The organism is Myxococcales bacterium, from assembly GCA_016717005.1.
Lineage (GTDB): Bacteria > Myxococcota_A > Polyangia > Haliangiales > Haliangiaceae > UBA2376.
This window is the reverse complement of record JADJUF010000039.1, coordinates 1,324,706-1,379,002: the sequence shown is the minus strand read 5'-3', so window position 1 is coordinate 1,379,002 and position 54,297 is coordinate 1,324,706. Positions and strand designations below refer to the sequence as shown.

The window sequence follows — 54,297 nt, the reverse complement described above, 5'->3', positions numbered from 1 at the left end:
ACCGGGGTAGTTGGGAGACGCCTGCGGCACGGGGGCGGGGCGGCGGCGACAACGGCGCGATGGGGCGCGGCTGACGGCGCCCGACGAGGCCGAGATTCGCGCCGGCGGCCACGCCGCGACGGCGCGTCGAGGGCGGACGCGCTGGGGGACGGCTGGCGGCCGGAGTCAGGCGGCGGCGACGGTGATCGACGCGAAGCGGGCGAGCCAGTAGGTGCCGGCGGGGAAGACGGCGGGGCGGCCGGCGCGCCAGCGGAGGCGGGCGTCGCGGTAGGCCTCGCGGAAGGCGCGGAGGCGCGCGAGCGCGGCGATGCGGTGGACGAGGTCGCGGGCGGCGATCAGCGGGCGCAGGCGGCGGCGGGGCGCGGGCGTGGCGGGGGCGTCGCGCCAGGACTGGCGGAGGATGGCGCGGCGGCCGAGGACGCGCGCGCCGGTGCGGCGGCGCTGGGCGGCGGCCTCGGCCTCGACGGCGGTGACGCGCTCGCGGAGCTCGCGGCGGACCTGGTCGGGGTCGCCGAGCTCGGGCGGGATCGTGAGGGTGAGGGTGACGACCTCGGGGAGGTCGCCGTCGGGGCGGAAGAAGTGGCGTGGCCGGTGGACGGTGATCGTGCGCTGGTTGAGCAGGGCGCTGAGGCCGTTGACGCCAGGCCAGTGGTGGACGCGCTCGACGAGGCCGTCCTTGACGGGGTTGGTCGCGGCGTAGACCAGCTTGTCCAGGACGTCGGCGGGGTCGATCAGCTCGACGGTGCAGGGCGCCTCGGCCGACCAGAAGTTCTCCCAGCGGCCGCGCAGCGCGTTCATCGCGCGCGCGAGCAGCATGTGGAAGTACGCGCGGAACTCGACCTCGCAGCCGCGGCGGTCGTAGGCGACGTCGTGGTGGTGGTTTGACATGGCCGACGGCAAGATCATGTCGATGCCGAAGCGCTGGACCGCGACGGCGAGGCAGTAGAGATAGGTCTGGTTGGTCTCGGGGTCGGGGCGCAGCAGGAACTGCCGCTGGACGCAGCGGCGGTTGATCAGCAGGAACCGGCCAGGCTGGACCGGACGCGGCAGCGACATCGCGCGCGACCAGAGCAAGCCGCTTGCCAGCGCCAACCCCGCGCCGCGCCAGCGCGCCACCGTCCGGTCGCGTCCGACGCTCGGCCAGACGTCCGAAAGCCGGACAATGCCGGACATGGCCGAATGGCCGGCGAGCACCAGCCCTTGGCACGTAGAGGATCTTCCGAGGCTTGTGGTCGCGGGCCGCGACGGGCAAACTGAGATCGTGCATCGCGCATCGCCGCCCTCATCGCCGCCGCTTCCACCGGTGCCTGCCGACGAGGTCGACGTGTCACTGCTCGATTGGTACCTGCAGTTGACCGTGTGCGAGCGCTTGCGAGCCGCGAGCGCGTCCGCCGCGACGCTGGAGCGCCTGGCCCGTGCCGCGACCCGCGACCGCTGACCTCGAGGGCCTGCTCCGCGCGTTGACCGACGCGGGGGTCGCGTTCATCGTCGTCGGCGGAGCGGCGGCCGTCATCCATGGCGCGCCGATCACGACGCAAGACCTCGATATCGTGCCGCGGCTCGATGGCGACGACGCGGCGCGCCTCGTCGCGACGCTGGCGGGGCTCGACGCGCGGTTCCGTCCCATCCTGGCCGGGCGCGACATCGCGCCGACGGTCGAGCACGTCCTGGCGCCCGGTCAGCTCAACCTGATCACGCGGCTCGGTCCGCTCGACGTGCTGGGGCGGCTGCACGACGCCCGTGGCTTTGAGGAGCTGGACGCTCACGCGATCGACATTGTCGATGGGGATCTGCGCGTCCGGGTGATCGATCTCGCCACGCTGATCGAGATCAAGCGCAGCACGGGGCGCGTCCGCGACCACCTGGTCGTGCCGATCCTCGAGGCGCTGCTGCAGCGCACGTCGTGACGGTGATCTGGCGTGCCGGCGACGACGTGCAGGACTTGGTGCGGGTGCGGCGAGGGCAGGTCGAGCACTGGCCGGCGCTGGGCAACGGGCGGTGCGGCGACCGGGCGGGACCGCGCGGCGCGCCGCGACCACCCGGACGGCGCGCTCGCGAGCCTGCGGGTGATGACGCCGGACAGGGCGCGAGCGCGGGCGGGCGGCCACGCCGGTCCGCGTCGGTGCCGACACGGTGGCGTGGCAACGCTGGACTTGCGCGCGGCACGTCGCTTGCTTGTGAGGTCGCCATGCTGACCCGCGAGGCGATGGCGACGCGCGACCGGCGCTGGCGACGGCTGGGTGTCGTCGTCATCGGCGGCGCCGCGCTGTGGCTCGGCGTCCGCGCCACTCGCGAGGTGCCTCGGCCGCTGATCGTGATGCCCGCCCCGATCGTGCCGGCGCCGGTCGTGGTCATCGAGGTCGAGCAGCCCCCGGCGCCGCTGCCACTCCCGGCGTCGCTGCCGGCGCCGGCCCCGGCCCCGGCGCCCGATCCGGAGCCGACGCTGGTGTCCGCGCCCGCGGGCACTACCTGTCCGCGTGACCTGGCGACGATCGGGCTGCCGTTCGCGATCGCGATCCCCGATCCCGCCGCGGTCGCGGGTGAGGCCGGCGAGGTGATCGTCAGCGCCACCGGTTGCGCGATCGCCACCACGACCGCGCGCGGCGTGGTCGCGAGCTTCGATGGCGGCCAGACCTTCGTGGCGCGCCTGGTCGCACCCGGCACGCTCTCGCAGGTCGCGCTTGACGCCGATCGGATCGCGGCGCTCCGTGACCGCCAGACGCTCGGCATCGAGCATGCCGACGGCACGGTGGTCTGGCGCGCGCTGCCGGCCGGTCTCGATCCGACGATGATCACCGGGCTCGCGATGGGCGGCGGCCTGGTCGCGCTCACCTACCGCAGCGAGCCCCGCAGCCTGATCGCGGTCTCGGCCGATGACGGCGCGACCTGGCGCACCGAGTTCGCCCCCGTCGACGGGTTGGCCTGGGTCAGCGCGCTCGCCGCCACCCGCATCGAACTCACCGTCGAGCGCGCCCCGCCCGACTCCACCGACGGCGGCGACGGCTGGCAGGAACGCTACGCCGCGCGCCCGGGTCGCTTGTCGTGGCGACGCGACGAGCCGCGGGCCTCCTCCTCGTGGAGGTACCAGATCGTCGGCGACGAGTTCTGGGGCTGCGGCGGCACCGCCAAGCTCCTCGCGATCCGCGACGGTCGCACCGCGACCGTGCAGCGTGGCATCCAGGCCGAGGTCATTCCTTTCGAGCTCGCGGCCCGCGGCTCCGTCGCCTACGTCGTCGATCGCGACCACCTCTACCGGCTCCGCGGCACGCGGCGCCACGACCTCGGCCCGCTCCCGATGGGCGAGGTCTTCTCGCTGCACACGCGCGTCGACGGCGCCGACACCTTCGTCACCTCGTTCGGCGGCCACCTCCTACGCTTCACGCCGCAGGGCGGCTGGCGCGTCCTCAACTGATCTTCACATCACCCCGGCCGTGGATGCCGACCCTCACTTGCCGCCTCGGTGCGTTCGCGCGCGCCACGCCCATGGGGAAGCATGCGGAATGAGACGCGGTTTCGTTGTTCCAGAAGACCCACACCCATCCGTCATCGGGGCGAGCGCGCGCCGCGGTCCCCTACGCCAGCGTGGCCTCGATCTTCGCGAGGATGCCGGGCCAACCGGGCCTCATGCCCTCGAACGCGCGGCGGCCCATCGGCGTGTCGAGGTTGAAGCCCTCGTGCGTGAGGGTGAGGCGGGTGCCGGCGCCGTCGGGGGTGAGCCGGAAGGTGATGATGGTGTCGAGGGTGGGCTGGGCGAAGCGGAAGCTGAAGAGGCGCTCGGGCTCGACGGCGAGCACCTCGCAAGGCTGCTGACCCCAGGGGCCCATGTCCATCTCGAAGCGGTGCCCGACCTCGGCGCGGATGTCGCCGGCGGCCCACCACCGGGCCACCAGCGCGGGCTCGGTGAGCGCGCGCCAGACCCGGGCGGGGGCCTGAGCGTAGGTGTGCTCGACGGTGATGGTGCCGGCGCCAGCGGCGGGCGCCGTGGCAGCGGGCGCCGTGGCAGCGGGCGTCGTGGTGTCGGGCTTGGTCATGTCGCGTCCTCCTCGTCGAGCAAACGCTCGAGATCGCCGAGCCGCTGTTTCCAGTAGCGCTCGAAGGCGCCGAGCCACTGCTCCACCTCGGTCAGCGGCCGAGGATCGAGGTGGTAGTAGCGCTCGCGTCCGCGGGGCTCCTCGCGGACGAGCTGGGCCTTGCGCAGCACCTGCAGGTGTTCGGACACCGCGGGCCGGCCGACGTCGAAGTTGCGCGCGAGGTCGCTGACGTTGCGAGGGCCGCGCTGCAGGTGCACCAGGATCTCGCGGCGCATCGGGTTGGCGAGCGCGGCGAACACATCGACCCGGGGCATGCGCGCACGATACGTCGGAGATGTCCGACGTATCAACAAGTTCCGACGCGTCCTCGCCCGGCCTCCGGCGCGCGACGATGGGTACAGGCGCCTCGGCTCGGCTCGGCTGGCCTCGGCTGGCCTCGGCTCGCTAGCGTCAGCGGACGCGGAGCGACGCGCACGTGGCGTCGACCCCGGCGATGCTCTCGCGCCACGGCGCCGGGGTGTCGCTGCGCCAGGTCGCGCGGCAGATCAGGTCGCCGGCGGCGTAGTGGACCGTGGTCGAGCGCCCGCGCGGCTCGTCGCACACCTCGACGGCGTGGCCGTCGACGGTCGAGCGGGTGGTGCGCCCGTCGCAGCGCGGCAGCCAGCGCGGCCGTGCGCGCCACTCTGGACCGACCGCGGTGTGCGGCCCGAACGCGCGGCAAGCTCGGCCGGCGCGACGCTCGGCGCCTGGGCGCGGTCCGCCCTACGCCGCGGCCAAATTGTTGGACCGCGGCGCGGGCGACGGCACGATCGCGTCGATGCAACCCGACCGTCGTCACACCCGCTCCAGCCAGCGCGGCCGCGCGCTCGACCTCCAGCTCGCCGCGTGCCTCCGCGCCGGCGCCCTCGACGCGATCGTCCTGGGCGACGACGACGGCCTGGTAGTGGCCGCCGCTGGCCCGTCGGAGGCCTGCGCCGAGCTCGCCGCGGGCGCCGCTGGCCCGTCGGACGCGTGCACGTTCGCGATCGATGGCGCGCGCTTGCACGTGATCGCGCAGGGCGGCGCGGTGACCGATCGTCGGCGCGAGGTGGCGCGCGCCGCCGCGGGCGCCCACCGGATCCTGGCCGCGTAGCGCCGGGTCAGCTCCGGCCGGGCGAGATCGACGCGCCGCCGTCGTCGCGCATGAGGCAGTGCAGGCCCGCGAGGCCGGCGTCGCCGCCGCAGTCCTTGAGCACGTACGTCTCGACCGCGCCCTTGCCCTTCTTCAGGATGAGGGTGCGCCCGTCGACACGCCAGGTCGCCGACCACGGGTACCAGGAGCCGCTCTCGCCGCTGTGTTCCCGGCCCTTGGCCTTGCCGCCGGGGAGGAAGTGCACCTCGATCCAGCCCTCCATCATCCCCTCGTCGACGCCGGCCCACCAGCCGCCGTAGGCGAGGGCCAGGGTGTCGAGCGGCGTGTCGGCCAGCGGCGGCAGCCCGATCGCGGCGCGCGCCGGATCGAACAGCGACACCGCGCGGAAGTCGGGATCGGTCTTGGCCTTGGCCAGCACCCGGGCGGCCTCGGGCGCGGTCGCGCCGCGCAGCCACGCGAACTCCTCGACCAGCGGCTCGATGTCGAGCTGCAGCGCCGCCATCGACGCGCGGTTGTAGTGCGCCTTGACGAAGGCGGGATCCTCGGCGATCGCCTTCTCGAACAGCTTCTGCGCCGCCTCGTAGTCGTGCTTCTTGTACGCCTTCATCCCGGCGGCGTTGGCCTTCTTGGCCGCGGCGGGGTCGGCCTGCGCGGGCGCGCTCAGCGCCAGGCCGAGCGACAATACGATCACTGAGCAGATGCGCATCGGTGGAGCCCTCCGGAGCGGTCGAGGTCGTGGGTCGGAGGGACGAGCATATGCGCACGGCTCGACGCCGGCGCCGGTGTTCACAGGAAATACCGATCATGCGCGCCATGGCCAGGCCTGTGGCGCTGCCCATGTCGGCAGCTATGCCGCTGACAAGACGAGAGGTTTCCCGCTCCGCGGGCGGACCGGACGCGTCGGCGGTCGAGGGCGCTGCCAGGCTTCGGTCACATTCGCGCGCCGCGATCCGTCAAGGTCTCGAAGCGGCGCGTGCCGCGAACCCGACAAGCAGGAACCAGGAGTCTTGGATGCGCACTCTCTTCTCGAATGCCCTCGCCCTCGCGCTGCTGTTCGCCGGCGCCTGTGGCGCGTCCCGGCCCCCCGCGGCCGCGGCCCCGATCCCCGAGGCCAGCGCGGTCGCGCCGCTCCGCGCGGGCCTGCAGATCAAGCTGACGACCGTGTACGTCGACGACCAGGACAAGGCCCTGCGCTTCTACACGGAGGTGCTGGGCTTCGTCACGAAGGACGACGTCCGCAACGGGCCGTATCGCTGGCTCACGGTGACCTCGCCCGCGGACCCCGACGGCGTGCAGCTCCAGCTCGCGCTCGACGATGACCCCGCGGGCAAGGCCTTCCAGCAGGCCCGGCTCCAGGCGCAGCAGCCCGCGGTCATGTTCTTCACCGACGACCTCGAGGGCGACCACGCGCGCCTCCGCGCCGCGGGCGCCGAGTTCACGATGCCGCCGACCGCGGTGACCGGCTCGACGATCGCGATGCTGCTCGACACCTGCGGCAACCTCATCCAGCTCACGCAGCTGGCGCGTTGAGACCGCTCGGCCTCGAACCGAATCGACCAGAGGAGCCCCCGATGAGGATCAAGCTGACGAGCGTGTTCGTGGACGATCAAGACCAGGCGCTGCGCTTCTACACCGACGTGCTGGGCCTCGCGAAGAAGGCGGACTTCAGCCAGGGGCCGTTCCGGTGGCTCACGGTGACCTCGCCCGACGACCCCGATGGCACCGAGCTGCAGCTGGCCCTCGTCGACGACCCGGCGGCCGCGGCCTTCCAGCGGGCCCGGCTCGCGCAGCGCAAGCCCGCGCTCAACCTCTTCACCGATGACGTCGAGGGCGACCACGCGCGCCTCAGCGCCGCGGGCGCCGAGTTCACGATGCCGCCGACCGCGGTGACCGGCTCGACGATCGCGATGCTGCTCGACACGTGCGGCAACCTCATCCAGCTCACGCAGCTGGCGCGCTGGTAGCGGTCAGCCGGCGACCGCGTCGTCGCCGGCCGCGCCCGGCCAGCTGAGCGCCGCGATGTCCAGCGCGGCGAGCCGCGCGGGCTCCATGATCACGTCGGCGCGGGCGATGCGGCCGTCGGTGAAGGTGAACAGCAGCGCGCGCGCCAGCCGGCCGTGCGGAGCCAGCAGGAGCCCGACGGCGCCGTCGATCAGGGCCGGGGCCATGTGGTGCGCGAGCTTGCCGAACGCGACCGCGCCCGAGGCCCACGCCCGGGCGCCGCGGATCTCGCGGACCTTGCCGGTGTCGTCGCCGGCGCGGCCGATGACCTCCGGATCGAGCACGGCGACGAGGCCCTCGACGTCGCCGCGGCGCAGCGCCGCGATGAACGCCTCGACGGTGTGCCGCTGGCGCGCGAGCTCGGCCTCGGGCGGCGGGCTCCCCTGGACGCGTCGGCGCGCGCGGCTGGCGAGCTGGCGCGCGGCGTCGGGCGACCGCGCGACGATCGCCGCGATCTCGTCGAAGGCCAGGCCGCACAGATCGTGGAGCACGAACGCGAGCCGCTCGGCCGGCTCGAGCTTGTCGAGCACGACCAGGAGCGCGAGCCCGACCGAGTCCGCGAGCATCAGCTCGTCCTCGGCGTCGGCGGTCGCGGCGCGATCGGCGCGCGCCTCGGCGGGCTCCTCGCGGCGCGCCGTGCGGGCGCGCAGCATGTCGAGGCTGACGCGCGCGACCACCGTCGTCAGCCAGCCGCGCGGGTTCGCGACGTCGCCCGGCGCCGCGCGATCGAGCCGCAGCCAGGCCTCCTGGACCGCGTCGTCGGCCTCGGCCCGCGAGCCCAGCATGCGGTAGGCGACGCCGCGCAGGTGGCTGCGGTGCTCCTCGAAGTCGATCGTCACGCCCCGAGCCTACGACGATCGCGCGGCGGTGGCGGGCGCGGCGCTCACCAACAGGGTCGATGCCGCGCGTGGCGCGCGGTCATCCCGGGCGCGGGGCTGCTACGGTCGACCGATGCGCCCGACCTCACCGCTGTCGGCGATGGGCACGTTCTTGATCGCGCTCGCGGGAGCGTCGCGCGCGGCGGCGGCGGCGGGCGCCGTGCTGGCCTCTGGCGGGCCGGCGCCGGGCGAGCGCGACGCGGTGCTGCGTTCGCTCGAGGAGGTGCGCCTGGCGATGCAGGTCTGCTGGCAGCGCGCGCGGCCGGCGATGGTGAAGGTCAAGGTCGCGGTGGCCGCGTCCGGCGTGGTCACGAAGGCGACGGTCGTGACCAAGGGCGAGGCGGCGCAGTGCGCGGCCGGCGTGCTGGCGGTGTCGACGCTGGCGCCCAGCGCCAAGGCCTGGACCGGCGTGTTCAGGGTCAGCACCACCGACGAGGTCCACGCCGCGGATGTCCGCACGATCAACAACGAGCTCGGTAACAACGCGCGGGCGCTGATCGATTGCCCCGGGCTGAAGGGCTTCAGCGGCGTCGTCCAGGTGACGCTGACGGTGCGCAAGGACGGCGTGGTCACGGCCGCGACCGCGGCGGTGACCGCGGGCGTGCGCGACCCGCCGATGACCGACTGCATCGCCGGCGTCGTGCGCAAGATGAAGGTGGCGCCGCTGAGCGCCGACCGCACCGTCGACGCGCCGATCCACTTCGGCGCCGGCGCGGGCGCGCCGATCGTGACGCTGGACCCGAAGCTCCGCGCGACCCACCGCGGGCCGCTCGACGCCACGGCGCTGGCCGCCGGGTTCAAGGCCTGGGAGTCCGGGCTCGGACGGTGCAAGGCGCAGCACCAGTCGACCGGCGCCGTCACCCTGCGCCTCGACATCGGCCCCGACGGCGCGGTCGCGGCGGCGCGCATCGAGCGCTCGAAGCTCGAGGACGTGCTCCTCGACGCGTGCCTGCTCGACGCGGCGCGGGCGCTGACCTTCGCGCCGGCCCGGCGCAAGACGACCCTGCGCTACCCGCTCCGGATCACCGAGACGACGACCTTCGTCGGGCGGCTGTAGGCCGGCCGCATACCGCCGAAGGCGCGGCGCAGGCGTGTACGTTTCGGTCGCGCGCGCGGCGGGAAGCCGCGGCTCGCAGGGTTCGTCGGCCTGCCCGAGCCACCGAGGCGGTCGAGTTCGGGCGGCCTGGCGACAGGCCTCGCCGCGTCGCTCAGTTGAGGTAGCGCTCGTCCCCCTTGGGGCGGCGCGGCATGGTCGAGACGTCGGGCGGCACGACGGACAGGTGCGAGCGGGCCTTGGCGTAGCGACGGCGACGCCAGACGGCGATGGGATCGATGCGGCCCGAGGCGAGGCCGGCGCCGACGGCCATGGCGGCGGCCATCGCGGCGCCCTCGCTCCACTCCTGGCCGATCAGCACGAACAGCGCGGTCAGCACGATCATGCCCCACATGAACGCGCGGCCGGTCATGGGCAGCACGCCGAAGAACTGCACCGGCTGGCGCGCGTAGAGCACGCCGAAGGCGATCGTGCCGGCGAGGATGGTGGGGTTGAAGCCGACGATCGCGTCGGGCCGCCCGAGCGCGAGGCCGGTCAGGGTGCCGGCGATCGAGGCGGCGATCGCGGTCATCGCGACGAACATCAGGAACCGGCGCGGGCCCCACCAGCGCTCGAGGCGCGGCAGCAGCATCCACAGCATCAGGCCCTCGAACAGGAGCGACACGATGCGCGGCTCGAGGAACGGCCCGGTGACCAGCGTCCACACCTTGCCCTGGTGCCAGACGCTGTCGGGGGTCGGCACCAGCCACTCGGCCATGCGCCGCTGGCCCGCCTCGTCGGACATCCCGAACACCAGCGACAGGCCCATGAGCGCGAACAGCAGCACCAGCGCGACGCGGGTGATCCGGAGCTGGTCGGGGTCAGCCGGCTTGAAACTCGTACGGCGCACGTCCGGAGGCTAGCAGAGGTCGGGCGACCCGGCGCCCCGGTCGGCGGGAGTGCGCGGATTCGCCACCGGTTGCCGTCCAACGTCACATCTGGCTCCTGTAGACTCTACCCAACAGGCGAGTCGCCCAGGAGCTGCGCACACAATGTCTAACGACCAGAAACCGCCCGCGAAGACCATGATGGGCTGGGCGCCCAACACGCCCCCGGCCCCGGGAGAGGCCCCACAACCGCAGCCGTGGGGCGCGCAGCCGCCGCAGCAGCAGCCGCAGCAGCCGTGGAACCAGCCACCGCAGGCGCCCGCGCCACAGCAGTGGAATCAGCAGCCGCCGATGCCGCAGGCGCCGCCGCAGCCGCAGCAGCCCTGGAACCAGCCGCCGCCGCCGCAGCAGCCGCCGTGGGGCGCGCAGCCGCCGATGCCGCAGGCGCCGCCGCCACAGCAGGGCTGGGGTGGTCAGCCGCCGCAGGGTGGGCCGCCGCAGCAGCAGGGCTGGGGTGGTCAGCCGCCGATGCCGGGGATGCCGGGCGCGCCGCCGCAGCAGGGCTGGGGTGGGCCGCCGCAGGGTGGGCCGCCGCCGCAGCAAGGCTGGGGCGGACCGCCGCAGGGTGGGCCGTCGCCGATGCAGCCGGCGTGGGGTGGACCGCCGCCGCAGCAGGGCTTCGGCGCCCCTCCGGGCGTCGGCTTCGGCGCGCCGCCGGCCGGCGCGCGTGGCATCGCCGGCGCGGACGCGACCCAGGGGCTCTCGTCGCGGGTGCGCTTCATCCGGCTCGTCTACTTGCACCTGTTCGCGGCGATCGTCGCGTTCACCGGCATCGAGTGGCTCTTGTTCAACAACAAGACGCTGGGCGAGAAGGTGACCGGGCCGCTGGTCGAGTTCGCGCTCGGCCACGAGTACGGCGGCGAGTTCTTCGCCGCGCCGCGCTGGCACTGGGGCGTCGTGCTCGCGGTGTTCACCGGGCTGAGCTTCATCGCCCACTACCTCGCTGAGCACACGCGCTCCAAGCCGCTGCACTACATCGGCCTGGCCATCTACACGATCGGTGAGGCGCTCATCTTCGTGCCGCTCCTGATGATCGTGACCTGGGTGACCAAGGACATGGTCGCGAGCGGCAAGGGCGATCCCAACATCATCCGCGACGCGGCCTACATCACGCTCGGCGTGTTCGGCGCGCTGACCGCGTCGGTGTTCGTCACCAAGAAGGACTTCTCGTTCCTGCGCACGGCCCTGGCGGTCGGCGGCGCCGCGGCGATGGGCCTGATCGTCCTGTCCCTCGTGTTCGGCTTCAACCTCGGGATCGTGTTCTCGATCGCGATGGTGCTGCTGGCGGTGGGGCAGATCCTCTACGAGACGTCGCAGATCATGGCGCACGAGGATCCCGAGAACTACGTCGGCGCGTCGCTGTCGCTGTTCGCCTCGGTCGCGCTGTTGTTCTGGTACGTCATCCGCATCTTGCTCAAGCTGCGGTCGGAGTAGCGGGGCGGCGATCGGCCGAGGCCGGTCGCGCCGGTCGCGCGGCTGGACGGGTGGCGGTGGGAGCGGCCCGGGCGGTTTGGCCCGGGCCGAGCGCGTTTCGGGCTGGGCCGATCGGCGATGGCCGCGGCGGTCCGTCGGCCCATGACCTCGGCGTCGTCGGGCTCGAGGTCGTGCAGATCGATCCGGCGCTCGATCGACGTGCTCGCTCGATGCACAACGAGCCATCGGTCGCCTCGAAGCCGCCCGGGTGGGCTGCTCGCGTTGCGCGCCGGTGAGCCGATCCGGCGCGGCCGCGGCTCTGGGTGGTGACCCCCGGCGTTCGCCCTCCGCCCTGGAGCCCCATGTCCCGCCTCGCGTGCGCTGTGTCCGTGTTGCTCGCCGCTGCCCTCGGCTGCGTCGACCGTGAGCCGTTCGACCCGATCGAGCCGCCGATCGAGCCGCCGATCGATCCGCCGGTCGATCCGCCCCCGGTCGTTACGTGCCCGGTCAGCGGCACCGCGCCGTCGCGATCGCTCGCGATCACCGAGCCCGCGGCGCTGGCGCGGTTCGGCTTCGGGCGGGTGCTCGACCGGCTGCGCTCGACCGGCGGCACCGCGGGCACCCAGACCAGCCTGGCGCTGTACCAGGCGTGGCTGCGCACGTTCGGCGCGAGCCCCGCCGCGGGCGACTGCGACGACGCCAGCATCGATCCCGAGGGCTACGGCCTGCGCTGTCCGCGCGGGCCCGAGCTGGCGCTGGCGTCGGTGGACCCGCTGGGGCCGGGCGCGCCGGTGCGGTTCGTGCCGGTCGGCCTGTTCAATCGCTTCGACCTGGCGCCCGCCGACGGCCGCCACTGCGGCGAGTACCGCATCGTCTTCGCGCTGGCGTCCGAGCCCGGCGCGCGGATCGGCGGGCGCGGCTTCGTGATCTTCGAGGCGGCGCTGCCCAACCCGACGCCGGCGGCCGGCGCCGACGCGTGCCTGCCGGTCGCGCGGTTCTGGCAGGCGCTGTCGGCCGAGCTCGACCCGGCGGTGCGGGCCGCGCGCCTCGAGCAGTTCTACTTCACCGGCGACGCGGTGCCGGGGTTCCCGGCGGTGGTCGACGCGCGCCACTACGGCCTCGCCGCTGGCGCCGCCGCGAGCTTCGGCGCCGGACAGATCCGCACCAACCTGTTCGTCGACGACATCGAGTGGGACCTGCGCGAGTTCAAGCTGCGCCGCCGTTGCGGCGACCCCGCGACTTGCCAGCTCGCCGTCGAGCAGGTCACGGTCAAGGCCAACCCGGCCGAGGCGCTGTTCGCCGGCACCCACGCCGGCGCGGCCGCGTTCACGACCGCGTTCGTGGCGCAGCTGCCTGGCCTGGTCGGCGCCGATCCGGCGACGCTGGCGCTCGACGTGCCCGACGTCGCCAACACCTTCGAGAGCGTGTCGACGCCGGGCACCGCCAACGTGCGCTACGCCACCCGCGCCAGCGTCACGCTCCGCGCCGAGCTCCAGCGCGGCCTGCTCACGCTCGCCGCGCCGCTGACGACGTCGCAGGTGCTCGCGCGTGCGACCACGCAGACCTGCGCCGGCTGCCACGAGCTGTCGAGCCGTGTCGACCTCGGCGCCGGCGTCGCGTGGCCGGCGTCGAACGGCTTCACCCACGTCGACGAGCGCGGCCAGCTGTCACCCGCGCTCACCGAGGTGTTCCTGCCACACCGCCGCGCGGTCCTCGAGCGCTTCATCAACGCGCGCTGCGACGCCGCGCGGCGCGCGCCCGACGACGTCGACGCGACCCGCACGCTCGGCGGCGGCGTGGTCGGCGCGGCGAACTGACGGCGACGGGGCGAGGCGGGGCGACGGCGAACGGGCGACCCGCACGGTCGGCGGCGGCGTGGTCGGCGCGGCGAGCTGACGGCGGCGGGGCGCCGACGACGTCGACGCGACCTGCACGCTCGGCGGCGGCGTGGTCGGCGCGGCGAGTTGACGTTGGACGGGGCGGCGCGCTGGCGGGGCCGGCGAACGGCTGGCGCGGTCGGCGCGCGGGCTGGCGCGGTCGCGCGGCGAACTGCTGGCGGGCGGATCGTGTGGCGGGCGGACCGTGTCGCGGGCGGATCGTGCGGCGGGCGGGGCCCGCGTGGCCGGTGTGGCGAACGGCCGGCGGGAGGATCGTGTGGACGGCGGGGCCGGCGCGGTCGGCGCTGGCGAACGGCTGGCGGGCGGCTGGCGAGCGGCTGGCGAGCGGATCGTGTGGACGGCGGGGCTGGCGCGGTCGGCGCAGGCTCCCGGAGCGCTGATGGAGTTGCCGCCGGTGTGGACAGCCGCACCGCCGCGTTCGTCGATGGCGACCTGACCGCGCGCCCCGCCGGTGCGCCTGCCGCACACCGGCTTGGACACCGGCGACGCGTGCACGCGGGCAGGCCGCGGTGACGTTGGCGCCTGTGCCCACAACCCCACAGCGCCCGCCGGTTCCGTGAGCTTGATGGATCTCCGGAGACCGTGAGGCCGCTCGACCAGATCCGATCCAGGCGCGCCACCGCGGCGTCGCCCGCCTCCGTCGAGGTCGGCGGCGGTCCGTCGAGGTCGGCGGCGGTCCGTCGAGGTCGGCCGCGGTGTCCGCGTCCGTCGAGGTCGGCAGCGGTGTCCGCGTCCGTCGAGGTCGGCGGCGGTGCCCGCGTCCGTCGAGGTCGGCGGCGGTGTCCGCGTCCGTCGAGGTCGGCGGCGCTGCCCGCGTCCGTCGAGGTCGGCCGTGGTGTCCGCGTCCGTCGAGGTCGGCCGCGGTGTCCGCGTCCGTCCAGGTCGGCGACCGTCACCGCGTCGGTCCACGACGGCGACCGTCGCGCGCCGTCAGGTCGGCGTCCGTCGCCGCGACCGTCCAGGTCGGCGTCCGTCGCCGCGACCGTCCACATCGGCGTCCGTCGGCGCGTCGGTCCAGGTCGGCGGCCGTCGCCGCGTCGGTCCAGGTCGCCTGGATCGGGTCCGCTCCGCCGTTCTCTCTCTCAAGAATCAAGAAGGATCACGGGCCGGCGGGCGCTGTGGGGTTGTGGGCACCGGCGCCCCATTCGATCGCAGCCTGACCGCATGCGCGCGTCGCCGGTGTCCAAGCGGTGTGTGTCAGGCGCACCGCCGTCTTGCGCCGTCAGGGTCGCCGCCATCGCCGGCCGCGGTGCGGCTGTCCACACCGCGGCAACTCCATCAGCGCTCCGGGGAGGCAGTCCGCGTCCGCATCCTCCTCGCCGCCCGCCGCCCGCCGCTCGCCGCCCGCCGCTCGCCACCCGCCACCCGCCACCCGCCGCCCGCCACCCGCCACCCGCCGCCCGCCGCTCGCCGCCCGCCGCCCGCCGCTCGCCACCCGCCGCCCGCCGCCCGCCGCTCGCCGCCCGCCGCTCGCCACCCGCCCCCCGCCGCCCGCCACCCGCCGCCCGCCGCCCGCCGCTCGTCACCCGCCGCCCGCCGCTCGCCACCCGCCACCTGCCACCCGCCGCCCGCCACCCGCCGGATCCCGATCACATAATCTGTTCCATTCGCGTCATCTTACCCTTGCCATAGCAGAAACATAATATATATTAGCCCAATCATGCTTGGGCGGCGGCGAGGACAGCAACTGGAGTTCGTGGTGACCAAGGCGCGGGTCGGCCATGGCGGTCGGCGCAAGGGCGCGGGCCGCAAGCGGCGAGGCGCCCAGACGCCGCCGCATCGCGCTCGACCGGTCCACGATCCGCGGCAGCCGGTGCACGTCGTGCTGAAGGTCGTCGGCGATGTCGGGCGCTTGCGCCGGCGCAGCGCGTACCAGGCGATGCGCTGGGCGATGGTCCGCGCGCTGGGTCGTCACGACTTCCGCGTGGTCCACGTGTCGATCCAGGGCAACCACATCCACCTCCTGTGCGAGGCGGATGACCGGATCGCGCTGGCCAACGGCGTGCGCGGGCTGTGCATCTCGGCGGCGCGACGCTTGAACCTGGCGATCTCCGAGGAGCGCGGTGTCCGGCGGCGCGGCCGGGTGTTCGCGGCGCGCTACCACGCGACGCCGATCACGAACCCGCGGCAGGCGCGCAACGCGCTGGCGTACGTGCTCAACAACTGGCGGCGGCACCGCGCCGACCATGGCGGGGTCGGGCAGCGACGGGCCCAGGTCGATCCGTACTCGACGGCGGTGTGGTTCGTCGGCTGGGCCGAGCGCGACGGCGTGCCGTTCGCGTGGCCGCGCGGCTTCGAGCCGCTGCCGTCGGCGCGGCCGCAGACGTGGCTGCTCGCGGATGGCTGGCGCCGGGGCGGCGCGCCGCCGAGCCTGTGGCAGGTGCCGGGAGCGATCGACGCGTGACCCGCCTCGATGCCGAGTCGGCGCTGCGGTTGGACGCGTTGCACGGGCTGAGCGACTGTTCACCGCCGGTACCACCGGTCATCGCCGACGCCAACACCCGCCTCGCGCGCTCATCGGGCGGGCCGCCCCGCTGGCGTCCATGCTCGACACCGGCGGGCGACCCCGACGGACCCGCGGGGCGCTGCCCGACGGACGCGCGAGTGCCCGCCCGACGCACGCGCGGAGTGCCCGCCCGACGCACGCACGCGGCGCCCGACGACGCACGCGGCGCCCGCCGATGCGCGCGGCGCCCGCCGATGCGCGCGGCGCCCGACGCACGCACGCGGCGCCCGACGACGCACGCGGCGCCCGCCGATGCGCGCGGCGCCCGCCGATGCGCGCGGCGCCCGATGATGCACGCGGCGCCCGACGATGCACGCGGCGCCCGACGATGCACGCGGCGCCCGACGATGCACTCGGCGCCCGATGACGCACGCGGCGCTCGATGACGCACGCGGCGCCGCCCGACGCACGCGCGGAGTGCCCGCCCCGGCGGTGCACGCGGCGCCCGACGATGCACGCGGCGCCCGCCCGACGGACGCACGGGGCGGCGCCCGACGACGCGGCGCCCGGCCGATGATGCACGCGGCGCCCGACGACGCGCGCGGCGCCCGCCCGACGGACGCACGGGGCGGCGCCCGCCGATGCACGCGGCGCCCGACGACGCACGCGGCGCCGCCCGACGCACGCGCGGAGTGCCCGCCCCGGCGGTGCACGCGGCGCCCGACGATGCACGCGGCGCCCGCCCGACGGACGCACGGGGCGGCGCCCGACGACGCGGCGCCCGCCCGATGATGCACGCGGCGCCCGACGACGCGCGCGGCGCCCGCCCGACGGACGCACGGGGCGGCGCCCGCGCCCGCCCGCCGACGCGCGCGGCGCCCGCCGATGCGCGCGGCGCCCGCCGATGCGCGCGGCGCCCGCCGATGCGCGCGGCGCCCGCCGATGCACGCGGCGCCCGCCGATGCACGCGGCGCCCGACGACGCACGCGGCGCCCGCCCGACGGACGCGCGCGGCGCCCGCCCGACGGACGCGCGCGGCGCCCGCCGAGGCACGCGGCGCCCGCCGACGCGCGCGGCGCCCGACGATGCACGCGGCGCCCGACGATGCACGCGGCGCCCGACGACGCGCGCGGCGCCCGCCCGACGGACGCGCGGGGCGCCCGACGGCGCTCGCGCGGGATGCTGTCGCTGATGCAGCAGCGCGCTCGGGCGCCCCGAGGCGGAGCGCGCGGACGGCGCCGCGTCGACGCGGATCAGGCCCGGCCGCGGCTCTGGCCGGTGGTGACGCCGCCGGCGATCAGGTGGGCGAGGCGCAGCGGCTCGGGCACGTTGCCGTGGAGCGTGGTCGCGCGGAGCAGCGCGGTGGCGTCGGCGGCGGACAGGCCGATGTGCTGGACCCACATCGTGCCGAGGTTGGTCAGGGGGCCGGCGGCCTCGACCAGCTTCCACTTGCGGGCGCCGCCGGGCGTGCGGTCGAGCAGCGCGTCCCGGACCATGCCGAGCCGCGGGTGCTTGCGCACCACGACCACGACGGGCACGCCGAGGGCCGCGTGCAAGCGGTGGACGTCGACGACGTTGAAGCCCGCGAGCGCGATGCCCTGCAGCAGCACCGCGCGCACGTGCCCGCGGAACTTGCCGTTGGCGACCAGCGCGATCAGCGCGTCCGTGGAGTTGGTGCCGTCGCGGCGGACCTTGCCCGACAAGACGCCGTCGAGCCGCGTGCGCGAGCAGACAGCGCCGACCACGCGCACGTCGCCGCGGTGGTCGTGCGCGAACGGCGCGTCATCGAACCCGACGACGTTGGTGATGGGCTTCATCGCGAGCGCGCCTGCAACTACAGGGCGTAGGTCGGCAAGACCTCGCGGGCGCGCGGCCAGCTGGTGAACTGCGGCAGCAGATCGAACTCCTCGAGCAGCGGCGCGAGCGCGGCCTCGGCGCCGGCGGCCTCGCCGACCGCGGCGCGGACCGCCGCAGGCTGACCGGAGGCCCACCCCAGGAGCAACAGCTGGCGGGCCAGGCGCGGCGACGGCGCGACGGCGAGCGCGCCGGCCCAGCGCGCGAGGTCCTTGTGGATGCCGGTCACCCACGTGTCCGCGGCCAGGGCCCGGGCCAGCACCGGCGCGACCAGCGTGAGCGCGTGGGCCTCGATCACCGCCGGCGCGAACGCACGCAGCACGTCGGCGTCGTCGCCGAACTCCCCGGCCGGCACCTCGCGCAGCAGCTCGGGCGCCAGCGGCCCGGGGCGCGTCGCGGCCAGCGCCCGCACGAAGTCGCCGCCGCGGGGCTCGCTCGCTGGCAGCGCCGCGACCGCGTCGATCGCGGCCTGGGCCTCGGGGTCGGCGGCGGCCGCGGCCAGGAGCTCGTCGAGCTTCCAGCCGTTGAACATCCCGCCGATGCCGTGGGCGTGGCGGTCGAGGAACACCGCGAGGCGGTCGCCGGCCGACCAGCTCGAGGTCAACGCGAGGGCGGCGGCGGCCCCGGCCTTGGGGCCCTCGGCGGCAGTGATCGTGCGCAGCACGTGCCACAGCGGCGCCTCGCTGTCGCCGTGCGGCACGAACCGATCGCTGGGGCCCGGCTCGTCGAGGCCGAGGTAGCGCCGGCGGCCGGTCATCGTCAGCGGCAGGCCGTGGTCGCGCCACCCGAGGCGCGCGGCGCAGGTCGCGTCGGCCAGCCGGCTCAGGACCTGGCGCTCGGCGCGCGTGAGGTCCTCGAGCAGCCGCGGCGGCGTCGGCGTCTTCGGGCTCGGCCCGAACGCCAGCTCGAGCGCGACCGCGGCCAGCTGCGCGTCGGCGGACTCGGCCGCCCACGCGGCGACGTCGGGCGCGAGCTCGTGCTGCACCTCGGGCTCGAACGTGCGCATCAGGCCGACCGCGACCGCGCCGAGATCGCCGAAGTTGTAGGCGAGCAGCGGCTCCGACGGCAGCTTCATCGCGGCGATCAGCTCGGGCAGGTTGGGCGGGCCTTCGAGGGCGGTGGCGATCGTCAGCGCCGCGCGGATGAGCGGCTCGGGCGCGGGCGCGCGGAAGCCGGCGCCCAGGCGGATCAGCGCGAGGATGAGCCCGGCCTGCACGCCGACCTCGGGCTCGCGGCCCAGGCGCGCGCCCAGCGCGGCCTTGGCGGTCGCCGACGCGTCGACGCAGAAGGTCAGCGCCAGCGCCGCGGCCGAGCGCACCCGCGGCTCGGGATCGTCGAGCAGCTGCGCGAGCTCGTCGCTGGCCGCGGCCACCGCGGCGCGCACCGCGGCCCGGTCCTCGCGTAGCGCGTCGCGGCGCCGGCGCTCGGGCGGCGCCACGGTCTGGTCGCGGTGGCCGCCGGTCTGGACGTCGGCCAGCCAGATCAGCAGGTCGACGCGGGTGTCGACCGCGACCTCGGGCAGGAGCGGCAGCACGGCCTCGACGGTCGCGGCGACGTCGTCGCCGGGGCCGCGCGCCAGGTAGCCCAGCGCCGACAGCGCGTCGCCCTGGGCGCGGGCGTCGCCGCGCAGCCCGGCCAGCGTCTGGGCGTGCTCGGCCAGCGGCTCGGGCGGATCGCCCGCGGGTCCGGCCGCGCCGGGTAGATCGCACGCCAGCCGCAGGATGCTCTCGCCGAACTCGTCGGGCGCGGCCCGGCCGCCGGCCAGCACGCCCAGCATCTCCTCGTCGTCGCTCTGCCAGAACGTGTGGGCCCAGCGCGCGATGCGGGCGTCGCGATCGGTGGCGCGCGCGTCCTGATCGATCGGCGACTCGGGATCGTAGTTGACCGCGCCGTCGGCGCACAGGTTCTGCAGATCGCGGAAGCCGAGCAGGCCGAAGCCGTTGACCAGATCGCCGAGCAGGAGCGTGCGCCGGTTGGCGGCCGTGACGACCTCGCCGGGCGCCACGCCGATCCACCGGGTCGCGCCGCCCTCGCGGAACGCCCACTCGAGCTCGGCCTCGCTGATCAGCCGGAACCCCGGCGGGATCAGCGCGGCGACCTGATCGGGCGTGACGATGCGCATGGCCGGCTCGCCGCCGCCGTCCGCGGGCGCGCTGGTGCCGTCGTAGGCGTCGACCAGGTCCTGGGCGCTGGGGCCGTCGGCGCGCTCCTCGAGCTGCGCGTCGACCGCGTCGCGGTAGGTCTTGCTGGCGTGGCCGCCGTCGCTGCCCTTGGCGGCGCCCTCGGGCGGGAGCCCCGCGATCGCGACCAGGTGCGGGCGCACGCGCACCCAGCGGGTCGGCCGGGCCGCGGCCGGCTGGCGGCCCCAGGTCTGCTTGGCGCCGCCGTCCGCGCGCGCGGCCGACGCGACGAACAGGTCGTCGCACGACAGGCCCATGCGCAGCCAGCCGCCCGGCACCGCGACGAAGCCGACGCCGACGCCCTCGTGGACCAGCTCGCCGAGGCCCTGGCGCCCGACGCGCACGCGGCCAGCGCGCCAGCCGGCGCCGAGCTGCTCGGCCAGCGCCGTCAGGGCGGTGGCGCGATCGTCGTCGGGCAGGGCCTGCCAGGCGGCCAGGGTCGCGAGCTGCGCGAGGGCGTCCATGTCCTCGAGTAGAGATCAGCTCGCGGCGCGTGTGACGGGCGTCGGCCGAGAATCGACCGCGCGCGTCCGGGATCCGAATCCGGAGGTGGCGCCGGCCGCGGCACGAGGGCCGACGTTCGGCGACGAGCCCGCCGACGCTCAGGTCGCGTCCTTCGGCGGCGGGATCCGCGGCGGCGTCGCGGCCAGCGCCGCGCGCGCGGCCCGGAGCCGCGTCGACCAGACGCCGTCGCCGTGGCCGAACAGCCCGGCGAGGATCGCGGCGGCGTCGTCGCGCTCGGGCCGCTCGCGCATCAGCCGCTGCCACACGCGCAGCTCGACGGCCCAGCGCCACGGCGTGCGGTCGCCCACCGCGATCACCTGCCGCGCGGGCGCGCGCTCGGCCCGCGGCAGATCGGCGAGGTCGTCGCGCTCGCGCAGCATCCGCGACGGCAGCGCGCCGCCGCCGGGGCCGGCGATGCGCGCGAGGTCGGTGCGCCAGGCCGCGGCCCCGAACAGCGCGACCATCCGCACCCAGCCGCGGGCGAACCGGCGCTCGGTCGCCGGCAGCGCGTAGGCGCGCTCGACGTTAGCGCGCTCGGCCGCGTCGATCGCGTGCAGGTGCGCGCGCCAGACCTCCAGCCGCAGCCACTCGAGGTCGGCGTCGCGGACGTAGTCGACCATCATCACGAGCGCGCGCCGCCAGCTGTCGGTCGCCATCAGGTAGAAGTGGTCGGGATCGGGGAACACCAGCCGCGGCACGAGCCCGGCCTGCATCGCCGACCAGTACGGCACCACCGACAGCGCGTAGTTGCAGCCGCCCCACCAGCTCGTCGGCGCGATCGCGTCGCCGTCGGCGCCGAGCCGGCCGCTGCGCTGCTGCCACGCGAGCTGCGCGGCGTAGCCCCACAGCGGGTGCAGCTCGTCGTGCGCGCCCAGCGCGCCGCGCGGGTTGGTGGCCTCGATCAGCCGCCGGTACATCGCCAGCCGGACGCCGACGTCGCCCACGTCGACGGTCGCGCCCGGGGCCGGCTCGGTCAGCGTCGCCCAGCGCGCGCCGAACGGCACCTGGGCCACCAGCGTCGGGTGCAAGCGCGCAGCGTCGAACGCCATCGCGCGCAGCGTACACCCGCGCCGTCGGCTCAGCGGTACTGCACCCCGAGCCCCGCCACGGCCATCGCGAACCTGCGGTCGTCGAACAGGCCGAGCACGCCGTCGATGTTGACCCGCACCGTCACCGGCGCGGCCCGCCACACGTCCAACGCCGCGCGGGCGGTCAGGCCGGTCGCGATCTCGTTGGCGTCGGCGCGCAACAGCGCGAGGCCGAGGCCGCCGCCGAGCCACAGGCGGGGCCGCACCCGGTAGTCGACCGCGAGCGCGCCGAGCCCGAACGTCTCGGTGCGCGGCATCGCGGCGGGGTCGGTGGTGAGCCGGGTGCCGGCCAGGCGCAGCCCGACGGTGAGCTGGCCGGCGAGGTGGAAGCCGAGCGTCCCCGCGACGCCGAGCACCATCGGCTGGCGGTCGGCCAGGGGCGAGCGGTACGCGCCGACGCCGCCGAACCCGACGACGTCGACGGCGAGGGCGGGCTCGGCCTGCTCGGGGTCGTCCCTGGTGTGGTCGCCGGCGGCCTGCGGGCGCGGCGCCGTCCGACCGATGGTCGGCCGCCTGGGCGCGGTCGGGTCGGGCCCGGGCAGCGCGAGCGCGAGCGGCGGCGTGGCGATCAGGACCAACGCGACGAGCGCGCGCGCGGCGGCGGCGGGGCGGGGCATCTCGGAAAATATCCGCGCGCCGCGCCCGCGGCTGCAACCGCGCCGAAACGCAACACGGCCCGAGCGTCGCCGCCCGGGCCGTCGCGATCACACCGGCCGGGTGATCACTTCTTGGCGTCGGCCTTGGCCTTGGCGGCCTTGGCCAGCAGCTCCTCGCCGATGTTCGACGGGACGTCGGAGTACTTGGCGAACTCCATCGTGAACTCGGCCTTGCCCTGGGTCGCCGACCGCAGCGGGGTCGAGAACCCGAACATCTCGGCCAGCGGCACCTCGGCCTCGACCTTGACGCCGCCCTCCTCCTCGCCCGACTGCACGACGATGCCGCGGCGCTGCATGATCAGCGACAGCATGTTGCCCGAGAACTCGGCCGGGCCCTCGAGCGCGACCTTCATGATCGGCTCGAGGATGCGGGGCTTGGCGCGCTGGAAGAAGTCGCGGAAGGCGCCGCGGGCGGCTTCCTGGAACGCGATGTCCGACGAGTCGACCGCGTGCGACTGGCCGTCGTCGATCGCGACCCGGATGCCGACGACCGGCACGCCCAGGCGCGGGCTCTTGGCCATCATCGACTTGAAGCCCTTCTCGCACGACGGGATGAACTCGCGCGGGATGGCGCCGCCCTTGATCTCGTCGCTGAACTCGAAGTCGCCGTCGAACGGCTCGGCGTAGCCGGCCACGCGGCCGTACTGGCCCGAGCCGCCGGTCTGCTTCTTGTGGGTGTAGTTGAACTCGACCTTGGCGCCGATGGTCTCGCGGTACGCGACCTGGGGCGGGCTGGTGACGACCTCGGCCTTGTACTCGCGCTTCATGCGCTCGATGTAGACGTCGAGGTGCAGCTCGCCCATGCCGGCGATGATGGTCTCGTTCGACTCGGCGTCGACGTAGCACTGGAAGGTCGGGTCTTCCTTGGTGAACCGGTTGAGCGCCTTCGACATGTTGATCTCGGCGCCGGAGTCCTTGGCCCGGATCGCGACCGAGATGACCGGCTTGGGCACGAACATCGAGGTCATCGCCACGTTGACGGTGCCGTCGGTGAAGGTGTCGCCCGAGTTGCAGTCGATGCCGAACAGCGCGCAGATGTCGCCGGCCGAGGTGTCGACGATGTCTTCCTTGTCGTCCGAGTGCATGCGCACCAGGCGGCCGACCTTGACCTTCTTGCCCGTGCGGACGTTCGTGATGAAGTCGTCCTTCTCGAGCTTGCCCTGGTACACGCGGATGTACGTGAGCTGGCCGTAGCGACCGTCCTCGAGCTTGAACGCCAAGAGCACCAGCGGCTTGGTCGGATCCGACGCCAGCGTCTGGGGCGCCTCGCCCTGGTCGAGGTCGAGCGCGATGTTCGGGACCTCGGTCGGGTCGGGCAGGTACTGCGCGACGCCGTCGAGGAGGATCTGGACGCCCTTGTTGCCGAGCGCCGATCCCATCATGACCGGCGTGCACTTGAGCGCGATCGTCGACTCGCGCAGCGCCTTGCGGATCAGCTCGGGCGTGACCTTGTCCTCGAGCATCGCCTCGGTCAGCTCGTCGTTGACCATGGAGAGCTGGTCGAGCATCTCCTCGCGGAGCTTGTCGCACTGCTCCTTCATGTCGTCGGGGATGGCCGAGTACTCGATCTGGTTGCCGTTGTCGCCGAAGAAGCGGATCGCGACCATCTCGATCAGGTCGACGACGCCCTCGAGCTTGTCCTCGAGGCCGATCGGCGCCTGGATCATGACCGGGTGCAGGCGCAGCTTCTCCTTGAGCTGATCGCGCACGCGGAACGGGTTCGCGCCCGAGCGGTCGAGCTTGTTGACGAACGCGATGCGCGGCACGTTGTACCGGCGCATCTGGCGGTCGACCGTGTACGACTGCGACTGCACGCCGGCGACGCCGCACAGCACCATGATGGCGCCGTCGAGCACGCGCAGCGAGCGCTCGACCTCGACCGTGAAGTCGACGTGGCCGGGGGTGTCGATGATGTTGACGTGGTAGGACTTCATCCCGACCCGAGGCGAGCTGCCGCCCCAGGTGCAGTAGGTCGCGGCCGACTGGATCGTGATGCCGCGCTCGCGCTCGAGCTCCATCGAGTCCATCTTCGCGCCGACGCCGTCCTTGCCCTTGACCTCGTGGATCGCGTGGATCCGCTTTGTATAGAAGAGGATGCGCTCGGTCAGCGTGGTCTTGCCACTGTCGATGTGGGCCGAGATGCCGATGTTGCGGACTTTCGAGAGGTCGGTGATCACGGAGTTCTCCTGCCGAGGCGGGGCGCGGCGCGCGCACGGGCCTGCGGGCGCGCGATAGCTACCGTTTGGCCCGCGCAGGGTCAAGCGAAACCAGTGACATCTCGCGGTGTCTGATCGGACGGGGGACCGCCCTGAAGGGGGGCCCCGTTGCCCCCTGAGCACTGACCAGATGCCTGATTTTATTGGGAACAAGCCCAGGCTCTGGTACGCTGACGACGTGGGTTGCCTCGACGACAACACGGCGGTCGAGTTCGCGACCGGCGAGATGCCCGCGCTGGCGGTGGCCACGGTCGAGGCCCACCTCGCCACCTGTCGCGACTGCCGGACCCTGGTCGCGGCGCTGGCCCCGGCGCCCGGCGACCACGACAGCGATCTGGCGACGCCGGTGCGCCCGGCCCTGGGCAAGCGCGGCGCCCGGGACCTGGCGCTGGCGTCGACCGACGCCCGCCGCGGCAGCGAGCCGCGCCGGCCGATCGATCCGGTGGTCGCGGTCGGCGACACGATCGGGCGCTACGTCGTGCTGCGGCGGATCGGCGCCGGCGGCATGGGCGTGGTCTTCGCGGCCTACGACCCGCAGCTCGATCGCCGGGTCGCGCTGAAGCTCCTGCGCACCGGCATGGGCCTGGGCGAGGGCGAGGCCAAGGCCCGGCTGGTGCGCGAGGCCCAGGCCATCGCCCAGCTCAGCCACCCGCACGTGGTCGCGGTCTACGACGTCGGCACGGCCACGACCGGCGACGTCTACATCGCGATGGAGTTCGTCGAGGGCGACACGCTGACCCACTGGCTGCAGCGCTGGGAGCGGTCGTGGCGCGACGTGATCGAGATGTTCGCCGACGCCGGCCGCGGCCTGGCCGCCGCCCACGCGGTCGGGCTGCTCCACCGCGACTTCAAGCCCGACAACGTGCTGGTCGGCGCCGACGCCCGGGTCCGCGTCACCGACTTCGGCCTGGCCCGATCGCTGGTCACCGGCGGCGAGGACGGCGACGGCCAGCCGGCGCCGGCGATGGCAGCGCTGCGGGTCACGCTGACCGCGACCGGCGCGGTCATGGGCACGCCGCGCTACATGGCGCCCGAGCAGCTGGCCGGCAAGGACATCTCGGCGGCGGCCGACCAGTTCAGCTTCTGCGTGGCGCTCTACGAGGCGGTGTACGGCGCCCACCCGATCGTCGGCGACACCGCGGCCAAGATGCTCGAGGACAGCGCTCGGATGCGGCCGCCGCCCGAGGGCAAGGGCCGCAGCAAGGGCGCGCCGGCCGCGCTGGTCGCGGTGCTGGCGCGCGGGCTCGACCCGGTGCCGGCGCGGCGGTTCGCGTCGATGTCGGCGCTGCTGGTCGACCTCGAGCACGCGCTGCGGCCGCCGCGCCGGCGCTACCTGGCGATCGCCGGCGCCGCGGCGCTGGTGCTCGGCGGCGCGGCCGCGGCCACCGTCGTCAGCATCCGCTCGGCGCCGCCCCGGATCGATCCGGCCGTGGTCGTCGAGCTGCAGCACGAGATCAGCGTGCTGCGGCGCGAGCGCGAGGACCTCGTGGCGCAGATCCAGGACGTGGCCCGCGATCGTGCGCGGGTCGAGACGCTGGTCGAGGAGGTCGCCGCGCGCAACGAGCGCATCAAGGTGCTCGAGCAGCAGCTCGAGGTCGTCGCGGCCAAGATCCCCACGCCGACCCGCCCGACCCGCCCGGTGGTCGTGAGGCCCGGCCTCACCACCGCGGAGATCCGCGATCACGTCGTCCCGATCCACGCCGATCTGCTGGGCTGCTTCGTCGAGTGGGGCGAGCGGACCCAGAACGACACCGGCCGGATCGCGCTGCGGGTCCGCGCCCACCCCGACGGCCACCCGCGCGAGGCGGTCCCCAGCGGCCAGGAGGACGTCGCGCTGCGCGAGTGCGTGGCGGCGGCGGCCCGGCGGGTGACGCTGCCGCGCGGCGACCTGATGACGGTGTTCACGCTCGAGTGCCGGTTCGGCGGCGGCGAGCTGACCGTGACCGTGGGCGACGTCGCGAGCGAGCCGGCGTCGCCGTTGATCGATCACGGGCCGGCGTGATCTTCCCCGCGCGCCGTCAGCGCGATCTGTAGTATTGCGGAGGTCCATGATCCGCCTCGCCTGGTTCGCGACCGCCGCCGCCCTGCTCGTGCCCGCCGTGGGCCGCGCCGCGCCCCCGACCGACGATCGCCCCGCCGCGGCGAACTGGAGCGTGCTCGATCCCGCGCTGGCGCGCGGCTACCAGCTGCCGCCGCCGGGCGCGGTCATGCCCGAGCCGCCCGCGCACGCCGCCGCGATCTCGAACATCCTGTACCTGAACCGCTGCGTCGGTGGCTGTCGGATCACCAAGACCAACTTCCCGAACTCGAGCTCGCTCAACAACTCGACCTGGATCGGCGGCGACATCCCGGTCGGCAGCCAGTACGCGTTCTCGGAGTTCGCTCACGGGCCGACGGTCTGGGCCGAGTTCGTGCAGTGCATGAAGGACATCTACGCGCCCTACGACGTGCAGATCGTCGAGACCGATCCCAGCCCGGCCCCCCACCACGAGGCGATCGTCGCGGGCACCAGCGAGGAGGGCTTCCGCACCGACGCCCTCGGCATCGCCGAGCTGGGCGCCGGGTTCTGCGCGCCCAAGGACAACGCGATCTCGCTCAACTTCGCCAACAGCCACGCGGCGGTCGGCGGCATCTCGCTGGCCCAGAACCTGTGCTGGACCGTGGCCCAGGAGACCGCGCACTCGTGGGGCCTCGACCACGTCATGGAGTGCCGCGACTCGCTCACCTACATGTTCGGCTGCGGCCCGAAGTTCTTCCGCAACGTCAACGCGCCGTGCGGCACCGTCGCCAACCGCGCGTGCGTGTGCGGCGGCAACACCCAGAACTCGCACGGCAAGATCCTGGCGGTGTTCGGCCAGGGCACCGGCCCGCAGGTGATGCCGACCCTGCAGGTGCTGCAGCCGACCGAGGGCGCGTCGTTCCCGCGCGGCACCGCGATCCGGGTGGCGGCCGCGAGCACCCGCGGGCTCAAGAAGATCCTGGTCGACGTCAACGGCTGGCCCTGGGTCGATCAGCCCGCCACCACCAACTCGACCCACCAGGTCACGCTCCCCGACGAGGTCCCCGATGGCGTGATGGCGCTGCGGATCCGCGCGTGCGACGACATCGACGTGTGCGCCGAGCAGACGGTCACCGTGACCCGCGGCGCGCCGTGCACGACCGCCGACACCTGCCTGGGCGGCCAGCGCTGCGACGCCGGCGCGTGCCTGTGGGATCCGCCCACGGTCGACCTCGGCGGCACCTGCGAGTTCGACCAGCAGTGCCTGTCGCGGCTGTGCGGCGACGCCGGCACCGGCGGGCTGACCTGCACCGAGGCGTGCCAGGGGCCGCCCAACGACCTGTGCCCGGACGGGTTCGCCTGCGCGGCGGGCCCCGGCGAGGCCGGCCTGTGCGTCCCCGAGGGCGCGGGCGGCGAGGGCGACGGCGGCTGCTGCTCGGTCGACGGCGGCGGGCGCGGCGCGATGGGCGGGGCGCTCGGCCTCGGCGCGGTGGTCGGGCTGCTGATCGCGCGCCGTCGCCGCCGCCGCGTCGCCGCCGCCGCGTGACCGCCGCCGCGTGACAGCTGGCGTCAGCGATCTTCGCCGTTCTCACGGCGGCCGACCTGTAGTATTGCCGCCATCTATGATCCGCGTCGCCTGGTTCGTGACCGCCGTCGCCCTGCTCGCGCCCGTCGCCGCGCAGGCTGCTCCACCCACGGGTGACCCCGCGTCGGCCGTCGTCGGCCCGCACGCCGCCGACTGGACCGTGCTCGACCCGTCGGTCCGCCGCGGCTTCGCGGTGCCGCCGCCGGGGTCGCCGCCGCAGCCGCCCCCGGCCGAGCACGCGGTGGTGTCGAACATCATCTACGTCAACCGCTGCGTCGGCGGCTGCCGGATCACCAAGAGCGCGTTCCCCAACTCGAGCTCGCTCAACAACTCGACGTGGATCGGCGGCGACATCCCGACCGGCAGCCAGTTCATGCTGTCGGAGTTCGCGTACGGGCAGCCGGTCTGGGACGAGTTCCTGACCTGCCTCAAGGATGTCTACGCGCCCTACAACGTGCAGATCGTCGAGACCGACCCGAGCCCGGCCGCCCACCACGAGGCGATCGTCGCCGGGTTCTCGCGCGAGGCGATGCTCGCCGACGGCATCCTCGGGCAGGCCGAGCTGGGCGCCGGGTTCTGCGCGCCCAAGGACAACGCGATCTCGTTCAACTTCGCGAACGACCACACCGGCATCGCCGGCCTGACGATCGCGCAGAACCTGTGCTGGACGGTGGCGCAGGAGACCGCGCACTCGTGGGGCCTCGACCACGAGTTCGACTGCACCGACGCGCTCACGTACATCCCCACCTGCGGCCAGAAGTACTTCCGCAACAAGCCGGCGCCGTGCGGCGAGAACGCCGAGCGGCCGTGCGTGTGCGGCGGCGTCGCCCAGAACTCGCACGGCAAGATCCTGGCGGTGTTCGGCCAGGGCACCGGCCCGCAGCTGGAGCCGACGCTCCGCATCGACCAGCCCGCCGACGGCGCCACCTTCCCGGCCGGCAACTCGGTGTTCGTGACCGCGTCGAGCCAGCGCGGCCTCAAGCGGGTCGAGCTCTACGTCAACGGCTGGAAGTGGGTCGAGAAGCCCGGCACCGCGGGCACCGTCTACCAGATCGCGCTGCCGACCGAGGTGCCCGACGGCGTGATGGAGCTGAAGGTGCGCGCGTGCGATGACATCGACGTGTGCGCCGAGCAGGCGATCACGGTGACCCGGGGCGCGCCGTGCACCAGCGAGGCCACCTGTCTGGGCGGTCAGCGCTGCGACGCCGGCAAGTGCCTGTGGGATCCGCCGACGGTCGCGCTCGGCGGCGGCTGCGAGTTCGACCAGCAGTGCCTGTCGCTGCTGTGCGGCGACGCCGGCACCGGCGACCTGATCTGCACGCAGGCGTGCCAGGGCCCGCCCAACGACCTGTGCCCGGACGGCTTCTCGTGCGGCGCGGGCCCGGGCGAGGCCGGCGTGTGTGCGCCCGACGGCGGCCCCGGCGACGACGGCGGCTGCTGCAGCGTCGACGGCAGCAGCGGCGCGCCGCTGGTGGTCAACCTGGGCCTGGGCGGGCTGATCGGGCTCGTGATCGCGCGTCGTCGACGCAAGCGCTGACCCGCGCGGCGCGGTGTCGCCGGGGCCAGGATCGCGCTACCCTCGCGGTGATGCGCCTGCCAGCCCTCGTCGTCCTCGCCGCGCTCGCGGTCCCAGCGGTCGCGGCCGCGGACACCTCGAACACCAGCTCGATCGCTCAGCTCATGGTGCTCGAGCCCGGTGACAAGAACTACAAGCTCTTCCACGGCGCGGTCTGGCTCGACATCGACAAGGCCACCACCAACTACCGGTGGGGCGGCGCCCAGTGCGGCAACCGCGAGGTGTCGCCGTCGAACGTCCAGCTGCTGTTCGCGTCGTTCCGGTCCGAGTACAACGTCACCCTCGAGTACGTCGTCAACGAGGTCAAGGGCAAGCAGTACCGCTGCATCACCGGCTTCGCGGTCTCGAAGACCTGATCATGCGGACCTCGATGATCGCCGCGGCCGCGGCCCTGATGCTCGTCGGCGCCTGCGGTGACGGCGACGGCGGCGTGGCCATCTCGGGCGACGCGTTCGTGTTCAACGCCGGCACCGACGGCCGGGTCGTGGGCGGCACCGTCACGCTGGTCGAGGATCCGACCCGGCAGGTGATCACCGCCGCCGACGGCCACTTCGCGTTCGACGGGTTCGCCGCCGGCGACGTGGCCACGTTCGCGCTGGCGTTCCCGGATCACCACCCGATCCAGACCGGGACCTTCACCGTCGGCGCCGCGCCGATCGAGCGCGTGACGTTCCAGGTCGTCCACGAGGCGATCTACACCAACCTCGCCGACATGCTCGGCGTGACGCCGGATCCGACCCGGTGTCAGGTGGTGACGACCGTGACCCGGGTCGGCAAGTCGCTCTACGACGAGGGCGCCCACGGCGAGGCCGGCGCGACGGTGACGATGGATCCGCCGCTGGCGGGCGAGGGCCCGATCTACTTCAACTCGTCGGTCCTGCCCCAGCGCGGGCTGACCGAGACCAGCGACGACGGCGGCGTCGTGTTCCTGCAGGTGCCGGTGGGCGTGTACACGCTGACCGCGACCAAGCCGGGCGTGACGTTCCGGCCGGTCACGATCACCTGTCGGGCCGGGTTCCTGGTCAACGCGTCGCCGCCCTGGGGTCTGCAGGCGCTGTGACCGCGGGCCGCGGCTACGGCGCGAGGTGATCGACCCCGAACGTGAGCTGCGACCCGACGGTCAGCTCGGCGTCGCCGCCCGGGATCGCCACCACGGCCTGGTGGTAGCGGCGCAAGGTCGACGGCGGGCAGTCGCTGCCGGCGCAGACCGTCCAGGCGTTGGTGGGGGGGAAGGCGTCGACCAGCGCCGCGGCGATCGTGATCTCGCCGGCGCTGTCGGCGACGTCGCACTCGATGATCGCGGCGTAGGGCGCGCCGTGGCCGACGTTGTTGGCGTTGATCGTGAGCCGCACCCGCGCGTCGCCCGCGGCCGGGGTCCAGCGCACGGTGTGATCCTCCCCGGGCGTGAGCGTGACGCGATCGCCGAGCGTCGCCACCAGGGCCGGCACGCCGCGCGCGGCCAGCGCGTGGGCCGGCACCGCGTCCCCGGCCAGGGTCGCGGTCACGGTCGCGTCGTCGGCGAACAGCTCGGGGGCGAGCTGGGTCATCGGCTGGTAGTAGCCGGCCGGGCCGGTGAGCGTGAGCGGCGCGACCCCGCCGGTGATCGTGAGCAGGCCGGCGCCGTGGAACCGCGGCGCGCGCTGGCACACGTCGGTGTCGACGCAGACGCTGTCGGCGCAGCCCGGGTCGCACGACGCCGGCGTGAAGGTCTTGAGCACGCACGCGCCAGCTCGGGCGACCTCCTTGTGCCAGCGCAGCGTCGGTCCGTCGAAGTAGTACGCGAGGACGTTGGCGAACGGCGTGACCGCGCCGTCGTCGGGGTTGATCCAGCGATCCTCGAGCACGCGCACCGTACCGAGGACCGGCCCGCCGACGCCGCCGTCGGGGCCGGGCGGCGCGTCGACCGCGGCGTCGACGTCCGCCGGCGACGCGTGATCGCCGCAGGCGGCGCTGGTCAGCGCGACGAGCGCGAGCGCGCGCGCGAGGGTGCGGGTGTGGTGGTGCGCGGTCATGGCGGCTCCTGCTCGGCGGCCAGCCCCGGGAACGGGCGGGCCTGCTTGATCCAGATCTCGCGCCCGGCGGCGCCGTCGACGAGCTTCCACTCGACGTCCATCGGCAGGCGCGCGAACCCGACCGGCGGGGCGTAGCTGCCCGCGAAGTGCGCGCGGATCGCGGCCAGGGCCTGGCCCAGGTCGAACAGCTCGGCCCGGGTCAGGACCGTCGTCCCCGGCGCGATCAGGTTCGAGTGCGTGTAGTACGTGGCCGGCTGGTTGCCGTGGAAGAAGTAGTAGAGCAGCTGGTCGGCGGTGACGCCGGGCGGCGGCGACACGACGCTGGCGTCGGCGAGCTGCGCGTTGACGTAGAAGCCGTCCTCGCCGTCGCCGCCGGGATCGAAGACGTTGGCGGTGATGGCCACGCCGTTGGCGCGCTCGTCGGTGTAGGCCGGCACCACCAGCACCGCCATCGCGACCTCGCGGTGATCGATGCCCGCGTAGTCGCGCTCCTCGAACGCGCGGAAGCCCCAGACGCTGGCCCAGACCGCCTTGACCGCAGCGTCGATCGGCCGCGCGGGATCGCCGACCGCGCCGGCGCTCGACTGGTAGAGCCCGGCGCCGGTGTGCCGGGCCAGATCCTCGGCGTTGGTCGACGACCGGAACTTCCAGCGGACGCCGGGGGACTCGGCCTCGAGCCGGGCGGTCAGCTCGGCCAGGAACCCGGCGTCGAGCGGCGCCGCGCGCAGGTCGGCCTGGAGCGCGGCCAGCATGGCCTTGCGGGTCGCGGCGTCGGCGCGGAAGCCGGGGTCGGCCAGCATCGCGTCGATGCGCGCGTCGAAGCCGTGGGCCACCAGGAAGTCGTGGTAGCGCGCCACCGGGATGGCGACGCCGTCGCGCACGCGGATCGTCGCGAGGTCGCGCAGCGCGCCGTAGTTGGCGGCCTTGCCGCCGACGCGCGCCACGTCGGCCACGCCGACGTCGTCGAGGTCGACGATCGCGCCGCTGCTGTAGTCGGGCGCGGGGATCTGCGCGGGCGGCGGCCGGTGGTCGGCGAACCAGCGGTCGGCAAGGTCGGCGGTGACCTCGACCAGCGCCCAGTCGAACGCGCCCACGGTCAGGCGCACCCAGCGACCGTCGTAGGCGGCCAGCCGGGTCTGGGCGTCGGCCAGCGCCATGTTGGGCGTGCCGCGCTGGCGCGCCAGCACGTTCACGTGCGACAGCGGGGTCTGGTGCTCCTCGGTGATCGTGCCGGCGACGACGGTCAGGTCGTCGGGCACGCGGTCGAGCACGACCAGCTCGCGCGGGCTGACGTAGGTCGTGGCCAGGGCGGCGGCGTCGACGATGCGGACCCGGGCGTAGGTCTCGCCCAGGTTGAGCGCCTGGTAGCTGATGCCGGCCCACAGCGCGTCGGTGGTGACCACGCCGATCCGGGCCGGCAGCTCGGCGGCGCGCGCCTCTTGCTCGCGCGAGCTCGGGTGGAAGCGCAGGCGACCGCCGAGGAAGCTGGCGTCGACGAGCCGATCGAACTCGGTCGCGATCAGCTCGACCGAGGCGGTGTCGTAGGGCGCCAGCTCGTAGGCCCAGACGTCGGGCTCCTCGTAGTACGTGATCGAGCCGAGCAAGAACCGGCGGCCCGGCGTGAAGTACTGATCGACGAACGGCAGCGCCGCGGGGAACCCGAGGTGCGCGACCGCGAACGGCCGGTGCAGCGGGTAGGCGTTGGTGTCGAGGAAGTAGGCGCGGTCGTCGTCCTCGCGATCGATGATGGTCTTGACCGTGAACGCGCCCGGCAGCGCCGCGTCGAGCGGGCGCGCCGCCTGAGCCATGAACTCGGCCGCGCAGGCCAGGTGCTCGCGGGCCGGCAGGGGCCCGCTGTCGTCGCAGACCGGCGCTGGGGCGTCACACGCGGTCAGCGCGGTCAGCGCGGTCAGCGCGGTCGCCAGGGACAGGCTCGCTCGCATCGCGGCCGGGCGAGGAGCAAGCGGCACGCCAGCGGCGCGCGCCCGTGGCTTCGAGTGGTTACGCCGGCGCCGCCTCAGGAATTCGAGTGGTCGGGCCCTGCCGGTCAGGATCACAGTGTGCCCGTCCGCGTCCGTCGTGCCCGTGCCGCCCGGGGCGCCGCGCCCGCCGCGCGGTCACGGATCGAGCGGGATCTTGACCGAGGCGCAGTACCGGAGCACCGCGGCGCGCTCGTTGCGCGACAGCGTCTCGGCGTCGGCGCGGGCCGACTCAGCGTCTCCGAGCTGGCACGACGCGGACACCGCGAGCCGCCGCGCCGCCGAGTTGCCGGGCGCCGCCGCGAGGATCTTGCGGGCCAGGCTGCGACTGCCGACGAAGTCGCCGGTGCGGAACGATGCCCGCGCCTCGTGCAGCGCGGTGAGGGCCTCGTCGGACAGCGGCGGCTCGGTCGCGTGGTCGAGCTGTCCCGTCGCGCGCACGGTCGGCTCGGCCAGGCCGGGTGCAGGCGCCGCGCGGCGTAGATCGACGCGCGGCCCGGGCTGGCCCGGCGCCAGCGGCGCGGCGTCGGTCGTCGCGGTGCGGGTCGCGAGCTCGGCGCGCTCCCCCGCCGCGGTGTCGTCGGTGCGCGGGCGCGGCGACCGTGTGAGCGGGTGATCGGGGCCGCGCGCGATCGCGGGCGCGGTCGTCGGCGCGGTCGTCGGCGCGGTCGTCAGCGCGGGCGGGGACGCGGCGCCGGCGCCGATCGCGCGATACAGGTACAGCCCACCACCGGCGACCACGACAGTGAGTCCGATCACGATCGGCCCGGCGCGCATGCCGAGCCCATACCACGACGGGCGAGTTCGGTCACCCGCGGTTGACGCTCACCGCGGGCATGGGCGAGGGTCGCGGCCATGAAGCGAATGCGCGCATTTCTACTCCTGAGCGGTCTGGCCGCCGCGGTCGGCGTCACCACGCCTGGCTGCGGCGACAGCGGCGCTACCTGCGGCACCGGCACGACCGAGGTCGACGGCGTCTGCGTCGCCACGCCGACGACGTGTGCCACCGGCACCGTGCTGATGGGCACCACGTGCGTGCCCGACGGCACCGTGGTCTGCCAGCAGGGCACGGTCTTCGACGCCCCGACCGGCACCTGCGTCATCGACCCGGCCGCGTGCGTCGACGGCACCACGCTCGTCGACGGCGAGTGCATCCCGGACGACCAGCTGCTGATGGGCGCCGCCGACCACGTCGAGGCGGCCGAGCCCAACGGCCCCGGCGACATGAACGTCGCCGGCTCGTTCGCGACCCCGGCCCTCGACCAGTCGACCACGTTCTACGGCTGCGTCACCGCGACCGAGGACGCCGACGGCGACGGCAACCTCGACGCCGACTACGACACCTGGCTCGTCAACGCCTCGGGCCCGATGGTCCTCGAGGTCACCACCGACGGCATCGGCGGCCTGTCGGCCGGCTTCGTCGTGGTCAGCGCCGACGCCGCCCACCCGGCGGCGCTCGACACCTGGCAGCGCCTCGGCATCAACCTCACCGGCGACACCGCCAAGCGCGAGATCTACCTGCCCGCCGCCGGGCGCTACGCGCTGTTCGTGACCGACGCCCGGTCCCTGTTCCTGGGGCAGGCCGGCGCCGGCACCGCCGACACCTGCTACTTCGCGACCGTCAAGCACGTGGCCACGCCGGCCGCGACCGCGCTGACCATCCCGAGCCAGGCCGGCACTGACGCCGGCAAGGTCAAGCTCTACACCTTCACCGCCGACGGCGCCGGCGACATCCTCGACGTCACGCTCAACGGCGCCGGCCCGGCGCTGCAGCCGGCGTTCGTGGCGCTGCGCGGCACCGCGCTCCACAACGCCCCCGCGCAGGCCAGCACGACGCCGCCGTTCGACACGGTCGGCGGGCTCGACAGCGGCGACGTCGTCACGATCATCGTCGACCCCGAGTACAACTACGGCGTCACGCCGCAGGCGTACACGATCGACTCGTTCGCGATCGACGCGCCGGGGCTGCCGACCACCGGCGGCATGATCACCGTCACCGAGCAGACCGGCGCCCACCCGGCCGCGGCCTACGTCGATCTGAACTACCGCTACTTCGACGTCGCGACCGCCGGGCTCGTGCGGTTCGCGCTGACCTCGTCGGTGGCGGTCGACATGACGATCGTGCGCCGCGACCTGTTCACGCCCGCGGGCGCGTTCGACACCGTCGCCACGATCGACGCGTTCGGCGGCGCCGGGCGCACCAGCTTCGACGGCGAGTTCGTCAAGTTCCTGGCGCCGGGCCGCTACTACTTCGTGACCCAGAACCCGGCGGCGACCGCGCCCGGCGGCACCTACACGATCACCGCGACGATCGCGGCCCAGGCCAGCTCGCCGATCACCCTCGGCACCGAGGTCACCGGCCAGGCGTTGGTCAACGGCAACAGCTTCCACACCCTCGACCTGACCAACCCGATCTGGCTCGAGTTCGGCGCCACCGCGGTCGCCGACTTCGGCGCGGCCAACACGTTCGGCGTCGAGACCTACGACCTCGCGGCCGAGGGCTGGCTGCGCACCGGCGCGGCGCCGACGACGATCCCGACCGGCAACCTCTACCCGGCCTTCGCCGCGACCCAGCCGTCGGCGCCGCCGTTCGCGCCGTTCGGCCGCATCGTCGCCAACGACACGCGCGACTACCTCGTGCGCGTGCGCCCGAGCGGCATCGACGCGCTCGGCGCGGCCCCGACCTACTCGCTGCTGGTGCGGAACCGTCCGAACGTGGTCAACCTCGGCGCGCAGGCCCCGGGCGCGCCGACCACCCAGATGATCACCGCGCTCGACGACACCACGCCGGCCCGCTTCATCGTGCTCGGCGCCGCCGGCAACAACGCCCGCGCGCTCGTCCACCCGCTCAGCGCCGCCGCCGACGTCCGGATCCGCCGCCTGGGCGCGAACGAGGCCGTGACCGCGACCTTCGACGCCGCCGGCGTCGGTGGTGACGAGACCCTGAACGCGACGCTCACGGCCGCCCCGGGCAACTGGGTCGCGTGGACGGTCGAGAACCTGACCGCGGGCACGCCGACCGACGTCACCCAGACCACGACGGTGATCGCCCCGCGGCCCTACGTGGTCACGACCGGCGCGCTGGCGTGGGACGACGCCTGCGTCGGCGGCACGACCCTCGGCACTGGCCAGGACGATCAGCTCTTCAACGCCCAGACCCTGCCGGGGGCGTTCGCGACGTTCGCGCTGTTCGGCGAGGTGGTTCCCGCCACGTTCCGGGTCGGCGCGAACGGCTGGATGTCGTGGGACACCGGCTCGGTCTCCTTCGGCGCGTACCAGAACCGGCCGATCCCGACCGCGACCGCGCCCAACGGCGTGCTGGCGCCGTTCTGGCAGGATCTCGACTCGGTGACGCTGTGCCGCAAGGACGTCGCCACCGTCGGCGCCGAGACCGTGACCTACCAGTGGACCGGCAACGTCTACCAGTCGGGGCCGACGCAGCGGGTCCAGTTCCAGGTGGTCATCCACGCCAACGGCGTGCTCGACTTCATCTACGGGCCGATGCAGCTGTCGAACTGCGCCTTCGACGACGGCGACGGCACCGGCTGCACCGTCGGCGCCGAGAACCTCGGCGGCACGTTCGGCCAGCAGATCCACTTCAACACGGCCTCGGTGACGGCCAACACGTCGCGGACCCTGACCCCGATGTGACCGCGGTCGGCGCCGCCGGGCGCCGCACCAGCCGAAATCGCGAACGGCCGCGCGCGCGTGCGAGCGGCCGTCGGTCGTTTCGGGGCCACCGGGCGAGGCGGCGCGCGGGCGGGTAGCGGACGGCGGTCGACGCCGGCGTCGAGCTCGATCGCCGAAATGACGAACGGTCGCGCGCGCGCGTGCGAGCGGCCGTCCGATTTCCGGGGCCACCGGGCGAGGCGGCGCGCGGGAGGGTCGCGGACGGCGCGTCGTCGCCGGCGGCGAGCCCCATCGCCGAAATGACGAACGGCCGCCCGCGCGTGCGAGCGGCCGTCGGGCGTTTCGGGGCCACCGGGCGAGGCGGCGCGCGGGCGGCGGGTCAGCTCACGGCGCGTCGACGCCGGCGTCGAGCTCGATCGCGGCGTCGACGCCGGCGTCGAGCTCCATCGCGGCCGGGCACGTGCCCAGCGCGGTCGGCAGGGTCGCGCCCGTGATGCGGACCGCGGCCCAGGTTGAGCCGCCGACGTCGAGCGGTCCGACCGTGCCGGTGGCGGTGCCGCACACCGAGTCCATCGACCTGATCGTGCCGGTCAGGTTGACGTCGAGCGGGTACTCGGTGCCGGACACCGGATTGGCGTCGCCGGGCAAGGTCCCGACCAGGTGGGCGACGAAGGTCGCGGTGTCGTCGACCGCGACGCCGTTGGCGACCACCGGCGCGCCGACCGGCACCCGCTCGTCGGGGCTGGCGATGGCGAAGGTCTTGAGCGGCTGGTAGCTGCCGTCGAGGGTGCCGGTCGCGCCCGCGGAGGTGATGTTCCAGGTGACGCGCATCTGCACCAGGTTGCCCTGCGCCACCGACGGGTCGACCGCGAGCAACCAGTCGCCGTCGATGTCGGGGATCATGTCGACGATCGGCGCGTCGATCGTGCTGGCGTCGATGTGCGGGAGGCGCTCGTCGTACTCGTCGAACCGCTTGCGCGCATCGACGCAGGCGACGACCGGGACTACGCTCACAGCGAACACCAGGGCGCGCGCGCGTCGGGTTGACAAGAGTTTCAGCATGCCTGCAAACTTTCATCCCGTAAGCCCCCCCACGTCAAGCCTACTTCCCCCGAGCCGGCGAACCACCATGCGATCTGTCACGCGTCTGTCCACTGTCCTGATCGCGCTCGCCGCCGGGATCCCCGCGGTGGCGCACGCCGGCGGCTTCTCGACCACGCGGTTCGGCGGCGAGGACGGCCACGCCGCGACCTCGGATCCGACGGCGTTGTTCTACAACCCGGCCGGGATCGCGCACAGCACCGGCACCCACGCCTACGTCGAGGGGCTGTTCATCTACCGGACCGTCGACTACGACCGCGCGGTCGGCGCGATCGACAACGCCCGCGACGGCGCGGCCGGCACCCCGACCGCCGCGGTCGATCGCAACAGCGGCAAGGCCACGCTCGCCAACACGCTGGTCAGCCCGTTCCTGGGCATCGTGACCAACGATCTGATCAAGGGCGTCGGCATCGGCGTCGGGCTGAGCGTGCCGTTCGGCGGCCAGGCGTCGTGGGACAAGGACGAGCCGGTTCGCCAACGACGCGACCTACCCGGGCGCGGTCGACTCGTCGGCGCGCTGGGCCTCGATCGAGGGCGCGCAGAAGTCGATCTACTACACGCTCGCGGCCGGCTGGCGGACGCCCGACGGCCGGTTCAGCGTCGGCGGCGGCCTCAACCTGGTGCAGTCGAACCTGTCGCTGGTGCGCGCCCGCAACTTCGATGGCACCGACGACCTGGTCCGCGCCGACGGCTCGATCGCCGAGGGCCGCAGCCTGCTCGAGGTCGACAGCCTCGACCTGTCGGCGTCGATCGGCGTGATGTGGAAGCCGACCCCGTGCTCGCGGATCGGCCTGTCGTACCACTCGCAGCCGGGCTTCGGCGACATGACCTTCACCGGCACGCTCACGAACCAGTTCGGCGACTCGGCGCCGACCGCGATCGACGTCGAGCTGCGCCAGCAGCTGCCCGACGGCGTGCGCGCCGGCGGTGTCTGGCGCGCGGCCACCAACGTGGTGCTCCACGCCGCGTTCGACTGGCAGCGCTGGTCCAGGTTCAAGAACCAGTGCTTCGTCACCCCCGGCGCGCCCGGGTCGACGTGCGACGCCGACGCCGACGGTCTGGTCGTCGACTCGGGCCCGCTCGTGGTCAACATCCCGCGGGCCTGGCAGGACACGATCGGCGTGCGCGTCGGCGGCACCTACGAGGTCAGCGACGCGCTGCACCTCAAGGGCGGCCTCCTGTACGACTCGAACGCGGTGCCCGACGCGACGATGGACCCGGCGCTCATGGACATGGCCAAGGTGATCCCGCAGCTGGGCGTGCGCTACATGACCGGCAAGGTCACGGCGACCGCGACCCTGGGCCACGTGTTCTACATGGACCGCACCACCGCGCCGCGCGCGGTCGATCCGACCGGCAAGAACCGCAACCCCGACATGGCCGGCGACTACTCGCAGGCCGTGACCTACGTGCTGCTCGGCGTCGGCGTCGGGATGTGAGCGACGTCGCGGCCCACCGGGCCGCGGCACACTCGCTGTCGTCGCGCGTTCACGGTCGCGGCGAGCAGTTCCGGCAGGTTGGCGGCGGGCGTGGGTCGGCATCGCGGTTGCTCTATCGACGGGCATGCCTACTCTCTCTCGCCTCGCCCTCCTCCTCGCCGCGCTGCCCTTCACCTCCCTCGTCGCCTGCACCTGGAACGAGGTCGAGACCGGCAAGAACGGCCTGGTCCAGCTCACCCCGGACGACTGCGGCCAGCTCGGCTGCGACCTCGGCGACGGCGTCGCCGTCGGCGGCGCGCTGACGATCCGGCTGTCCGGCACCAACGGCCGCAGCGCCGCTGACCTCGACCTGGTGTCGAGCGCGCCGTGGGTGCTCGACGTGCTCAGCGCCGATCGCTTCGGCTCGGAGCCGGAGTTCCGCGTGCTCGGCACCGGCGCCGGGCGGGTCGATCTGATCATCGTCGATCGCGCCGGCTACGAGATCGACTACCTGCCGGTCGAGGTCGCGACGATCAGCGACCTCGGCATCGAGGCCGACGCCGCCGGCATGACCGAGCTGTCGGTGATCGGCGCCGACCGCGCGTTCCAGGCGCCGGCCGGGGCCGAGGTCCAGCTCGACGTGGCCGGCCGCGCGTTCGGGCACGAGCTGACCGGCGACGTGCAGTACCTGGTCGAGCTCGACGCCGCGATCGCGGCGGGCATGCGCGGCGACGCCGACGTCGCCCGCGGCCACATGCACCTGACCATGCCGGCCGGCGACCACGCGCTGCGGATCACCGCGCCCGGCGGCGCCAGCCAGCGCGTGCTCCTGCTCGGGCGGTGACCGCGCCGCGCGCGGCGACGAGCGGCGAGGTCCGCCCGCGGGCGCTCCTGCTCGGGCGGTGACCGCGCCGCGACGACGAGCGGCGAGGTCCGCCCGCGGGCGCTCCTGCTCGGGCGGTGACCGCGCCGTGGCGACGAGCGGCGAGGTCCGCCCGCGGGCGCTCCTGCTCGGGCGGTGATCGCGCCGCGACGACGAGCGGCGGCTACTGCGCCAGCGCCAGCTCGGCGCCGGCCCGCGCGATCTCGATCGCCAGGCGGTGGCGGAGCCGGATCGCCTCATCCAGGTCGCGCGGCTCGAGCGTGCGCTGCTCCAGCTCGTCGGCGATGGTCGCGGCCTCGACCGCGCCGACCATGAGCAGCGCGCCGCGCAGGCCGTGGGCCGCGCGCCGGAGATCCTCGGCGTGGCGGGCGGCCAGCGCGGCGTCGATCATGTCGATCAGCGTCGGCTGGTGGCTGAGGAAGGTCCCGACGATCGTGCGCGCCAGCTCGGCGCGGCCCCCGACCTTGGCCAGGCGCGCCATGTGATCGATCGGCCCGCGCAGGTCCCCGCCGATGACCCGCTCGAGCAGCTCGCCGAGCGCGATCGCGTCGAGCGGCTTGCCCAGGTACGCGTCCATGCCCGCGGCGGCGGCGGTGCCCTCGGCGTGCTTGTGGGCCGACAGCGCGATGATCGGCAGGCGCAGGGCGCCGCCGCGGTGCTCGGCGGCGCGGATCCGGCGCGTGGCCTCGGCGCCGTCGAGCTCGGGCATCTCGAGGTCCATCAGGACCGCGTCGAAGCGCTCGGCCGCGACCGCCGCGACCGCCGCGGCGCCGGTGCCGACCCACAGCGGCCGGTGGCCGGCGCGCTCGAGGATCGCCATCGCGATCGCCGCGTTGGTCGCGTGATCCTCGGCCACCAGGATGCGCAGCGAGCGCGAGTTGACCGGCAGGAGCGGCAGCGACGGCGTCGACCCCGGATCGATCGCGCGCAGGCGATCGGCGCTGGGGCCGGTGCTGGTCGGCAGCGTCAGCGTGACGGTCACCTCGGTGCCGGTGCCGACCTCCGAGCGCAGCACGATCGTGCCGCCCAGGAGCGAGATCAGCTCGCGGGTGATGGCCAGCCCGAGGCCGACGCCCTCGTTGACGTCGTCGCCGTGGGCCTGGACGAACGGCTCGAACACCGCGGCCTGCTGCTCGGTCGCGATGCCGACGCCGGTGTCGGCGATCGTGAACACGATCACGCCGTCGTCCTGGGCCACGACGCTGATGCTGACCCGACCGCGCGGCGTGTACTTGACCGCGTTGTAGAGCAGGTTGACGAGGATCTGCCGCAGCCGCAGCGGGTCGCCCCGGCGCGCGGTGATCATCTCGGCCACCTCGGCCTGGAGCAGCAGGCCCTTCTTGCGCGCCCGCGGCGACACCATCGCCAGCGCCTGGGCCACGACGTCGCGCAGGTCGAAGTCGATCGTGACGACGTTGATCGTCCACGAGTCCTCGCGGCTGGCGTCGAGGAGGTCGTCGATCAGCTCGAGCAGGTGGCGCGCCGAGGCGCGGGCGCTGGCCAGGTGATCGCCGCGCGCGGTCGCGCTGGTGTCGGTCGAGGCCAGGTCGATCATGCCGATCACGCCGGCCAGCGGCGTGCGCAGCTCGTGCGTGACCTGCGCCAGGAAGCGGGTCTTGGCGGCGGCGTCGTCGCGCGCGCGCTCGCGGTCGCGGATCAGCTCGTCGCGGGCCAAGAGCTCGTCGCTGACGTCCTTGACGATGCCGGTGATCAAGATCGGCGTGCCGTCGTCGGTCCGCTCGCACACCATGCGGGTCTGGAGGTGGCGCCACGAGCCGTCGGCGCGCCGGACCCGGTAGGTGGCCTCGGCCTCGCCGGCGCTGGCGAGCGCGGCGCGGCCCGCGGCGAACATGCGATCGACGTCGTCGGGATGGCCGATCGCGAGGTACTCGGCCTGGGTGACGGTCGGGGGTCGGCTCGGGTCGCGGTCGTGCAGCTGGTACATCATGTCCGACCAGGACACCTGGCCGGTCGCGACCTCGTAGGTGAAGCTGCCGACCCGGGCCAGGCGCTGGGCCTCGAGCAGGTGGCGCGGGCCCCGATCGAGCGGCGCTGGCGCGGCGGCCGTGAGCGCGGTCCGGGTGATCACGCCGGTCCAGCCGTCGGCGCGCTGGTGCCAGGTCGCGGTCAACGGCCGCAGCTCGCCGGCGCCGGTCCGCCACTTCCACGCGGTCGTGAGCGTCGGCGCGGTCCCGCGCACGAGCTGGTACTCGGCCATGATCGCGTGGTCCGCGAACAGCAGCTCGGCGATCGGCCGGCCCACCAGCGCGGTCGGCGGCCACGCCAGCAAGAGCTGGGCGGCGGCGCTGGCCGACCGCACGACCCCGGCGCGGTCGAGCGTCACCGTCAGGATGCCGGCGGCGGCGAGAGCGTCGTCGAGCGGGTGGCTCACCCGACCTCCACCGCGCGGCCGCGCACGACCGCGACGCCGTAGCCGAGCAGGGTCGCGGCCAGGCCCAGGAGCACCACCGACACCGCGCCGTTGATCCACGCGGTCGAGCCGAGGCCGGCCGTGACCACGGCCCGGGCCTGCAGCACCAGCGACGTGACCGTGACCGCGAGCACGAGCACCATCGGCACCGCCGTGAACCACGGGATCCGGCCCTTGTGCTTGCCGCCGCCGCGGTACAGCCACACCGAGATCGCCAGCAGCGACAGCGAGGCCAGGAGCTGGTTCGAGGTCCCGAACAAGGCCCAGAACATCCGGAACCGGCCCGAGCTGCCGAACATCAGGAACCCGAGCGGCACCAGGCACGTGGCCAGGGTCGCGAGCACCGCCGCCGGCAGGCCCTCGGCGCCGAACAGCTCCTGCAGGACGTACCGGCCCAGGCGCGTCGCCGAGTCGAGCGTGTCGAAGATGAAGGTCGACAGCGCCATCGCGCCGAACGTGGTCGCGATCGTCAGGCGCTCGGGCGAGTCGCCGATGATCAGCGCGATGAACTGGCCCAGCCCGCGGGCGTAGATCGCGCCGGGCCCGCCGCTCGGCTTGCCGGCGACGATCATCACCGTGGCCAGCGCGATCAGCGCGACGAACGCCTCGAGCAGCATCGCGCCGTACCCGATCGGGTGGCAGTGGCTCTCGCGATCGATCTGCTTGGAGGTCGTGCCCGAGCACACCAGGCCGTGGAAGCCCGAGCACGCGCCGCAGGCGATCGTGACGAACAGGAACGGGAACATGCCGGCGCCGCCGAACAGCGAGCCGCGGACGTAGCTGGGCTGCTCGATGGTGAAGCCGCCAAAGAAGATGCCGATCACGCCGACCAGGAGCGCGCCGTACAGCACGAACCCGCCCAGGTACCCGCGCGGCTGCATCAAGAGCCACATCGGCGTCACCGACGCGACCGCGCAGTACGCCATCAGCAGCACGACCCAGGTCTTCCAGCTGAGCACCAAGAGCGTCGAGTGCTGGGTGCCGAACCACACGACGAACAGCGTCGCCGGCACGAAGATCAGCGTCTGCAACCACAGCGGCGGGTGCCACAGCCGATCGATCGTGCCCATGACCAGCGCCAGGCCCAGGTACAGGAGGCTCGCCAGCGCCACCGCGCCGCCCTGGTTGAAGCGGAAGGTCAGGCCGGCGGTGTCGGCGTCGCCGGTGACGAACGTGCCGGCGGTGATGTCGACGAACGCGACGATCACGTAGATCAGCGCCAGCCAGATGAACGCCAGGATCGCCAGCCACGCGCGCCGGCCCAGGTGGACCTTGACCACCTCGGCGATCGACTTGGCGTCGTGGCGGACCGAGGCGACCAGGGCCGAGGCGTCGTGGACCGCGCCGATGAAGACCACGCCGAAGCTGATCCACAGCAGGCACGGCAGCCAGCCGAACTGCTGGCACGCCAGGATCGGCCCGACGATCGGCCCGGCCGCGGCGATGGCCGAGAAGTGCTGGCCGAACAGGTAGAACGGGCGGGTCGGCACGAAGTCGACGCCGTCGGCCTTGCGGTGGGCGGGCGTGACGGTCGCGTCGTCGAGCGCGAACTGCGCGGCGACGTAGCGTCCATAGAAGCGATAGCCGAGCGCGAGCGCGGCCACCACCACCGCGGCCAGCGCGGGCAGTCCCATGAGCGTAGGTCACTTAATCGGGCGGGCGCTGTCAACCCCGGTGCGCGGCTTCCACCGTTGACACCATCGGTCGGCGCGGGGAGGATGCGCCGGCCATGACCGACGACGACGACTTCGCCGCGCTGTTCGCCCAGACCGAGCAAGGCCAGACCAAGGCCTCGGCCGTGGTCAAGCGCCCCAAGCCCGGCGACATGGTCACGGGCGTGATCACGTCGATCGGCAAGGACGCGGTGTTCGTCGACCTCGGCGGCAAGTCCGAGGGCGTGCTCGACCGCGACCAGGTCGTGGCCGACGACGGCACCGTCCGGGTCAAGATCGGCGACAAGATCGAGGCCCGCGTCGCCGGCGAGCGCAACGGCGCGCTGGTGCTGCGGGTCCGGCTCGGGCGCGGGTCCGAGGCCAAGGCCGAGCTGGTCCAGGCGCACGAGCTGGGCATCCCGGTCGAGGGCAAGGTCACCGGCGCGATCAAGGGCGGCCTCGAGGTCGAGGTCGCCGGCGTGCGCGGGTTCTGCCCGGCGTCGCAGGTCGACGCCCGGTTCGTCGCCGACCAGAGCGTCTTCGTCGGCCAGCGCCTGGAGTTCCGCGTCACCCAGTACGAGCGCGGCAACCTGGTGCTGTCGCGCCGGGCCCTGCTCGAGGAGGAGAACGCGCGCAAGGCGGCCGACCTCAAGGACCGGCTGGTCGTGGGCGCGGTCCTGCGCGGCCGGGTCACCGGCTTCAAGCCGTTCGGCGCGTTCGTCGACCTCGGCGGCATCGAGGGCATGCTCCACGTCAGCGAGCTCGGCCACAGCCGGGTCGAGAAGCCCGAGGACGTGCTCCAGCTCGAGCAGGAGCTCGACGTCCAGGTCAAGTCGATCGAGGAGGCGGTCGACGGCAAGCGCCCGCGCATCGCGCTGTCGATCAAGGCGCTCATGGACGATCCGTGGGGCCAGGTCGTCCAGTCGCTGGTGGTCGGCAGCACCGTCAAGGGCACGGTCACGCGGCTGCAGCCGTTCGGCGCGTTCGTCGAGGTGCTGCCGACGATCGAGGGCCTGGTCCACGTCAGCGAGCTCGGCGCCGGCCGCCGGATCAACCACCCCAAGGAGGTGGTCTCGGTCGGGCAGCAGATCGAGGTGATCATCCTCGGCGTCGACGCCGACAAGCACCGGGTGTCGCTGTCGATCGCGGCCGCGGTCGCGCGCGCCGAGGCCAACGACCTGGCCGAGGCCCGGGCCTCGATCACGCCGGCGCCAGCCAGGCTCGGCACGCTGGCCGACATGTTCGCCAAGCTGAAGAAGTAGCGTCCGCCGCGGGCGCCGCGCCTCGGCACGCTGGCGGCGATGTTCGCCAAGCTGAAGACGTGACGCGCGGGGCGCCGGCCAAGCTCGGCGCGCTGGCCGACATGGTCGCCAGGCTGACGCGGTGACGCGCGGGGCGCCGGCCAAGCTCGGCGCGCTGGCCGACATGGTCGCCAGGCTGACGCGGTGACGCGCGGGGCGCCGGCCAAGCTCGGCGCGCTGGCCGACATGGTCGCCAGGCTGACGCGGTGACGCACGGGGCGCCGGGACGCCGTGAGGTCCCGCGGGCCCGTCGGGACAGCCCGCCGTGCCGGGCTACGGCACGCCCTGCAGCGTCGAGTTGACGATCGTCAGGCTGTGGGTGTTGGTGCCGACCGCGGTGCCGGCGTTGGTGGTGGCGCCGGTGGCGACCTGGGTCCAGTGGCCGCCGGTGTTGCCCGTCATGACGGTGTCGATGATCCGCAGGTCGCCGCCGAAGTCGTTCGACGTGAAGAACAGGCCGCCGCCGAACGCGCGGTCGCCGGCGGCGTTGTCGACGATCCGATCGCCGCACAGGGTCACGTCGACCGACTGGCCGTCGCTGTAGATGGCGCCGCCGTTGCCGCCCGAGCCGATCTCGTTCTGGCCGTTGTTCATGAAGCTGCACTGCGCCGGGTCGTTGTTGTTGGCGTCGTGGCCTTCGGCGGTGTTGTCGGCGAACAGGCTGTCGTAGATCGCGAGCTCGGCGAACAGGCCGCCGACCGCGGCCGCGTTGGACGCGCTGTTGCGCTCGAACGTGCTGCCGGCGATCACCACGCCGGTCTTGCTGCCGACCACGTAGATCGCGCCGCCGCCGGTGTCGGGGCCGAGCGGCGCGGCCTGGTTGCCGCGGAAGATGCAGTCGATCACGTCGAGGTTGCCGTCGCGCATGTACAGCGCGCCGCCCTCGCCGTCGTTGTAGCCCTGGGAGCACGGCGCCGGGCGCGGCGACGGGATCGCCTCGGTCGGCGTGGCCTTGCCGTTGACCAGCGCGAGGTGCTGCAGCCGGACGACGGTGTCGAGCGCGCGGAAGTTGGGGCTGTCGAAGCGGAGCAGCTGGGTCGTGCCGCCGCCGTCGAGGACGATCCTGCGGCCGCCGTCGATCGTCGTGTCGCGGTTGAGCGGCAGGGCCAAGGTCGCGGTCACCGGGATCGTGACCAGGTCGGGGCCGCACGCGAACGTGATGATGCCGCCGGCGGCGACCGCGGCCTGGAGCGCGGCGAACGTGCAGCTGGCCGCGGTGCCGGCGCCGACGACCGTGGTCGGCGACGACGTGTCGATGGCCTGGCCGCGGGCGGGCACGCCGGCGCTGCACGACCCGCTGGGGTTGCCGGCCGGGCCGATGTCGGTGCCGCCGCCGTCGAACCAGTCGACCGCGTCGATCGCGGTGCCGGCGTCGACGCCGGGGCTCGACGAGCCGCCGTCGCAGGCGGCGAGCAGCGCGATCAGGGCGGGCGTGACGCAGCGGCGAGCGAGCATGGCGCGATGGTACCAGCGCTGGCCCCGGCGAGGTTTCGCGTTAGGGTGCGCCGGTGCTCGCCTACACGCCGCCGCTGGTCGAGGGCCGCCTGGTGGCGCGCTACCAGCGGTTCTTCGCCGACGTCGAGCTGACCGCCAGCCGCACGGTGGTCACCGCCCACTGCCCCAACCCCGGCTCGATGCGCACGTGCATGGAGGTCGGCGGCCGGGTCTGGGTGCAGCGCAAGACCGGCGGCACGCTCGACTGGGGCTGGGAGCTGGCCTAGGTCGGCGGCGCGCTGATCAGCGTCAACCCGACCCGCTCGAACGCGCTGGTCGCGGCCGCGCTCGAGGCGCACGCGATCCCGGAGCTCGACGGCTACGGCAAGGTCCGGCGCGAGGCCACGGCCGGCGACTCGCGCCTGGACTTCCTGCTGATGAAGGGCGCCCGGAACAAGGAGCGCTGCTTCGTCGAGGTCAAGACCGTCACGATGGACGGCGGCGGCGGCGGGCTGGCGATCTTCCCCGACTCGGTCACCGAGCGCGGCGTCCGCCACCTCGCGGCGTTGCGCGGGCTGCGCAAGCAGGGCTACCGCACCGCGCTGCTGTTCGTCGTCGCGCGCGGCGGCTGCACGCGCGTGCGCCCGGCCGACGAGATCGACCCCGCCTACGGCGCCGCGCTGCGGGCCGCCGCCAAGGCCGGCGTCGAGCTCCTCGCGTACCAGGCGGTGCCGTCCCGCGCCGGCCTGGCCTGGGGCGCGAAGGTCGCGGTCGAGCTGGGCAAGGCGCGCTAGCGGGCCGAAGCTCAGCGCCCGCCGTCGAGCAGGTCGGGCGTGATCCCGGCCAGGTCGGGGCACCCGCACAGGGCCATGGCCAGGTCGAGCTCGCGGCGCAGGATGGCCAGCGCGGTGGCGACGCCGTCGGCGCCGTCGACGGCGAGGCCCCACAGCACCGGCCGGCCGATCAGCACCGCGCGGGCGCCGCGGGCCAGCGCCTTGACCACGTCGGTCCCGCGGCGCACGCCGCCGTCGACGTAGACCTCGACCGCGTCGGCCGCTGCCGCGGCCACCGCCGGCAGCACCTCGATCGTGGCCGGCGAGGTGTCGAGCTGCCGGCCGCCGTGGTTCGACACCACCACCGCGGCGACGCCGGCGTCGACCGCGCGGCGGGCGTCGTCGGCCCGGACCACGCCCTTGATCACGATCGGCAGGCGGGTGACGCCGCGTAGCCACGCGACGTCGCGCCACGACAGCGACGGATCGAGCAGCGCGGCGAAGTACGCGGCCAGGCCCGACTCGGCGATCTCGCCGGTCCGGGCGGCGACGACGTCGCCATCGACGTTGGCCAGGTCGAGCCCGGCCGGCAGGCTGAAGCGGTTGCGGACGTCGCGCACGCGCTGGCCCAGCAGCGGCGCGTCGACGGTGAGCACCAGCGCCTGGCACCCGGCGGCCTCGACCCGGCGGACCAGCGCCTCGGTCCGGCCGCGGTCGCGGTAGACGTAGAGCTGGAACCACACCGGGCCGGCCGCGGCCGCGACGACGTCCTCGACCGGGGTGTTCGACAGCGTGCTGAGGATCATGACCGTGCCGGCGGCGCCGGCGCCGCGCGCGGTGGCCAGCTCGCCGTCGGCGTGGGCCAGGCGATGGAACGCGGTCGGCGCGACCAGCACCGGCAGCTCGACCGGCTGGCCGAGCACCGTCGTCGCCAGGCGCCGCTGCGCCACGTCGACCAGCACCCGGTAGTGCAGCACCAGCTCGCGGTACGCGGCGGCGTTGCGGCCCAGCGTCAGCTCGTCGTCGGCGCCGCTGGCGTAGTAGCCCCAGGCCACGTCGGTCAGGCGCGCGCGCGCCAGCCGCTCAAGATCGGCGAGCTCGATGACGTCGGTCACCGCGCCATCGTACGCCGTTCGCGCCGGTCCGCCGCGCGGTCGCCGGTGACGACTCGCCGCAGCGCGCGACGCTGGATCGGCGCTACGCTGGTGGTAGGCCCGTCCAGGCGCGGGCCAGGAGGCCGACGATGCGGAGGATCTTCTGCGTGCTCGCGGTCGCGGCGGCGTGCGGCGGCGGCCCGGCGCTCCGGAACGCGCCGCGGCCGGACCCGGCGGTGGTCGCGGCCGCCGCCACCGCGGTCGCCACCGCGGCGACCATCGCCGACCCGCAAGGGGCCGCGCGCAAGGCCGAGCAGAAGGGCGGGCGGCCCGAGGGGCACGTCGTCGGTGGCGACCGGTCGATGCCGGCCGACGTCCTCGATCGGCTCGATCGGCATCAGGTCGAGGTCGCGGTCGACGCGGGCGTCGATGGTCCCGCGGCGGCGCGCGTCGGCGTCGACGCCGCCGTTCAGGCGCCGTAGCGCTGGTCCCACTCGAGGAACTTCTTCCACGCCGTGAACATCGGCGCGTCGCGGCCGCCGGCGAAGAAGTCGGCGCTCTCGGCCTCGATCGCGATCGCCGGGTTGTGCGTGCGCGCGAGCGCCACCAGCCGGCGCCAGTTCTCGCGGGTGTTGGCGGCCTGGCCGTCGGGCAGCGCGGTGAAGTCGACCCGCGACGCCGGGGTCAGGCGCGCGGGCGCGCCATCGGCCACGACCAGGTCGATGAACGTCGCCTTGTCGTGCGGGGGATCCGGTGGCAGGCGGCGGGCGACCGCCTCGACGAGGTCGGCCCAGACGATCGTGCGCTCGACGCTGCGCTCGAAGCGCAGCGCGAGCCCGGTCGCGGTCAGGGCACCATCGACGACGACGAACCGCACGCCGGTGTGCGAGACCCCGGCGCCCACCAGCGACCGGGCCGCGGTGGGCGCGCCTGCCGAGCTGGCCGACGCGGCCGCGGTCGCGCGCGGGGGCACGCTGGTGACCGCGCTCGCGGCGCCGCCGTGGGAGGCGACCACGGTCGCCACCGAGCGGACCGGTCGGGCCGAGCGTCCGGACCCAAACGCGGACGCGCTGTCGCGGCTCGTGCGCACGCTGATCCCGAACGTCGCGGCGATGACCGTCAACGGGCCGCCGGCGGCGTAGTCGCCGATCGCGTCGGGGGCCGCGGCCACCAGGGCCACCAGGGCGAACACGGTCGTCGCCGCGCAGGCCCACGCGGTCGCCCTGCCGAACGGCCCCGGATCGGTCCCGAGGAACCGCAACGCCGCGACGATGATCAGCCCGACCGCCGACAGCACCCCGACCGCCAGCGCGATCCCCGACATGAGGTTCCAGGTCCTCGCGCCGCTGCGGACATCGACGCAGTGGCTCCCGGCGCACAGCTGGCTCGAGCGCGGGCCGAGGTGGAGCGAGCCGAGGCCGACGTCGGTGACGACCCAGTCGACCACGAGCAGGCCGATGAGCAGACCCAAGGCCGCCACCACTGGTGGCGTCCAGCGCTTCCATTCCCCCATGCGTCCGAGCGTATCAGGGGGCGCCGGCGCGCGGCCAGGGTGACCTTCCGCGGGCTTGCCGTGGGCGGCTACGGCAGTGGCGCGAGGTCGGCCCACAGCAGGGCCAGGTCGAGCTCGATCGCGTCGAACGGCTCGGCGCGGACCCGATCACCGTCCTTGTGGACCGCCACGGCGAGCCACTGCGAGCCCTGGCGGCGCATCACCTCGAGCGTCCGCGCGATCGGGTTGACCAGCCAGGCGTGGCCGACCCCGGCCGCCGCGTAGATGCCGAGCTTCTCGGCGCGGTCGGTCTTCTCGGTCGACCTCGACAGCACCTCGCACAGCCAGTCGGGCGCGAGCTCGAAGTACGCGACGTCGCCGACCGCCGGCAGCCGTTCGCGCCGCCAGCCCGCCAGGTCCGGCACCACGATCTCGGCGCCGAGGTGGAGCTCGGGCTCGTCGAGCAAGATCCAGCCACCCGGGCCGCCGCGTCCGCGACGGAACGGTGGGCCGAGCTCCTCGCCGAGCACCGACGCCACCAGCGCGTGCGGCCCGGCCGGACGCGGGGTCAGCCGTAGTTCGCCGCCGATGATCTCCGCCACCTGATGGCGTGGCGCGGCCAGCACGTCGGCGTAGGTGGCGCGGCGGTGGAGCGGCGAGACCATGCTCGGCCAGGGTAGCGCGGTCGCGGTCGATCGTCGCGATGATCTGAGCCCGCGGCGGTCGACCGCGGACCCGCGCAAGGCCGAGCGGCGTGACGGCCGATCCGGTGGCGCCGTCAGGCCGCGAGCGCGCGGGCCAGGCGGTCGGGCTCGGCCGGCACGAACGCGGCCGACGCCTGCCACAGCCGCGACGAGCGCGGCAGGTACAGGTAGCTCGCGCGGGCGATGCCGAGCACGCGCGCGGCGCCGTGATCCCAGCGCGCGGCGTCGGCGACGGCGCGCAGGTCGCGGGCGCGGTCGCGGGCGCGGGCCGCCCAGCGCTCGACGTGCTCGGCCGCGGCCAGGTGGTCGCGCTTGGCGCCGTTGCACGCGCCGTCGGCCAGCACCAGGTTCTCGATCGCGTCGAGCGGCGCCCGCGCCCACGGGATGAAGTGATCGACCTGGGGCCGGCGCAGCGGTCCCGCGCAGTAGAAGCAGCGGCCGTCCTGGAGCTCGCGCAGGCCGTCGACCACCGGCGCCAGCCGGACGCGATCGACGCCGAACAGGAACTCGTCGAGCGCGGCGTCCTCGATCAGGTCCGGGTTCATGCGCGCGACGTCGGCGGCCCAGCGCCGCTGCAGGAGCGGACGCACGAGGCCAGCCAGGCGCACCAGGTGATCGCCGGCGCCCTCCGCCAGGTGCAGGCGGTTGTCGAAGCTGGCGTCGTCGAGGAACTCGCCGCGCCGGACGTCCTGCCCCCACGCGACGTCGTAGATGAAGCGGTCGTCGACCGCGCCGAACCGCTGCAGGCGCGGCAGCGGCATCTGCACCAGCTTCCACTCGACCTGGCGCACCAGCCGCGCGTAGGCGGCCGGCGCGGCGAGCCGCGACCGGGTCAGCGGCGCGGTCCGATCGGGCGCGTGCTGGGCGCGAAACCTGACGATCGCGTCGAGGATCTCGGCGCCGCCGCCGCGGACCTGGCGCAGCACCTCCCCGTCGCCGCGGCCGTCGCGCCCGCCGAACGGCACCGTGTGCGGCCAGTACAGCTCGGTCACCTTCGCGGCGAGCTGCGCGGTCGTGACCATGGTCGGGGCCGCGCCGGTCGTGGTCACGCCCTCGAGGCACAGATCGATCAGCCCGAGCAGCACCGCGAACTTGTAGGTCGCGGTGAAGCGGCCCTGGTCGAGCAGCGCCAGCACCTTCTCGCCGAACGCGATCGCGCCGGCGTCAGCGCTCACGCCGAGCGCTCCAGTAGTCGGCGCGCGCGGGCACGACCCAGCGGACGCCGCCGCGCGGATCGGCGACGTCGCCGACGACCCGCGGGATCAGGTGGACGTGCAGGTGCGGCACGGTCTGGCCGGCCGCGACCCCGGCGTTGATCCCGATCGTGAACCCGTCGGCGGGGTGGCGCGCCTGGACCGCGGCCCGGGCGACGTCGAGCGTCCGGGTCAGCGCCACGCGCTCGTCGTCGGTGGCGTCGAACCAGTCCGCGACGTGGCGGCGCGGCACGATCAGCGCGTGGCCGGGCGCCACCGGGAACGCGTCCCACAGCGCGCGCACCAGCGCGTCCTCGTGGAACACCCGCGTCGGCTCGGGCGCGCAGAACGGGCACGTCGACATCGGGGCGATGGTAGCGCCGATGGGCCGGTCCGACCCGAAGAACGCCGCCGGTGACGTGGGCGTGTCGAGGGGCGCGCGCGGGCGTGGGGCCAGGCGACGGACCCCGACCCGGACGCGCTAGGATGCGCCAATGGCCATCCGCAAGATCGCGCAGATCGGACACCCGGTGCTGCGGCAGCAGGCGCGCGCGGTGACGCGCGCGGAGCTGGCGACGCCGGCGATGCAGCAGTTCATCGACGATCTGATCGAGACGATGCACGACGCCAACGGCGCCGGGCTGGCGGCGATCCAGGTCTACGAGCCGATCCGGATCGCGGCGGTCGAGGTGAAGGACAACCCGCGCTACCCGTACAAGCCGCCGATCCCGCTGACGGTGCTGGTCAACCCGGTGCTGACGCCGATCGACGACGAGCGCTTCGACAACTACGAGGGCTGCCTGTCGGTGCCCAACCTGCGCGGCGTGGTCGCGCGCGCGGTCCACCTGCACGTGCGGGCCTGGGATCGCCACGGCCACGAGATCGACGAGGTGGTCCACGGGCTCAAGGCCGCGACCTACCAGCACGAGGTCGACCACCTCGACGGCCGGCTGTTCCTCGATCGGGTCACCGACCCCAACACCCTCACCACCTGGACCGAGTTCGAGCGCTACCACCTGGCCGGCTTCGTCGAGCGCGTCCGCGCGCTGGTCGCCCGGGTCGGCTCGTAGATCTCGCCCGCGGTCAACGATCGAGCGCGGTCAGCAGGCGTCGCAGCATCGCGCCGACCGGATCGACCTCGGCGGCCCACAGGTTGAGGCGGGCGCCGACGTCGTCGGCGTAGGCGCGCAGGGCGACCAGCGCCGCGGTGGGCGCCGCGGTCACGACGGTGATCGATGGCCGCGGCGGCCGGGTCCGGTGCTCGGCCCAGGTCACGGTCAGCGCGGCCTCGCGCGGCAGGGTGGCGCGCAAGGTCGGCTCGAGGTGCGCGCGATCGAACCCGCGCTCGGGCTCGCGGCGGCCCTTGGTCGGCGGCGGCGCCTCGAACCACGGCGAGGCCGTCAGCTCGAGGCGCTCGCTGTCGATCACGTCGACGGTGGCGCCGCGGCGGTAGGCCAGCACCGCGAGGCGCTTGCGATCGGGCGCGGGATCGATCAGCACGTGGGCGTCCGCGACCGTGACCCGGTCGCCGCCGAGGCTGCGGGCGAACGCCGCCGCCCGATCGGCGCCGTCGCCGCCCCAGAGCGACACCCACAGCCGCGGGACGCGCGGCGGGCGGCGCCCCAGGCGCTGCTTGGCCGCGACCAGCTCGGCCTCGGTGAGCCGGGTGAAGCAGATCTCCGCGGCGTGGGCGCGCTCGCCGACCACCCGGGCCACCGCGTCCCGGGCCGCGACCAGGGTCGGCAGCGAGCCGTCGCCGCCGA

General features: G+C 74.4%; 45 protein-coding genes and 2 pseudogenes (1 of these 47 running past the window's edge). 22 read left to right on the top strand and 25 right to left on the bottom strand.

The window, feature by feature from the left end; all coding sequences use genetic code 11:
* Window positions 1-165 precede the first annotated feature (165 nt).
* Window positions 166-1,056: a hypothetical protein gene (locus IPL61_36815; protein ID MBK9036755.1), complete on the bottom strand. Its 891-nt coding sequence runs from the start codon at window positions 1,054-1,056 to the stop codon at window positions 166-168.
* Window positions 1,057-1,171: 115 nt separating this feature from the next.
* On the opposite strand from IPL61_36815, the gene IPL61_36810 reads away from it, so the two are divergent.
* From IPL61_36810 to IPL61_36800, 3 genes are all read left to right on the top strand, one after another.
* Window positions 1,172-1,438 (top strand): hypothetical protein, encoded by a 267-nt coding sequence (locus IPL61_36810; GenBank protein MBK9036754.1) that lies wholly within the window; start codon window positions 1,172-1,174, stop codon window positions 1,436-1,438.
* Window positions 1,439-1,460: 22 nt separating this feature from the next.
* Entirely contained in the window at window positions 1,461-1,907 is a 447-nt protein-coding gene (locus IPL61_36805; GenBank protein MBK9036753.1) for a hypothetical protein, read from the top strand.
* 281 nt (window positions 1,908-2,188) lie between these two features.
* Window positions 2,189-3,412 carry a hypothetical protein gene (locus IPL61_36800; GenBank protein MBK9036752.1) on the top strand — a complete coding sequence of 408 codons (1,224 nt, stop codon included), beginning with the start codon at window positions 2,189-2,191 and terminating at the stop codon, window positions 3,410-3,412.
* Window positions 3,413-3,572: 160 nt separating this feature from the next.
* Here IPL61_36800 and IPL61_36795 read toward each other — a convergent pair whose 3' ends face one another.
* The 3 genes from IPL61_36795 to IPL61_36785 all read right to left on the bottom strand — a co-directional run bounded on the left by IPL61_36795 (window position 3,573) and on the right by IPL61_36785 (window position 4,634).
* Window positions 3,573-4,031 (bottom strand): SRPBCC domain-containing protein, encoded by a 459-nt coding sequence (locus tag IPL61_36795; GenBank protein ID MBK9036751.1) that lies wholly within the window; start codon window positions 4,029-4,031, stop codon window positions 3,573-3,575.
* Window positions 4,028-4,345, bottom strand: coding sequence for a winged helix-turn-helix transcriptional regulator (locus IPL61_36790; protein ID MBK9036750.1), 318 nt, complete (start codon window positions 4,343-4,345; stop codon window positions 4,028-4,030). The genes IPL61_36795 and IPL61_36790 overlap by 4 nt, the downstream gene beginning before the upstream one ends.
* Before the next feature lie 136 nt (window positions 4,346-4,481).
* On the bottom strand, window positions 4,482-4,634 hold the full coding sequence (locus tag IPL61_36785) for a hypothetical protein (protein MBK9036749.1): 153 nt from the start codon (window positions 4,632-4,634) through the stop codon (window positions 4,482-4,484).
* A 214-nt stretch (window positions 4,635-4,848) separates the two neighbouring features.
* Between IPL61_36785 and IPL61_36780 the strand changes: the two genes are divergently transcribed.
* On the top strand, window positions 4,849-5,163 hold the full coding sequence (locus IPL61_36780; GenBank protein ID MBK9036748.1) for a hypothetical protein: 315 nt from the start codon (window positions 4,849-4,851) through the stop codon (window positions 5,161-5,163).
* A 7-nt stretch (window positions 5,164-5,170) separates the two neighbouring features.
* On the opposite strand, the gene IPL61_36775 is transcribed toward IPL61_36780, so the two are convergent.
* Window positions 5,171-5,869 carry a hypothetical protein gene (locus IPL61_36775; protein ID MBK9036747.1) on the bottom strand — a complete coding sequence of 233 codons (699 nt, stop codon included), beginning with the start codon at window positions 5,867-5,869 and terminating at the stop codon, window positions 5,171-5,173.
* A 434-nt stretch (window positions 5,870-6,303) separates the two neighbouring features.
* Here IPL61_36775 and IPL61_36770 point away from each other — a divergent pair, with 434 nt between their 5' ends.
* On the top strand, window positions 6,304-6,693 hold the full coding sequence (locus IPL61_36770; GenBank protein ID MBK9036746.1) for a VOC family protein: 390 nt from the start codon (window positions 6,304-6,306) through the stop codon (window positions 6,691-6,693).
* Window positions 6,694-6,734: 41 nt separating this feature from the next.
* The gene (locus IPL61_36765; protein MBK9036745.1) at window positions 6,735-7,127 is read left to right on the top strand and encodes a VOC family protein; all 393 of its coding nucleotides are present in this window, start codon (window positions 6,735-6,737) and stop codon (window positions 7,125-7,127) included.
* Between the two features lie 3 nt (window positions 7,128-7,130).
* On the opposite strand, the gene IPL61_36760 is transcribed toward IPL61_36765, so the two are convergent.
* Window positions 7,131-7,949, bottom strand: a complete 819-nt coding sequence (locus tag IPL61_36760) for a sigma-70 family RNA polymerase sigma factor (GenBank protein ID MBK9036744.1) — start codon at window positions 7,947-7,949, stop codon at window positions 7,131-7,133.
* Window positions 7,950-8,115: 166 nt separating this feature from the next.
* Between IPL61_36760 and IPL61_36755 the strand changes: the two genes are divergently transcribed.
* Window positions 8,116-9,099 (top strand): energy transducer TonB, encoded by a 984-nt coding sequence (locus tag IPL61_36755; protein MBK9036743.1) that lies wholly within the window; start codon window positions 8,116-8,118, stop codon window positions 9,097-9,099.
* A 151-nt stretch (window positions 9,100-9,250) separates the two neighbouring features.
* Here IPL61_36755 and IPL61_36750 read toward each other — a convergent pair whose 3' ends face one another.
* A complete protein-coding gene (locus tag IPL61_36750) occupies window positions 9,251-9,985 on the bottom strand; it encodes a rhomboid family intramembrane serine protease (protein ID MBK9036742.1) in 735 nt (244 codons plus the stop codon).
* A 328-nt stretch (window positions 9,986-10,313) separates the two neighbouring features.
* Between IPL61_36750 and IPL61_36745 the strand changes: the two genes are divergently transcribed.
* The 3 genes from IPL61_36745 (at window position 10,314) to IPL61_36735 (ending at window position 15,737) form a co-directional block, all read left to right on the top strand.
* On the top strand, window positions 10,314-11,456 hold the full coding sequence (locus IPL61_36745; protein MBK9036741.1) for a Bax inhibitor-1/YccA family protein: 1,143 nt from the start codon (window positions 10,314-10,316) through the stop codon (window positions 11,454-11,456).
* Between the two features lie 368 nt (window positions 11,457-11,824).
* Entirely contained in the window at window positions 11,825-13,252 is a 1,428-nt protein-coding gene (locus tag IPL61_36740; protein MBK9036740.1) for a hypothetical protein, read from the top strand.
* 1,741 nt (window positions 13,253-14,993) lie between these two features.
* Window positions 14,994-15,737, top strand: coding sequence for a transposase (locus IPL61_36735; protein MBK9036739.1), 744 nt, complete (start codon window positions 14,994-14,996; stop codon window positions 15,735-15,737).
* A gap of 1,295 nt (window positions 15,738-17,032) precedes the next feature.
* Here the strand turns inward: IPL61_36735 and IPL61_36730 are convergent.
* The 5 genes from IPL61_36730 to IPL61_36710 form a co-directional block, all read right to left on the bottom strand.
* The gene (locus IPL61_36730) at window positions 17,033-17,596 is read right to left on the bottom strand and encodes a DUF99 family protein (protein ID MBK9036738.1); all 564 of its coding nucleotides are present in this window, start codon (window positions 17,594-17,596) and stop codon (window positions 17,033-17,035) included.
* A gap of 17 nt (window positions 17,597-17,613) precedes the next feature.
* Window positions 17,614-20,277 carry a hypothetical protein gene (locus IPL61_36725; protein ID MBK9036737.1) on the bottom strand — a complete coding sequence of 888 codons (2,664 nt, stop codon included), beginning with the start codon at window positions 20,275-20,277 and terminating at the stop codon, window positions 17,614-17,616.
* Window positions 20,278-20,415: 138 nt separating this feature from the next.
* Window positions 20,416-21,366, bottom strand: coding sequence for a hypothetical protein (locus tag IPL61_36720; protein MBK9036736.1), 951 nt, complete (start codon window positions 21,364-21,366; stop codon window positions 20,416-20,418).
* 29 nt (window positions 21,367-21,395) lie between these two features.
* On the bottom strand, window positions 21,396-22,022 hold the full coding sequence (locus IPL61_36715) for a hypothetical protein (protein ID MBK9036735.1): 627 nt from the start codon (window positions 22,020-22,022) through the stop codon (window positions 21,396-21,398).
* 104 nt (window positions 22,023-22,126) lie between these two features.
* A complete protein-coding gene (locus tag IPL61_36710) occupies window positions 22,127-24,238 on the bottom strand; it encodes an elongation factor G (protein MBK9036734.1) in 2,112 nt (703 codons plus the stop codon).
* A gap of 265 nt (window positions 24,239-24,503) precedes the next feature.
* Here IPL61_36710 and IPL61_36705 point away from each other — a divergent pair.
* From IPL61_36705 to IPL61_36685, 5 genes and pseudogenes are all read left to right on the top strand, one after another.
* A pseudogene (locus tag IPL61_36705) lies at window positions 24,504-25,391 on the top strand (protein kinase).
* Window positions 25,392-26,325: 934 nt separating this feature from the next.
* Window positions 26,326-27,822: a hypothetical protein gene (locus tag IPL61_36700; protein ID MBK9036733.1), complete on the top strand. Its 1,497-nt coding sequence runs from the start codon at window positions 26,326-26,328 to the stop codon at window positions 27,820-27,822.
* Between the two features lie 76 nt (window positions 27,823-27,898).
* Window positions 27,899-29,398, top strand: coding sequence for a hypothetical protein (locus tag IPL61_36695; GenBank protein MBK9036732.1), 1,500 nt, complete (start codon window positions 27,899-27,901; stop codon window positions 29,396-29,398).
* Window positions 29,399-29,448: 50 nt separating this feature from the next.
* Window positions 29,449-29,793: a hypothetical protein gene (locus IPL61_36690; GenBank protein ID MBK9036731.1), complete on the top strand. Its 345-nt coding sequence runs from the start codon at window positions 29,449-29,451 to the stop codon at window positions 29,791-29,793.
* 2 nt (window positions 29,794-29,795) lie between these two features.
* On the top strand, window positions 29,796-30,497 hold the full coding sequence (locus IPL61_36685; protein MBK9036730.1) for a hypothetical protein: 702 nt from the start codon (window positions 29,796-29,798) through the stop codon (window positions 30,495-30,497).
* 13 nt (window positions 30,498-30,510) lie between these two features.
* Here IPL61_36685 and IPL61_36680 read toward each other — a convergent pair whose 3' ends face one another.
* From IPL61_36680 to IPL61_36670, 3 genes are all read right to left on the bottom strand, one after another.
* Window positions 30,511-31,449: a hypothetical protein gene (locus IPL61_36680; protein ID MBK9036729.1), complete on the bottom strand. Its 939-nt coding sequence runs from the start codon at window positions 31,447-31,449 to the stop codon at window positions 30,511-30,513.
* Window positions 31,446-33,392 (bottom strand): hypothetical protein, encoded by a 1,947-nt coding sequence (locus tag IPL61_36675; protein MBK9036728.1) that lies wholly within the window; start codon window positions 33,390-33,392, stop codon window positions 31,446-31,448. The genes IPL61_36680 and IPL61_36675 overlap by 4 nt, the downstream gene beginning before the upstream one ends.
* A gap of 174 nt (window positions 33,393-33,566) precedes the next feature.
* Complete coding sequence (locus tag IPL61_36670; protein ID MBK9036727.1) at window positions 33,567-34,205, bottom strand: hypothetical protein; 639 nt, start codon at window positions 34,203-34,205, stop codon at window positions 33,567-33,569.
* Between the two features lie 78 nt (window positions 34,206-34,283).
* On the opposite strand from IPL61_36670, the gene IPL61_36665 reads away from it, so the two are divergent.
* On the top strand, window positions 34,284-37,079 hold the full coding sequence (locus tag IPL61_36665) for a hypothetical protein (GenBank protein ID MBK9036726.1): 2,796 nt from the start codon (window positions 34,284-34,286) through the stop codon (window positions 37,077-37,079).
* A 363-nt stretch (window positions 37,080-37,442) separates the two neighbouring features.
* Here the strand turns inward: IPL61_36665 and IPL61_36660 are convergent, their stop codons facing one another.
* Window positions 37,443-38,108 (bottom strand): hypothetical protein, encoded by a 666-nt coding sequence (locus tag IPL61_36660; GenBank protein ID MBK9036725.1) that lies wholly within the window; start codon window positions 38,106-38,108, stop codon window positions 37,443-37,445.
* 578 nt (window positions 38,109-38,686) lie between these two features.
* Here IPL61_36660 and IPL61_36655 point away from each other — a divergent pair.
* Window positions 38,687-39,598, top strand: coding sequence for an outer membrane protein transport protein (locus tag IPL61_36655; protein ID MBK9036724.1), 912 nt, complete (start codon window positions 38,687-38,689; stop codon window positions 39,596-39,598).
* A gap of 124 nt (window positions 39,599-39,722) precedes the next feature.
* Window positions 39,723-40,421 carry a hypothetical protein gene (locus tag IPL61_36650; protein ID MBK9036723.1) on the top strand — a complete coding sequence of 233 codons (699 nt, stop codon included), beginning with the start codon at window positions 39,723-39,725 and terminating at the stop codon, window positions 40,419-40,421.
* A 202-nt stretch (window positions 40,422-40,623) separates the two neighbouring features.
* On the opposite strand, the gene IPL61_36645 is transcribed toward IPL61_36650, so the two are convergent.
* Window positions 40,624-42,852: a response regulator gene (locus IPL61_36645; protein ID MBK9036722.1), complete on the bottom strand. Its 2,229-nt coding sequence runs from the start codon at window positions 42,850-42,852 to the stop codon at window positions 40,624-40,626.
* Window positions 42,849-44,525, bottom strand: a complete 1,677-nt coding sequence (locus tag IPL61_36640) for a carbon starvation protein A (GenBank protein ID MBK9036721.1) — start codon at window positions 44,523-44,525, stop codon at window positions 42,849-42,851. Before IPL61_36640 ends, IPL61_36645 begins: the two co-directional genes overlap by 4 nt.
* 95 nt (window positions 44,526-44,620) lie before the next feature.
* Here IPL61_36640 and IPL61_36635 point away from each other — a divergent pair, with 95 nt between their 5' ends.
* Window positions 44,621-45,805, top strand: a complete 1,185-nt coding sequence (locus IPL61_36635; protein ID MBK9036720.1) for a S1 RNA-binding domain-containing protein — start codon at window positions 44,621-44,623, stop codon at window positions 45,803-45,805.
* A 312-nt stretch (window positions 45,806-46,117) separates the two neighbouring features.
* On the opposite strand, the gene IPL61_36630 is transcribed toward IPL61_36635, so the two are convergent.
* Window positions 46,118-47,299, bottom strand: coding sequence for a hypothetical protein (locus IPL61_36630; GenBank protein ID MBK9036719.1), 1,182 nt, complete (start codon window positions 47,297-47,299; stop codon window positions 46,118-46,120).
* Between the two features lie 53 nt (window positions 47,300-47,352).
* Between IPL61_36630 and sfsA the strand changes: the two are divergent.
* Window positions 47,353-48,072, top strand: a pseudogene (gene sfsA / locus IPL61_36625) (DNA/RNA nuclease SfsA).
* Window positions 48,073-48,083: 11 nt separating this feature from the next.
* Here sfsA and IPL61_36620 read toward each other — a convergent pair.
* Window positions 48,084-49,166 carry an alpha-hydroxy-acid oxidizing protein gene (locus tag IPL61_36620; GenBank protein ID MBK9036718.1) on the bottom strand — a complete coding sequence of 361 codons (1,083 nt, stop codon included), beginning with the start codon at window positions 49,164-49,166 and terminating at the stop codon, window positions 48,084-48,086.
* Window positions 49,167-49,294: 128 nt separating this feature from the next.
* Between IPL61_36620 and IPL61_36615 the strand changes: the two genes are divergently transcribed.
* The gene (locus tag IPL61_36615) at window positions 49,295-49,627 is read left to right on the top strand and encodes a hypothetical protein (GenBank protein MBK9036717.1); all 333 of its coding nucleotides are present in this window, start codon (window positions 49,295-49,297) and stop codon (window positions 49,625-49,627) included.
* On the opposite strand, the gene IPL61_36610 is transcribed toward IPL61_36615, so the two are convergent.
* The 4 genes from IPL61_36610 to IPL61_36595 form a co-directional block, all read right to left on the bottom strand.
* Window positions 49,615-50,658, bottom strand: a complete 1,044-nt coding sequence (locus tag IPL61_36610) for a hypothetical protein (GenBank protein MBK9036716.1) — start codon at window positions 50,656-50,658, stop codon at window positions 49,615-49,617. The genes IPL61_36615 and IPL61_36610 overlap by 13 nt on opposite strands.
* A 68-nt stretch (window positions 50,659-50,726) precedes the next feature.
* The gene (locus tag IPL61_36605) at window positions 50,727-51,302 is read right to left on the bottom strand and encodes a Uma2 family endonuclease (protein MBK9036715.1); all 576 of its coding nucleotides are present in this window, start codon (window positions 51,300-51,302) and stop codon (window positions 50,727-50,729) included.
* Window positions 51,303-51,415: 113 nt separating this feature from the next.
* Window positions 51,416-52,516, bottom strand: coding sequence for an HNH endonuclease (locus IPL61_36600; GenBank protein MBK9036714.1), 1,101 nt, complete (start codon window positions 52,514-52,516; stop codon window positions 51,416-51,418).
* On the bottom strand, window positions 52,506-52,898 hold the full coding sequence (locus IPL61_36595; protein ID MBK9036713.1) for an HIT family protein: 393 nt from the start codon (window positions 52,896-52,898) through the stop codon (window positions 52,506-52,508). Before IPL61_36595 ends, IPL61_36600 begins: the two co-directional genes overlap by 11 nt.
* A gap of 130 nt (window positions 52,899-53,028) precedes the next feature.
* On the opposite strand from IPL61_36595, the gene def reads away from it, so the two are divergent.
* Window positions 53,029-53,604 (top strand): peptide deformylase, encoded by a 576-nt coding sequence (gene def, locus IPL61_36590; GenBank protein ID MBK9036712.1) that lies wholly within the window; start codon window positions 53,029-53,031, stop codon window positions 53,602-53,604.
* A gap of 13 nt (window positions 53,605-53,617) precedes the next feature.
* Here the strand turns inward: def and IPL61_36585 are convergent, their stop codons facing one another.
* On the bottom strand, window positions 53,618-54,297 hold the 3' end of the coding sequence (locus tag IPL61_36585; GenBank protein MBK9036711.1) for a radical SAM protein. The gene runs 1,498 nt beyond the window's last position; the window shows 680 of its 2,178 coding nt (coding positions 1,499-2,178); the start codon falls outside the window, past its right edge; its stop codon occupies window positions 53,618-53,620.

What these genes read in the sequence shown, in the direction of transcription:
- IPL61_36815 (MBK9036755.1), bottom strand. Translation starts at nt 1,056, where the DNA reads ATGTCGCTGCCGCGTCCGGTCCAGCCTGGCCGGTTCCTGCTGATCAAC.
- IPL61_36810 (MBK9036754.1), top strand. Translation starts at nt 1,172, where the DNA reads ATGGCCGAATGGCCGGCGAGCACCAGCCCTTGGCACGTAGAGGATCTT.
- IPL61_36800 (MBK9036752.1), top strand. Translation starts at nt 2,189, where the DNA reads ATGCTGACCCGCGAGGCGATGGCGACGCGCGACCGGCGCTGGCGACGG.
- IPL61_36795 (MBK9036751.1), bottom strand. Translation starts at nt 4,031, where the DNA reads ATGACCAAGCCCGACACCACGACGCCCGCTGCCACGGCGCCCGCTGCC.
- IPL61_36790 (MBK9036750.1), bottom strand. Translation starts at nt 4,345, where the DNA reads ATGCCCCGGGTCGATGTGTTCGCCGCGCTCGCCAACCCGATGCGCCGC.
- IPL61_36780 (MBK9036748.1), top strand. Translation starts at nt 4,849, where the DNA reads ATGCAACCCGACCGTCGTCACACCCGCTCCAGCCAGCGCGGCCGCGCG.
- IPL61_36775 (MBK9036747.1), bottom strand. Translation starts at nt 5,869, where the DNA reads ATGCGCATCTGCTCAGTGATCGTATTGTCGCTCGGCCTGGCGCTGAGC.
- IPL61_36765 (MBK9036745.1), top strand. Translation starts at nt 6,735, where the DNA reads ATGAGGATCAAGCTGACGAGCGTGTTCGTGGACGATCAAGACCAGGCG.
- IPL61_36760 (MBK9036744.1), bottom strand. Translation starts at nt 7,949, where the DNA reads ATGCTGGGCTCGCGGGCCGAGGCCGACGACGCGGTCCAGGAGGCCTGG.
- IPL61_36755 (MBK9036743.1), top strand. Translation starts at nt 8,116, where the DNA reads ATGCGCCCGACCTCACCGCTGTCGGCGATGGGCACGTTCTTGATCGCG.
- IPL61_36745 (MBK9036741.1), top strand. Translation starts at nt 10,314, where the DNA reads ATGCCGCAGGCGCCGCCGCAGCCGCAGCAGCCCTGGAACCAGCCGCCG.
- IPL61_36735 (MBK9036739.1), top strand. Translation starts at nt 14,994, where the DNA reads ATGCTTGGGCGGCGGCGAGGACAGCAACTGGAGTTCGTGGTGACCAAG.
- IPL61_36730 (MBK9036738.1), bottom strand. Translation starts at nt 17,596, where the DNA reads ATGAAGCCCATCACCAACGTCGTCGGGTTCGATGACGCGCCGTTCGCG.
- IPL61_36725 (MBK9036737.1), bottom strand. Translation starts at nt 20,277, where the DNA reads ATGGACGCCCTCGCGCAGCTCGCGACCCTGGCCGCCTGGCAGGCCCTG.
- IPL61_36720 (MBK9036736.1), bottom strand. Translation starts at nt 21,366, where the DNA reads ATGGCGTTCGACGCTGCGCGCTTGCACCCGACGCTGGTGGCCCAGGTG.
- IPL61_36715 (MBK9036735.1), bottom strand. Translation starts at nt 22,022, where the DNA reads ATGCCCCGCCCCGCCGCCGCCGCGCGCGCGCTCGTCGCGTTGGTCCTG.
- IPL61_36700 (MBK9036733.1), top strand. Translation starts at nt 26,326, where the DNA reads ATGATCCGCCTCGCCTGGTTCGCGACCGCCGCCGCCCTGCTCGTGCCC.
- IPL61_36695 (MBK9036732.1), top strand. Translation starts at nt 27,899, where the DNA reads ATGATCCGCGTCGCCTGGTTCGTGACCGCCGTCGCCCTGCTCGCGCCC.
- IPL61_36690 (MBK9036731.1), top strand. Translation starts at nt 29,449, where the DNA reads ATGCGCCTGCCAGCCCTCGTCGTCCTCGCCGCGCTCGCGGTCCCAGCG.
- IPL61_36685 (MBK9036730.1), top strand. Translation starts at nt 29,796, where the DNA reads ATGCGGACCTCGATGATCGCCGCGGCCGCGGCCCTGATGCTCGTCGGC.
- IPL61_36680 (MBK9036729.1), bottom strand. Translation starts at nt 31,449, where the DNA reads ATGACCGCGCACCACCACACCCGCACCCTCGCGCGCGCGCTCGCGCTC.
- IPL61_36675 (MBK9036728.1), bottom strand. Translation starts at nt 33,392, where the DNA reads ATGCGAGCGAGCCTGTCCCTGGCGACCGCGCTGACCGCGCTGACCGCG.
- IPL61_36670 (MBK9036727.1), bottom strand. Translation starts at nt 34,205, where the DNA reads ATGCGCGCCGGGCCGATCGTGATCGGACTCACTGTCGTGGTCGCCGGT.
- IPL61_36665 (MBK9036726.1), top strand. Translation starts at nt 34,284, where the DNA reads ATGAAGCGAATGCGCGCATTTCTACTCCTGAGCGGTCTGGCCGCCGCG.
- IPL61_36650 (MBK9036723.1), top strand. Translation starts at nt 39,723, where the DNA reads ATGCCTACTCTCTCTCGCCTCGCCCTCCTCCTCGCCGCGCTGCCCTTC.
- IPL61_36640 (MBK9036721.1), bottom strand. Translation starts at nt 44,525, where the DNA reads ATGGGACTGCCCGCGCTGGCCGCGGTGGTGGTGGCCGCGCTCGCGCTC.
- IPL61_36635 (MBK9036720.1), top strand. Translation starts at nt 44,621, where the DNA reads ATGACCGACGACGACGACTTCGCCGCGCTGTTCGCCCAGACCGAGCAA.
- IPL61_36630 (MBK9036719.1), bottom strand. Translation starts at nt 47,299, where the DNA reads ATGCTCGCTCGCCGCTGCGTCACGCCCGCCCTGATCGCGCTGCTCGCC.
- IPL61_36615 (MBK9036717.1), top strand. Translation starts at nt 49,295, where the DNA reads ATGCGGAGGATCTTCTGCGTGCTCGCGGTCGCGGCGGCGTGCGGCGGC.
- IPL61_36610 (MBK9036716.1), bottom strand. Translation starts at nt 50,658, where the DNA reads ATGGGGGAATGGAAGCGCTGGACGCCACCAGTGGTGGCGGCCTTGGGT.
- IPL61_36605 (MBK9036715.1), bottom strand. Translation starts at nt 51,302, where the DNA reads ATGGTCTCGCCGCTCCACCGCCGCGCCACCTACGCCGACGTGCTGGCC.
- IPL61_36595 (MBK9036713.1), bottom strand. Translation starts at nt 52,898, where the DNA reads ATGTCGACGTGCCCGTTCTGCGCGCCCGAGCCGACGCGGGTGTTCCAC.
- def (MBK9036712.1), top strand. Translation starts at nt 53,029, where the DNA reads ATGGCCATCCGCAAGATCGCGCAGATCGGACACCCGGTGCTGCGGCAG.